The following is a 57671-nucleotide window of genomic DNA, read 5'->3' as shown; positions in this document are numbered from 1 at the left end:
GAAGTGATTAACCCGATTAAATGGATTTCTGTTCGCCGTAATGAAGTGGGGAGAAAGATGCCTAATCCTACAGCAAAGCAGATGGCTGGCGCATTAGGCGAACCTATGGGTATTTTTATTGAAGATGAACGCCAACAACGGGCCGGACTCTTTCTGAGGGATGTCAGGTATCGTATTTATGGCTATTTCGACTTTATCCCCCCGGATCAAAGGAAAGCAAATCATTCAGTCTCGCCTGAATTTTGGGCAGATGAGCAAGAACTGGCGGAAAAAATACGCTTGGATGAAACCGAGGCAAAATATGCAGCCATGTTTGAACGGCGGGCAAAAAAAGGCCAGTGCTTTCACCGGCCTTATTTAGGTTGCCGGGAATTTGCCTGTGATTTCAGGCTGGTAGATCCCCAGAAGGAGCCGGTTGAGTTGATTGAAGAAACGCGGGATCTAGGGTTTATGCTGTATGATATGGATTTTGAAAAAGATGAAAATGACCCGATACCTTTATTTTTCCGGGCCTGGATTGAAAATGGGGCAGTGAATGCAGACCGCAGGGAAGTGGAGGTGCGGGGATGATACTGCAGGCGTTGAAGGAATATTATGACCGTAAGGCATCCGATCCTGAGAGCGATATTGCGCCAGAAGGCTGGGAAAAGAAAGAAATACCTTTTATTATTGTCTTAGATCATGCGGGGAATTTGATGCAAATTGAGGATACGCGGGAAGGTGAAGGAAAGAAAAAAAGAGCAAAAGCCTTTCTGGTACCTCAAGCAGAAAAAAAGACATCGGGGATTGCCGCTAATCTTCTTTGGGAAAATGCCGGATATGTATTGGGGATTGCTACAAAAGGAAACAATGAACGTGCTATTAAACAAAAGAATGCTTTTATTGACCGTTTAACAAATGAACTTGGGGATATTAAAGTTGTCCAAGCAGTCATTGCTTTCCTTACAAACGTTACAGAAGAAAGACTCTCACAAGAGGAATGCTGGCAAGAAATCTCTGCATCAAACCCCAATCTCTCTTTTCGAATGAGTGCAGACTCATTTTTAATATGTCGCCATCCTGATGTTGTATCAAGGCTTTCTTCAACAAGCCAAAGCTCAAATGATATATCAGGAACTTGCCTGGTAACAGGGAAGAATGCGAGGATCAAAGTGCTTCATACATCCATTAAGGGGGTGTATGGTGCTCAAACTGCAGGAGCTAATATTGTTTCTTTTAATCTTGATGCCTTTAAGTCATACGGGAAAGAGCAAGGGTTTAATGCACCGGTAGGCGCTGAGGCTGAATTTTCTTATACAACTGCTATCAATACACTGCTGGGAAGAGATTCTAAACAACGTCTTTTGATCGGAGATGCCTCCACTGTCTTTTGGTCAAAAAAGCAATCATCCTTTGAATCCGAGTTCTCTTCCTTTTTTGAAGAACCGGAAAAAGACAATCCTGATGCAGGCACGCAAAATGTTAAGGCATTATTTGAGTCAATTCATAGCGGCGCTTATCGGGAAGATGACGGCAAGACCCCATTCTACATCTTGGGGCTGGCCCCTAATGCCGCTCGCATTGCTGTTCGCTTTTGGCAGATTGGAACCATTGCCGAAATTGCCGTTCGGATTCATCAATACTTTAAGGATTTTGCCATTGTCAAACCACCTAGAGAGCCGGAGTATTATTCTATTTGGCGCATCTTAGTAAATATCGCTACCCAAGATAAGAGCGAAAATATTCCGCCGAATCTTGCCGGGGATTTCATGCGATCCATTTTGACAGGAATGCCTTATCCGGCTACATTGCTGCAAGCCGTGTTGCGGCGAATCCGCAGCGATACGGAAAACAGGGTTAAACCAGTTCGGGCGGCGTTGATTAAAGCCTATTTAAATCGTTATTATCAATTTTATCCTGATCAAAACCAAAGGGAGGTTCAGATGGAATTGGATATTTCACAACCCTCAATCGGTTATCAACTGGGAAGGTTATTTGCCACACTGGAAAAGATTCAAGAAGAGGCGAATCCAGGAATCAATGCTACTATCCGAGAGCGTTTTTACGGTGCCGCCTGTGCAACCCCGGTAACTGTCTTTACGAATCTGCTTCGCCTTAAAAATCACCATCTTGCAAAACTCGACAATAAAGGAAGAGTAGTGAATTTTGAACGGTTATTGGGTGAAATCATCGGAAATTTAAAAGACTTTCCCGCCCAGCTTGATTTGCACGAGCAAGGACGTTTCGCCATCGGCTATTATCATCAGCGGCAAGATTTTTTCACTAGCAAAGGTGTTGCGGAAAGTGACAAATGAATAAAAAAATTTAGAAAGGGTGTAAAATATGAGTACCATTCAAAAACGTTATGATTTTGTCATATTATTTGACGTTAAAGACGGAAATCCTAATGGAGATCCGGATGCGGGCAATTTACCCCGTGTAGATGCAGAAACAGGACATGGGCTGGTTACCGATGTTTGTTTAAAAAGAAAAGTAAGGAATTATGTTAGCCTAAAACAAGAAGAAAAAGCTCCTTATGGAATTTTCGTTAAAGAAAAATCTATATTAAACAATACGATTGAGCAGGCTTATGCTAGCTTAAATATTGATTTGCAACAACCTCCGACCGATTCGGCAGATGGTAAAAAGCGAAATAAGCCCGGGCAGGGTCAAGGGAAAGAGGTGGATCGGGCCAAGCAATTTATGTGTCAAAACTTTTTTGACATTAGAACATTTGGAGCTGTTCTATCAACGGGAGCTAATGCCGGACAAGTTCGCGGCCCAGTGCAGTTTACCTTTGCACGCTCGGTAGAACCTATTGTGTCCCTTGAGCATAGCATTACTCGTATGGCGGTTGCAACAGAAGCTGAGGCGGAAAAGCAAGGTGGCGATAATCGTACAATGGGCCGGAAGTTTACTGTTCCCTATGGACTTTATCGCGCCCATGGTTTTATTTCAGCACCGTTGGCAAATCAGACCGGTTTTTCACAAGAGGATCTGGAACTTCTTTGGGAAGCGCTTGAAAAAATGTTCGAGCATGATCGTTCGGCTGCCCGAGGGTTAATGGGAACAAGAAAGCTGTTTGTTTTTGAACATGCGTCTAAGATGGGGGATGCTCCGGTTCAGAAGCTGTTTGACGCTATAAAAATAAAGCGAAAAGATACTGGCAAACCAGCAAGAGATTTCAGTGATTATGTTATTTCTGTGAGCACAGACGATATTCCGCAAGGCGTGACATTCATTGAGAAACTTTGAAACTGAAAAGAAATATTCCGACGATGATCTTCTTTTACTTTCAGGTATCCAACATATCGCCTTTTGTGAGCGACAGTGGGCTCTTATACACTTGGAACAAGTGTGGGCGGAGAATGTCCGGACCGTAGAGGGCAAGCATCTCCATGAGCGAGCAGATGATCCCTATAAGGATGAAACCCGTAAAACTCTGCGGGTTATACGGGCCATGCCATTAGTTTCGTATCAGATTGGCCTGCGGGGTGTTGCCGATGTGGTGGAATTTCACCAGAGTCAGGAAGTTGTGAGCGGTGAAATGTGCCGGCTGGAAAAGCGTGAGGGCTGGTGGAGGCCTGTTCCGGTCGAGTATAAGCGAGGCCGTCCCAAACCTGATGATCGAGATGCTGTTCAGCTTTGCGCTCAAGCTATGGCTTTGGAAGAAATGATGGTAATCTCTATCCCGTCCGGCTTTCTTTTCTATGGACAAACTAAACATCGTGAATCGGTTTTCTTCGATATAGCTCTGCGGCAGCATACTGTTGAATTGGCCACACGCATGCATCAGCTTGCCAGGGAAGAAATCACTCCAAAGCCGCAGAAGGGGAAACACTGCTCTCAGTGCTCTCTGGTTGAACAATGTCAGCCGCAATGGATGTTGCGTCATCGTTCAGTAGAAAGCTATTTGGCGCGCATGTGCCATGTGGAGGTAGATCATTCTTGAGGCGACTTCTGAATACGCTGTATGTTACCTTACCGGATGCCTATTTAGCCTGCGATGGCGAGAATGTGTTAGTGAAAGTAGATAATGAAATTCGGTTTCGAGTGCCAGTGCATAACTTGGAGGGTATTGTCTGTTTTGGCTTTGCCGGAGCCAGTCCCAAGCTTATGTATTTGTGCTGCGAACGCGGGGTAGCTCTTTCATTTTTAAACGAATACGGCAAGTTTATGGGGCGTATAACAGGTAATGTTTCAGGCAACGTTTTACTCCGACGGACGCAATATCGCTGGGCCGATGATAAGGAGATATCCGTTCGGTTGTCACGGCGATTTATTGCAGCAAAGATTATCAACAGCAGGGCGGTATTGCATCGCGCCCTCCGAGACCACGGGAAGGTTGTCGACAATAAGGCGTTGGAGTATGCTATGGCGTGTTTGGCGAGGATGCCGGAGCGACTAGAAAAAGCATTGGATGGCAATACAGTACGAGGGATTGAAGGAGAAGCGGCGCATCTTTATTTTTCTAACTTCAATCAATTAATAGTCAGTCAAAAAGACGGCTTTCCCATTTTCGGCCGTAACAGACGACCGCCGACAGATCGGGTCAATGCTTTGCTGTCATTCCTGTACACACTGCTCTCTCATGAAGTTGCAGCAGCTCTGGAAAGTGTCGGTCTGGATCCACAGGTTGGTTTTTTGCATCGAGACCGGCCCGGACGACAAAGCCTCGCACTGGATGTTATGGAAGAACTACGGCCTCACTTTGCGGATCGATTGGCAGTAACGCTAATCAACCGCAATCAGATTTCTGAAGCCGGCTTTGTCGTGAAAGAAAACGGCGCTGTCATCATGAGCGATGAAACACGCAAAGAAGTACTTACTTCCTGGCAAAAACGAAAACAAGAGGAAATCACCCATCCTTATTTAGAAGAGAAAATTCCGTTGGGACTTGTTCCTTATGTCCAAGCCCTGCTCTTGGCTAGGCACCTGAGGGGCGATCTGGAAGATTATCCGCCATTTTTCTGGAAGTGAGGTCATAGGCATGTTAGTGCTGATTACCTATGATGTGAATGTGACAACCGACTTAGGCAAGAGTCGGCTTCGCCGAGTAGCTAAGCAATGTGTCAATTATGGGCAGCGTGTTCAAAATTCGGTATTTGAATGTTTGGTCGATCCTACACAGTTTGCCGAATTAAAACACCGATTAGAAAGTATTGTCGATCCAAATACTGACAGTTTGCGCTATTATTTTCTGGGAAGCAATTGGAAAAACAGAGTAGAACATTTTGGCGCTAAGGTTGGATATGATCCGGAAGGGGTTTTAATGCTTTGATGCGAACCTTAAGCGAACATTGGAATTCAGGGTAGTTCGCAAGGCGCGTAGATTCAGGGATAATTGATGTTGCGTTAGGTGTAACCGATTTATTTAAGTGAAGGAATTTTTGATTCGCAAAATCATGTGTTTTGATGCATGATTTTAATGTGTCATGAGTTTGACAGTCGTGCCCTGTACGGGCACGTGGATTGAAACCCTGTGTACTGGAATACATTGATCCCGCGTATTAGTCGTGCCCTGTACGGGCACGTGGATTGAAACCGCTTAGTGATGACCACAACATCGTGGTCTATAGTCGTGCCCTGTACGGGCACGTGGATTGAAACCATTCCCAGGGTTTTAAGGCTGTCGTCAACGCAGTCGTGCCCTGTACGGGCACGTGGATTGAAACTGTAAAATGATCTCCGCGACGCTCCGTCTTTGGCCCGTCGTGCCCTGTACGGGCACGTGGATTGAAACCTATCGGAAAGGCCATGCTGGATTTGGGGCCGGCGTCGTGCCCTGTACGGGCACGTGGATTGAAACCGTTGACGCTGTCGATGATCAACTTTTTCCCGGCCGTCGTGCCCTGTACGGGCACGTGGATTGAAACCTCCTAATATTTAATACTCATTCCATCGTGCCGGTCGTGCCCTGTACGGGCACGTGGATTGAAACCCTGGAAGGTAAGGCGATTAGAATAAAAATAATGTCGTGCCCTGTACGGGCACGTGGATTGAAACAAAAAACGTATCGGCCGCTCACCTGGCAAGATGGATGTCGTGCCCTGTACGGGCACGTGGATTGAAACCCGGTTTTCTTTAGTTTTCCGTATCTTTTTTCTGGTCGTGCCCTGTACGGGCACGTGGATTGAAACCCAATCAACCGAAAATTGGAGGAAGGTATAATGATGTCGTGCCCTGTACGGGCACGTGGATTGAAACGGTATCATCATTTCAGTACCCCTGTCACCCGCCGTCGTGCCCTGTACGGGCACGTGGATTGAAACGCCTAAGATTAATTAGTTTTATCAAGTAGATTGCGTCGTGCCCTGTACGGGCACGTGGATTGAAACTCGAAGATATTGGAGTAAAGCCAGGCATAGCGAAGTCGTGCCCTGTACGGGCACGTGGATTGAAACTTCTAATAAAATTCCTCTGCGTTCGCCGCTGAACCGTCGTGCCCTGTACGGGCACGTGGATTGAAACATAGATGAGGTGCTGTATACTGCAAACGAAGTTGTCGTGCCCTGTACGGGCACGTGGATTGAAACAAGCAAATAAGCGAAATAAAAAAATCCGCACTGGTCGTGCCCTGTACGGGCACGTGGATTGAAACTCGAAGATATTGGAGTAAAGCCAGGCATAGCGAGTCGTGCCCTGTACGGGCACGTGGATTGAAACCAGCTCATCCATGGTCACGGTAAGTCCGCTGACGTCGTGCCCTGTACGGGCACGTGGATTGAAACTGGCAGAGTACCTTGCCTTGCTTGAACAAGAACGGGTCGTGCCCTGTACGGGCACGTGGATTGAAACGCTGATGTATCTGGATTTGTTGGCCCTGGGTCGGTCGTGCCCTGTACGGGCACGTGGATTGAAACACAAATTTAGGAAGCTTAATATCGAATGCCATGGGAGGTCGTGCCCTGTACGGGCACGTGGATTGAAACGAAAAAATGGGTCTGACATCCGGCGGTGGACGGGGTCGTGCCCTGTACGGGCACGTGGATTGAAACTTTTTACCATCCGCATATTCTTTGAGAATTTCGTCGTGCCCTGTACGGGCACGTGGATTGAAACATCACAATGAACACCTCCTTAACTCGGCCAACCGGTCGTGCCCTGTACGGGCACGTGGATTGAAACTTACATTGCTGATGAATTGGCACGTTTCAAGGAGTCGTGCCCTGTACGGGCACGTGGATTGAAACCTCATTTTTTAAAGAAGACTGTGTATCCACAGGTCGTGCCCTGTACGGGCACGTGGATTGAAACCGTAAGACATACGGCCAAGGCAATAGCGTTATACGTCGTGCCCTGTACGGGCACGTGGATTGAAACTAGCCTCTTCAAACTCGAACAAGTCTTTGGGCCGGTCGTGCCCTGTACGGGCACGTGGATTGAAACTTGTCGTTGACGTAGGCTACCATGCGGTTAGTGCGTCGTGCCCTGTACGGGCACGTGGATTGAAACCATTACGACGCTTCGCCTTCCAGCGACATCAGGGTCGTGCCCTGTACGGGCACGTGGATTGAAACAGGACATTAAACAGCTTTTTGCGGTCAACTTCGGTCGTGCCCTGTACGGGCACGTGGATTGAAACACTCCATGAAGGGGGTGAATTATTCATGATTGAGTCGTGCCCTGTACGGGCACGTGGATTGAAACCGAACGTCCGCCTTTAATTTATGCGATTCTGCCCATGTCGTGCCCTGTACGGGCACGTGGATTGAAACTCAATCGGACGGGCTTTGATAGCTTGGGCTACAGTCGTGCCCTGTACGGGCACGTGGATTGAAACGATGACGATAGCCAGAGTGCTGGAATCCACCAGGGGGGTCGTGCCCTGTACGGGCACGTGGATTGAAACGCGGCGGAGCAGTGGGCTGACAGGCTTGGAGCGCCGGTCGTGCCCTGTACGGGCACGTGGATTGAAACTGGCGGTGTCGTGAATGCCGGATATAGTGCTTTCTGGTCGTGCCCTGTACGGGCACGTGGATTGAAACAAATACTCTCCCATCCTCCCACCTGATGGAGATCGTCGTGCCCTGTACGGGCACGTGGATTGAAACTGTGGCATTGGTCACATAAACTAATCAAGTTGTCGTGCCCTGTACGGGCACGTGGATTGAAACGTCATGTTAAATCCATTGATAATGCCCTGCAACGTCGTGCCCTGTACGGGCACGTGGATTGAAACATATATATAATGAAACATATGTTTTATGAATCATGTCGTGCCCTGTACGGGCACGTGGATTGAAACCTTTGTCATCTTTACCGCCTCCGCATATTTAAGGTCGTGCCCTGTACGGGCACGTGGATTGAAACAGCATGAACGAATGCATCTGTTTTAGTAGATCAGTCGTGCCCTGTACGGGCACGTGGATTGAAACATTTTACCGTGCCGGGTATGTAAATACGTTTTAGTCGTGCCCTGTACGGGCACGTGGATTGAAACATTGGAAAAACCATTGATCCCTACGATGTTTGTGTCGTGCCCTGTACGGGCACGTGGATTGAAACCGGTAAAATACCTCGACTGCAGTGTGGGCATATCGTGTCGTGCCCTGTACGGGCACGTGGATTGAAACACGTCCTCAATCACCTGGAGCCATTTTGCGGCGTGTCGTGCCCTGTACGGGCACGTGGATTGAAACATTCCAATAGGCGTAGAACTGTCTTAAAGTCATGTCGTGCCCTGTACGGGCACGTGGATTGAAACCTTCGCCAGAACTTCAATGACTTGCGCCATCAGGTCGTGCCCTGTACGGGCACGTGGATTGAAACTGATATCAATGGCCGGGGACCAGGATGGTTTTGTCGTGCCCTGTACGGGCACGTGGATTGAAACATGTGCTTTTGTCGGTCTGTCTGTCACGCTCTCGTCGTGCCCTGTACGGGCACGTGGATTGAAACCTGCATCATCACCACGCCACCCTAAACGGCTTATTGTCGTGCCCTGTACGGGCACGTGGATTGAAACACAATTTCGGATAATGGCGATTCTTACGGCCAGTCGTCGTGCCCTGTACGGGCACGTGGATTGAAACTACCTGTCGCCGCAGGTCGGCGTTTTCCAGCTTGTCGTGCCCTGTACGGGCACGTGGATTGAAACCTTGCAAAGACCTTCGTTATTTAATACAAAAATAGTCGTGCCCTGTACGGGCACGTGGATTGAAACATCCGGCAGAGAACCGATCACTGATGCTATTGCCGTCGTGCCCTGTACGGGCACGTGGATTGAAACTGCTAATGAAAAGGTAGCCGCCGAAACCGTTCGCGTCGTGCCCTGTACGGGCACGTGGATTGAAACCAAAGGAAATCCGGAATACGAGTACCGGCAAAAGGGTCGTGCCCTGTACGGGCACGTGGATTGAAACTACTTTCGTTCGTGCAGCTACCCGAAAGTTTTTTGTCGTGCCCTGTGCGGGCACGTGGATTGAAACGTATGATAATTGGAGCATGTCTCGCAGCATGCCCGTCGTGCCATGTACGGGCACGTGGATTGAAACCCCTGGAACTTTGCGCTCAAGAATGTCGTTTTGGGTCGTGCCCTGTACGGGCACGTGGATTGAAACTTCTCAGAATAAGCAACGAAACAAAGTGATTGCGTCGTGCCCTGTACGGGCACGTGGATTGAAACAAAGCCGGGGTGAGGGGTTGTGTCCCGAGTATTGTCGTGCCCTGTATGGGCACGTGGATTGAAACCATAGAAAGGCCAGTTGGAACCAGATATGCCTCAGTCGTGCCCCGTATGGGCACGTGGATTGAAACAGGGAGCCGGGTGGACCACAGCAGTGTGCCCTGTCGTGCCTGTACGGGCACGTGGATTGAACAACGAAATGATCAAGGATACCATCAAGGAAAACATCATGCCCCATATGGATTGAAACGCCTGTACTGTATAATAATCTGGCTAATCCGTAATATTTAAAACTACGAACTCTATTGAGAGCAAAGAAACAATCTGCTCCTGAAATTCCTTTGTGCAGTTAAACTAAGTTTGCACTGTGCAACTTTTTGGGCAAAGGTTGCTGATAGTCAACTGCGTAGCAATCCAATTCCAGCAGGTCAATAACTATAAAACAACGAAATCATACTATTAAATAATGCAACACCAAAAGGCATCTTTTTGTCGATGCTATTATTCAAACGGTAAAGTGGTTTATACGAAAGGATGAACAATCATGCCTAAGATCCCCAAAAACCTAAGCGATCAGGAAATGGTAAAACATTTTAAAGAAAAAATCACCTTTGAAACCGGCTTAGCACAAGATAGTCCGGAGGATAAAAAGAGCGTTCAGGCCAAGTCAAAAGAGAAGGAGTCTTTTTTTACGCCGGAATTGCAGGAAAAGGTCAGCAAGCATTTGCTGGAGATAAAGGTTCAGCTTTTCCAGGAAGGGATCGTGGATTATGATCTGAAGGTCAGCCGCGACGGGAGGCAGGTATTGATCAGCGCTGTTCCAAAACCGGTGAAACAGCAGCCTGACCGCAATGCGCAGCGTAATCGCTGACAGTGATTACGCCGCATAAAAAAATCCGCCGTTACGGACTGTAGCGGCGGATTTTTTATGAAGGTTAGGCGCTCTGACGGATTTTTTTGATTTTCCGTCCGCTCAGCGCCATAACTGCCTGGCCGATTACTCAATAAATGTAGCCACATCTGCCACGGGCTTGCGGGGCGGGCTGGAGAGCTTGTCGTCGGCGGGGACTCCCAGTGGGGTGAGGGCGGCCAGGTAGTAGCCTGGTTTCTCAAAGCCCAGGTATTTGCTGATTTCCCTGGCGGCATAAGTGGGGCCGGTCATCCAGCAGCCGCCGTAGCCCAGGTCGGCTGCCGCCAGTTGGAGGTTCTCCATGGCTGCGGCGATGTTTTGCACTCCCGGATTGGGCCGGACCAGAGCATGAAATTCTTCGGCGCTGATGACGCCTGCCTCTCTCAAGCCATCTCCAATGGAGTCATAAGGGCCGGCATAGATCAGAATCAGGACCGGAGCGTTTTTGAAGATTGTGTGATAGGCGGCCGAGGACTGGATGATCTTCTTTTTTTCCGGGTCGGTATGGAGAGCTGCCAGGGACGCATTTTTTTCTGCCACCAGTTGTGCGATATGACTGATCTTATCTTTATTGGTGATTACGACAAAGTGCCAGTTTTGTTTGTTTTTGCCGGAAGGGGCCAGGGTTGCCGCTTCCAGCAGCTTGACGATATCGTCTTTCGGCACCGGCTGGTCCTTAAACTTTCTGACGCTGTGGCGCTTGGCCAGGAAGGGGAATAAACTCATGATCGATTCTCCTTTTCGTTTGATAATGATAATACTTTATCACAGACAGGAGAAAATCCTGCTGAAACTGTAACCCTGCTCTTTATCTCGAATCTCGGCCCGTTCGGCTTCTATTTTCCAAAATTCTTCATACATTGTACTAATATACCCTGGTACAGTGAGGGAGGATGAAGGTGGAAAAACTGGAAGCGCTGATGGGTACCCTGTTCACGCAAAAACTGCCTGTGCTGCCGGATAAGGTGAAATCCGTCATCATGCAGGTTCTGCCATGGATTTTTGCCGCTTTTGGGGCATTGGGGTTTTTATCCTGGATTACCGCGGTTGGCCTGGTAAACTTTAGCCAAATGGCAGCCTTGAAAGGCAGCTATATCCTGGGATATGATGTTCCGCTGCTTGGCCTTATCATCTTTTATGCCCTGGTCCCCCTATCACAGATTTTGATTATGGCCGGCGGCTATTATATGCTCGGCCGCCGGCTGAAAGGATGGCGTCTGGCCGTGCTGGCGACGTTGATCAGTCTGACCATCAATGCCTTATATGTCTATGCGTTTGGCGTGGTCTGGGATGTGCTTGTCTTATATGCGCTGCAGCAGATTAAGGAGCTATATCCGAAAACAGGCGTTTGAGACACCCCATGAAGGCCCTCCGGGCCTTTTATTGTTGTAAGGACCGTTTTGCCTATATTTGGCCTCTCCCCTCCGGCCTTAGGTGTTGTATAATAGGATTGTACCAGTAGGACAATGGATAGGAGGAACGATTTGTGCCTATTAAGATACTGGTGGCCGATGATGAGCCGAATATTTGCGAAGTGGTGGAACTTTATCTGAAGCAGGAAGGTTTCGACGTATATACTGCCGCCGACGGTGATGCCGCCATGGAGGTAGAGACTGATATTCAGCCTGATCTGGTAATTTTAGATGTGATGCTGCCGAAAATGTCAGGCTGGGAAGTGTGTCAGGCTATCACCCGGCAAATACCGGTGATTTTTCTTACGGCGAAAGGAACTGAACCGGATAAAATGACCGGTTTTTCGCTGGGGGCTGACGATTACATAACCAAGCCCTTTAGCCCCAGGGAACTGGTGGCCAGAGTCAAGGCGGTGCTGCGGCGCAGCGGGCTGTTGTACGGCGACGGCGCAGTCTTATCCTATCCTGGGTTGACGATTAACGTCAACGGGCAGATGATTGAATGCGCCGGCAAGACTGTGCCCCTTTCACCCAAGGAATTTGAATTGCTTTTATTTCTGGCCCGGCATGGCAAGATCGCCTTTTCCCGGGAACAGCTGCTTACGAATATCTGGGGTTATGATTACTGCGGCGACGACCGGACGGTGGATGCTACAGTCAAGCGATTGCGGCAAAAGATTTCTCAGGGAGAGTATCAATATGTACATACGGTATGGGGAACCGGGTATAAATTTGAGGTGGTGGCCAAATGACCCGTTCTATATTCGGACGTATTCTGATGTCCCATATGGCGGTCATTCTGGTCAGTATCCTGGCTCTCAGCCTGTTGATGTCTTTCTTGATCCGCAGCCATGTGGTGATCAACCGGCGGGCCGATCTGATCACCAAGGCCAATTCCATCACGGCCTTTTTGGCGCCGGATATCAAGACAGGAAAATTGCCTTCCCCTGAGGTGGTGGAACGCCTCAACGAAATGGTGGGCGGCCGCGTCTGGCTGACTGATGAGGATGGCAGGGTATTGGTGGGCCAGCCGCCGCCCCGCTGGTTTGCCCAGTTTCCCCAGCCGGCGGAGGATTTGGATGATCTGTTTGCCGGGCTGAGCAATCTGTGGGTCGGCAATGACAGGGAAGAAAAAGACCGGTCCATGGTCATCGCCCTGCCGGTAGCGGGAGCACCCAATCCGGTGGCGGTTTATTTGTTTGCGCCGGTGACCGGTATTAACCGGGCGGTAGCGGCGCTGGACAAACTGCTCTATTATTCTCTGCTGTTCGGCATCGGCGCCTCGGTCATTCTGGGCTTTTTTATCACCCGTACTCTTACCAGGCCGCTGGCTGATATCAGCCGGGCTGCCAGCCGCTTTGCCAAGGGTGAACATGCCAGCCGGACCGCTGCGGTGGGCGAGGATGAGATTGGCAGGCTGGGACAGGTGTTTAATGACATGGCCGCGTCTCTGGCCCATACCGAGCAGAACCGGCGGGATTTTTTGGCCAATGTATCTCATGAACTGAAAACCCCGGTGGCAGCCATACAGGCTATGGCCGAAGCGTTAGCCGACGGTATGGTCACCACCCGGGCGGATACCCAGCGTTATCTGGCTAATATCGTCAGCCAGACCGGACATATCAACCGGCTGGTGCAGGACCTTCTGGATCTGGCCCAGCTGGAGGCCGGTGAAATAACGATCCTGCGGGAAAAGGTGGACCTGGCTGAATTTTTGGCCCGGGAAACCGAGAAAATGACCACGATTGCCCTCAGTCAGGAGAAGAAGCTAAAATTTGTCCTGCAAAAACCCCAGAAAAATGACCGGCTGGCGGCAGTCTGGGCTGACCCGGTACGGTTGACCCAGGTGTTTAACAACATCGGTATGAATGCGATCCGGTACTCGCCGGAAGGGTCGGAGATCAAAATACGGATCGAAACCAAAGGCCGGTTCAGCCAATTTACTGTCACCGATCAGGGGCCCGGCATTCAACCGGAGGATCTTCCTTATATCTGGGAACGGTTTTACCGGGCGGAAAAATCCCGCACCCGAAACGCCGGCGGCTGCGGTCTGGGACTGGCCATTGTCCGGGACCTGGTCCGGGCCATGGGCGGCGAGGCGGAAGTGGAAAGTCCGCCGGGAAAAGGGGCGGCCTTTACAATCAGACTGCCTGTGGCTAAGCAATAGACGTCATATTTTTAAGCATAAGGAACGCGCCCGGGGTTATCCGCCGGGCGCGTTCCGTTATAAGGATAAGGGGATGCGGTTTCAGCCTGCCTGATTGCAGATCGGCTGCAGCCCTAGATTTTGGAGCGTATCCAGATCCCGGTCGGCTCCCCGGCCCTGGGTGGTAAGGTAATGGCCCATCAGCATGCCGTTGATGCCGGACAAGAATCCCAGCGGCACCAGTTCGCCCAGGTTGTGTTCCCGGCCGCCGGCGTAGCGGATGATCTTGCTGGGCAGAATCAGGCGGAAGATGGCGAAGGTCTGGAGGATGGCCAGGGGTTTCAGCGGGGTCTGGTTTTCCAGCGGCGTGCCTTTGACCGGATTGAGGACGTTGATGGGAATGGAGTCGGCATCCAGTTCTTTCAGGGCAAAGGCCAGCTCCACCCGCTGACGGAAGGTTTCTCCCATGCCGATGATGCCGCCCGAACAGATCTGCAGGCCGGCGGCCTTTACTTTTTTAATAGTCTCCACCCGTTCCCGGTAGGTATGGGTGGTGCAGATACTCTCAAAGTAGCTTTCACTGGCCTCCAGGTTATGATGATAGCGGGAGATGCCGGCTTCTTTCAGCGCCGCTACATGGTGAGTATCCAAGGTGCCTAAGGAACAGCAGCGGTTGAGGGATGTTTCCCGGCCAATCCGTCTGATCGCGGCGGTGATTTTGGTAAAGTCCGGGTCGCCGTCCATGCCGCAGCCGGCGGTTACGATGCAAAAACGGCCTGCCTTCTGAGCTTCGGCCTGTTTGGCGGCTGACACAATATCATCCTCGCTCATAAGCGGATAAACTTCGATTTTGACTTCATGATGGGCCGACTGAGCGCAGAACTTACAGTTTTCCGAGCAATTGCCCGACCGGGCGTTGACGATCTGACAAGTGTCAACCGCATTGCCGGTGAAGGTTTCCCGCACCTTGTTGGCCACTCCCAGCAGAATCGGAATGTCGGATTCTTCGATTTCAGTAAGGGCAAGGGCCTCGTCAAAAGAAATCTGCCCGCCGTTCAATACTTTTTTACCTACATTAAAAATCAAATCATAGCTCAATTTTACATCCTCCCGGTTGATAAAAATATAGGATCAGTACTTTATATTGCAGTCATTCCGGCATCCTGCACCATTGTAAAATCATGGGCCGCCTGACGGCCGGAAAAAGTCAGGTAATTGCCGATGATCAGTCCGTTGGCGCCGGACAGCATTAAGGTTCCCTGCAGGTCCCGCAGGTTGATCTCCCGTCCGCCGGCCGGGCGGATGATTTTGCCGGGCAGGATGAACCGGAAGATGGCAAAAGTCTGGATGATTTCCAGGGCTGGCAGCGGGATAGCCCCTTCCAGGGCGGTGCCTTTAATGGGATTGAGAATATTCAGCGGCACAGAGTCGGCATCGATTTCCCGCAGGGCAAAGGCTAGGTCGATCCGGTCCTGCCAGTTTTCGCCCAGTCCGATGATGCCGCCTGTACACAGTTCCAGACCGGCCGCTTTGGCGGCCCGGACGGTCCGGAGCCGCTCCTGGTAAGGGTGAGTGGAGCAGACGTCAGGGTAATAGCGTTCGCTGGTCTCTAAATTATGAGCATAGCGTTTGATGCCGGCGTTAACCAGGTCCTGAACCTGACCGGCAGTGAGAGTGCCCAGATTGGCGCATACCCGCAGGCCGGTCCGGCGGATGACCGCGCGGATTCCGGACAGGATGCGCGGAAAATCGGGATCGTGTTCCATTCCTTTGCCGCTGGTTACCAGGCTGATGCGGTTGGCTCCGTCCCGCTGGGCCGCCCGGGCCCGCTCCAGAATATCTTCTTCTGAGAGCAGGTCATAGACCGGAGACTGGGTGGTGTGAAACGCGGACTGGGCACAGTAGCTGCAGTCTTCCGAACACCGGCCGGAACGGACATTGATCACGCCGCACATCTCCACCTTGTCGCCGCTGAACTGGTGCCTGATTTTGTTGGCATAGGCGGCCAGCAGAGGAATATCCGGTTTCTCTGTCTCTGTTAACTGCAGCGCTTCCGGATATGTAATGCTGCCGCCTTCCAGGATGTGTTCGCCTAGGGCGATGATGTCTTTCGCCTTCATAGCTTCGCCTCGTTCGTTAACTTATTTAATAATAATGGTTAACCAAATAGTAGGAAAAATAGTTAACCTGAAACCTAGTTTTGGTTAACTATTGGTATTGTACTATGAACCGGGCAATCTGTAAATGCTTTGGTTCAAAAAAAAGAGGGGAGTGCTTCAAGCATCTCCCCGCAAAACGTTTTGGCAAGACGTGTACTCAGGAATTCTATTTACTGAGGCACTTTATTCAAGAAAAGCTTCTTTGAGGTAGACATTGCCGTCCACATTGCGGACAATACCTTTGACATTGGGCTTTTCCAGATTGAGCAGCGTGTAGAAATAGATCGGGATAATGGGCATTTCATCCATCAAAATCTTTTCCGCATCGTGCATTGCTTTCATCCGGCTGGTTGGATCAAGGGTTGCTTTTGCCTGATTGACCAGGTCATCATATTGCTTGCTGCTCCATTTGGAATGGTTGTTGCCGGCATCGGTCATCAGCAGATCGGCAAAGTTCATCGGATCGGTGTAATCGCCGATCCAGCCGGCGCGGCCGATTAGATAATCACCCTGACGCAGGCTGGCCAGGTATACTTTCCATTCCTGATTTACTAAATTGACCTCAATGCCGAGATTCTTTTTCCACATTTCCTGAATTGCTTCGGCAATTGCTTTATGTTGGTCAAGGGTATTATAGAGGATGGTAAGCGCAGGCAGTCCCTTGCCGTCAGGGTAGCCCGCTTCGGCTAGCAGTTTTTTCGCCGTTGCGAAATCTTTGTCTTTAAAGTAATCGCCGCCAACCTTGCGGAAGTCCTCGCCGGCTTTGGCGTCCGACAGGCCAAAGGGAACCAAGGCCATAGCCGGTATCTGGCCGCTGCGGGTAATGTTGTCGACGATAGCCTGACGGTCAATGGCCAATGCCAGGGCCTGGCGCAGCTTGACGTTGTCCAGCGGCGGCTTGGTTACGTTAATGGCATAGTAGTATATGCCAAGATAAGGGTATATTTTCAGTTTGTTTTCTTTGAGCAACCGGGGAACTTCGGCCACGGGAGGTTCGGGTCTGATAGCCAGGTCAAGCTGATTGTTTTCAAACATTGCCAGTACGGTAGTGGCGTTGTCCGACAGGGTTACGTCCAGCTTATCCAGCTTTAGTTTGCCTGCATCCCAGTAATGCTCATTTTTCACCAGCTCAATTTTGCTGTTATGCACCCAGGCCGCCATTTTGAACGGCCCGTTGCTGATGATGGTGGCCGGCTCCTTGATCCAGTCCGGATTCGCCTCCACTGTTTTTTTGTGTACCGGGAAATAGGTGTGATGGCCTAATAAGGCGAGGAAAAAAGCCGTGGGCTTTTCCAGGGTGACTTCCAGAGTCCGGTCATTTAGGGCTTTTACGCCGACTTGATCGGCGGTAATGCCGTTTTGTTGTTTATTGTAGGCCGCCCCGTTCTTTAAGTAGTACAACTGGTCGGCATAGCGGCTGGCCATTTCCGGGCTGAGCAGGGTTTTCCAGGCATATTCAAAATCCTGAGCGGTCACAGGGTCGCCATTGGACCACTTGGCATTGGCTCTTAAATGGAACACGTACTTGAGACCGTCGTCCGAGATATCCCATTTCTCGGCAACGCCCGGAACCGGATTGCTGTTCTTGTCTCTGCTGCAAAGGCCTTCGAAGATCTGGTTTTGGATGAGGGCTTCCGGGATACCTGTTGATTTCCGGGGATCGAGGGTTTCCGGCTCGGCGCCGGTAGCGATCCGCATCATTTTGCCGGAAGTGTCTTTGGCGCCGCCGCAGCCGGCCGTGAGCGATAATAGCAGGACGGCGGCAAGAAACAGCGAACAACCCTTTTTCCAGGACATAGTTTTTCACCCTCCTTTAAAGTATTGAAACTATATATTCTGCTATTTCCTGTAATACCCTTCACGATTTGGAATTTTCTATATACTTAGAGTAAACGACGCCGGTTAGTCCGCTTCTGTCGCCTTACATTGCTTTACGGGAGCCGTGACATTTAAAAAAATAAGCTGCTCCGGGAATGTGTAAGCACCTCCTGAGCAGCCGGCTGTAACATTTTTTCTCTTGAGATTATCCTGGGGACCGCCGCAGTTTATATTTCAAAAACAGATCCAATCCCAGGTTTGTGATGATACGCAAGAAAAAAGACAGGACGTACAAAAACACAAACCCCGAGGTCAGTGGTTTGAAAGAAGGGAACAGGTAGGTGGTGGAACCGAGGAACAGCCAAAAGGACCAGTGGCTGGCCAATTCCCGGATGAGATTGCAGGCCTGGGTCAAAGCCGTATAGAACCTCATGCGGTTTTTCATCATGGTCAGATAATTCGTTAGAAGCCCCCTGTTTTTTGGGTTCAGGCGGATTTCATTTTTGAGGGCTTGAATTTCATTCATATCAGTGTCCGTTTTGGCCTTAAAGCCGGTGAAGGTTAGATTCCAGCCATATACTTGCACATAGGCCGCCATTTTTACCGCTTGTCTGATTAAAAAAATGAGCGAAAAAAGGAAAACTCCTATTACCAGGAAAATCGCAAAAACAAATCGCAGACCTAAAGCGGCTGCGACAAATAAGAACACAACATGCTTCAGCTGAATTCTGTCTGATTCACCGATAGGCAGCAGGAGACGATAGATCCAATATTTTTTTCGCAGGATTTCCAGGTATTCTTCCCGGATCTGGGTATTCTCCGGAGCCAGCCGGACGGCTTGGGTTAAAAAGTCGATGGCTGCCTGATAGTCTTTCCTGCCATCCGCCGCCCAGGCCAAAATCAAAAAAACGTTGGCGTCGCCAGGCTCTAATTGCAAAGCCTGTTCCTGGGCCTTGCGGGATGCAGCGTTTTCTTTCAGGTTGGCCAGGACATAACTATAGTTGGCTAAGTAGTCGGCATCGTCCGGATCGAGGTTCAGACAGGTTTCAAGATATTGGCGGGCCTGTTGATAGTCTCCGCGCCGCGCCAAGGCGGCATTGGCCATCAAATAGGGGAAATACGCTTCCCAGGGAAAAATGCGCCTGGCGTCTGCGCTGGCAGTATCAAAAAGTTCCCATTCCTGCTTATGGTAATAGGCGCCTGCCAATGCACGCCAGGCGATGATATTTTCCGGGTCGATTTTGAACGATTCCTTCGCCCAATGCACTGCTTGATATTCAGCGCCTTTTTTCAGATAAACGGCAGCCAGCATTGCATAGGCGTCAGCAGCGGCGGGAGATTCCTGCAGCCAATCCTCGGCTTCCCGGATGGCCTCGCCGTAACGACGGCAATTGAGCAGAAAGTGAATCCGCTCATAGCGCGATGAAGAATCCATAGGACAGCCCTTCCTTTTTTCGACTACAGCCGGTTTGTTTTTAATATAGTCCAGCACATACTGAAAGTCCTTATTCACATCGCTGAACATGGCGTAGTTCTTCGCCGTGGCAAACCATTCCAGTGTGGTGGGTTTGCGATTCCCCAATGCCTGAGCCAGATCGGCATCGGTCAGAGGCTGCAGCTGCCCGGTGGTAAGGGAGCGCTGCAGGGCGAGTTCTATGGCGTCTTTGACCACCTGCTCCAAATCGGCGCCGGAAAAGTGCTTTGTTTTGGCGGCAATAGTTTTGGTGTTTAAGGCGGCTTGAGGCTTTCCCTGGAGTTTTAGCTCCAGGATGGTCTTGCGTTCGGACTCTTCGGGCGGCGGTACAAAAATCAAAGTATCGAACCGGCCGGGGCGGCGTAAGGCAGGGTCCAGATACCAGGGAGTATTGGTGGAGGCGATAATATATACACCTTGATTGAACGAGTTCATCCCATCCAGTTCTACCAGCAGTTGATTGACCAGCATTCTCTCATGATGCTGCCCCATCTTTTGGCGGTTGCCTCCCAGCGCGTCCAGTTCGTCAATAAATAAAATGCAGGGTTTTTCCCCGCGGGCTTTTTCAAACACATCATGCAGATTATGTTCGCTTTCTCCTACATACATGGACAAAATAGCCTGGAGTTCCAAATGAATAAAGCTGGCATTGATTTCCCCCGCCAGAGCTTTAGCCAGAAAAGTCTTGCCGCAGCCGGGGGGACCATATAACAGCATGCTGCCGCCGGCCTGTTTGCCGTAAGCCGCAAAAAACTCCGGATTCTTCATTGGGAGAATAAAATTCATGTTGATTTTCTGCTTTACCTCATCCAAACCACCCACTGAGGCGAAGGTTTCCTTTGGCTGGGAACTTTCCACCAGGCTTTGTTTATCCCGGTTAAAGGCTATGACCTTGAGCTTGTTTTTTGGCTGGTCTTCATTCTCATCCATGTTGATTCCTCCTTCATAGCCAGTTTTGATTAGAAAAAATACCCATAAATCTGACAATATTCTACCATCGAATGAGGTTTCACCGCAAGGCGTTATAATTGATAATGAGTATTGATTAATTTTTGTCGCCGCAGTATAATATAACCAGCACATCCCCTCCGGGGGGATGGGATTAAAGGAGACGAACTGAGCCCATGCAAAAACCAAAGCAAAATGCCAAGGAAGTACTAGACCGGCTGTCCAAAATCGAAGGTCATGTGCAAGGGATCAAGAAAATGGTGGAGGAAGGCCGGGACTGTCCGGATGTGCTGCTGCAGCTTTCAGCGGTCAAAGCCGCAGTTAAAAAGGTATCCCATATCATTCTGGGCGACCATCTGGAGCATTGCATCTGTGATGCAGTACGCAGCGGCAACGAGAAAGAGGCGCTGGAGAAATTGAGCAGCGCGGTGAAGAAACTGGATTGATAGGATACGAGTAAATAAATACTAAAGCCGGAGACTGCGGCAAAAGTTCCAGATGCTAGGCGCGACGAGGATTACGCCGCGCCGCGTACTGGTTACTGGTATACGCAATGCCGCAGAAGCAACAACGCAGATGGGGCTTCTGCCGCAGTCTCCCTAGGAGGTCGTGTGTATGAGTCAGTTTAGCATTACTGTCAAAGGCATGAGCTGCGCCGCCTGCGCCAACCGGGTGGAACGGGCCGTGAAAAAGCTGCCTGGGGTAGCCGAGGCTAACGTGAATTTTGCCATGGAAAAGCTGGCAGTGGATTATGACCCGGCCAAGTTAAGGACCCTTGATATCGTAAACAGCGTAAAGGACGCCGGGTATGAGCCGGTAGCTGATAAAGCGGAATTCAAGGTGGGCGGCATGAGCTGCGCCGCCTGCGCCAGCCGGGTGGAACGGGCTGTGAGCAAGATGCCGGGAGTTATCACGGCTAATGTGAATTTTGCCATGGAAAAACTCACGGTGGAATTGGGCGCCGGTCTGAATGAGAGTGATATCATCAAAAAAGTTCAGGATACCGGCTATGAGGCCGAAGTTGTCCGGGAAACGGGACAAAATGCCGACCGGGAGAGAGCGGCCAGGGAAGAAGAGATCAGGCGGCAAAAACGCATGTTCCTGTTTTCCGCCATTTTTTCGCTGCCATTGGTCCTGGGTATGCTTGCCGAAATGGTTTTAGGACATGGCGCTGTTCCGGCCATATTCATGAATCCTTGGTTTCAGCTGATTTTGGCCACGCCGGTGCAATTTTACGCCGGCTGGCAGTTTTACGCGGACGCTTTTAACATGCTCCGGCATGGCGGGGCCAACATGGCTGTATTGGTTGCCATGGGCACCAGTGCGGCGTATTTCTTCAGCATTTACCACACCTTTTTCGTAGCCGGTCCGGTTTATTACGAGACTTCGGCCCTGCTGATCACCCTGATCCTGTTAGGACGCCTGTTAGAGGCTGTTTCCAAAGGACGGACCTCAGAAGCCATCCGCACGCTGATGGGCTTGCAGCCGAAAACCGCCAGAGTCCTGCGGGACGGCCAGGAGACGGATATTGCCATCGAAACAGTCCGGGTCGGCGATGTGATCATCGTCAGGCCGGGCGAAAGGATTCCCGTTGACGGCATAATCGTTTTCGGCGATTCGGCGGTGGATGAGTCCATGCTCACCGGTGAGAGCATCCCGGTGGACAAAAAGCCCGGCGACAAGGTCATCGGAGCCACCATCAACAAGCATGGGTCCTTCCGGTTTGAGGCTACCAAAGTGGGCAAAGATACCGCCCTGGCCCAGATCATCAAGGTGGTGGAAGAGGCTCAGGGGTCCAAAGCCCCCATTCAGCGCCTGGCGGATGTGATTTCCGGCTGGTTCGTACCGGTGGTGGTGGCCCTGGCGGCGGTTACCTTCCTGGTCTGGTATTTCCTGCTTCAGCCCGGTCAGCTGGATACTGCCATTCTGAACGCCACAGCGGTGCTGGTCATTGCCTGCCCCTGCGCTCTGGGGCTGGCCACTCCCACGGCAATTATGGTGGGAACCGGCCGGGGAGCGGAAGGCGGAATCCTGTTTAAAGGCGGCGAACACTTGGAGAAAACCCACCAGGTGACCGCCATTATCCTGGACAAGACCGGCACTATCACCAAAGGGGAGCCGGAATTGACCGATGTTGTGGTCACTGCCCCGCAATACAGCGAAAATGAGGTCCTGGCCCTGGTCGCGGCGGCGGAAAAGACTTCCGAGCATCCTCTGGCTCAGGCCATTGTGAACGGAGCAGTTGTGAGGAACCTGGAGCTTCAGGCAGCGGAACAGTTCGGAGCCATCGTCGGCGCCGGAGTGACAGCCACGGTAGGCGGGAAAAAGCTTCTGGTGGGCACCCGCCGGCTGATGCAGGACAACAACATTCCGTTTGAAGCCGCCCTGTCCCAGGTAGAGGCGCTGGAAACCGCCGGCAAGACCGTGATGTTTGCGGCTGTGGACGGGCTCCTGGCCGCTCTGGTTGCCGTGGCGGACACAGTGAAGGAGCATGCCGCCGAAGCCATTGCCGATCTGCAGGCCATGGGCCTTGAGGTCTGGATGATCACCGGCGATAACCGGCGCACCGCCGAGGCTATTGCCGGACAGGTAGCTATTACCCATATCATGGCTGAAGTATTGCCGGAAAATAAAGCCCAGCAGGTAGAAAGGCTAAAAGCCGCCGGCAAGATCGTGGCCATGGTGGGCGATGGCATCAACGACGCGCCGGCGCTGGCCACAGCCGATGTGGGCATCGCCATGGGCACCGGCACAGACGTAGCTATCGAGGCCGGCGACGTGACCCTCATGCGGGGCGACCTGCGGGGCATTGTCAGCGCCATCCGTCTCAGCCGGGCCACCATGCGCAACATTAAACAGAACCTATTCTGGGCATTCTTCTACAATGTGATCGGCATCCCGGTGGCAGCCGCCGGCTATCTCTCGCCGATGATCGCCGGCGGGGCCATGGCCTTCAGCTCGGTGTCGGTAGTTACCAACTCGTTGCGGCTGCGGCGGGCAAAAATTTAAAGGGAGGGCGCAAGCCCTCCTCAGATTGCAGACAAAGCCCACTTTCAAGCCGCAAGGCTAGGAAGTGGGCTTTGTCTGCAATCGGGGCTGTCTTATGACAGCTCTTTTTTTATGGCAGCGTGTCGACACCGAAACGGTCCTGTTTGTGTACGGCACTTATGTGCGATTGTACACGTTGGATAAATAAAAGCGTAGCCTGGTATACATTTTTATTGTTCAAAATTCATTATAATAAGTATAACGACAACTTTGTTCTGCCATGGCTGCGGTAACCCGGGCCTGATGAGCCTGCAGGATTACAGTTTGAAATGCGCGAAAACCGCTCCACAGCCCGAGTCTCCGGCGACTATTCTACATTTGCCGCTCGCATACATGTGCTAGAATGGAATCGAAATCTGAATGCAGATGTGGCAGCATGTATCAGTCAATGTTTGATGATCAGAGGCAAACCCTTATGAGGACGTATTTCCGGAATCAATTCGATACCCCTGCTGGTCATTAACATGATCCTCATGTACACATTAGCATTCTAGGGAGGCGAACCGCGATGAAAAAGATACTGGCAACCGGATTCGAGCCGTTCGGAGGCGAATCCATCAACCCCGCGCTGGAGGCGGTTAAGCAATTGGACGGGCGCATAATCGCCGGTCATCAGATCATCACCCGGGCCCTGCCGGTAGTGCAAAAGAAGAGCATTGCCGCTGTCAGCGGCAGCATCCGGGAATTGCAGCCCGCGCTTGTGCTCGCCATCGGCCAGGCGGGAGGCCGGCCTGAGATATCGGTGGAACGCGTAGCTATCAATATCGACGATTACCGTATTCCGGACAATGAAGGAAATCAGCCGGTCGATGCGCCGATCGTATCTGCCGCTCCGGCTGCCTACTGGTCCACCCTGCCCATTAAAGCGATGGTGGAGCGGATGCGGCGCAACGGCATTCCCGCCGGGATCTCTAACTCGGCGGGCACCTTTGTTTGCAATCATCTTTTCTACGGGCTGATGCATTATTTGCATCAAGGCGGCAATCAGATTCGCGGCGGCTTTATTCACATTCCGTACCTGCCGGAGCAGGCGGCCCGCAATCCCGGTCAGCCTAGCATGGGCCTTGAGACTATCGTGCGCGGTCTGATGCTGGCCCTGGAAGCCGCGCTGGAAACCGGCGAAGATATCAAGATGGGGGCAGGCAAAATACATTAGTATAAGTGCGGCCCGGTAAGCTCATGTTTTTGCCGAAAGTAGCAAAGTGGGGGATAGTTTCCCGGAACCCAACCTAAAACCAACGGCAGGCCAGATTGCCTTGTACCTCTTGAATGATCTGACGCAGGGAACGAAGGCCATAAAACGCTTGGATCGGTCGACAGTCTGGGGAGGGCGCAAGCCCTCCTGTTTTTTTGCAGCGGATCGCTTTAACAAGATTTTATTTATTTTTATAAAACTTTTAAAAATGCTTTAAAGCCGGTTTAACCTTTATTTTTATAATAACCTCATCAAATACAAGGGGGTTAATGTTTTTATGAACAGGATTAAAGTTTTGTATGATGCGGTTATGGCGATGCGAAAAAAGGAGACTTTCAATGGGACGCTGACGGTGCAAGTGAACAAAGACGACGTCCGGCTATTTTCCCTGCGGAACGAATTTGTCAAAAATCTACTGACCGGACAGACCAAGGCCAAGATCACCACCGATCTGAATTATGACGGCACTACATTCAATCACGAAAGCAATACCGAATTCACCCGGCAGCCTTCCGGTGAATGCAGGCAGCATCATTTCCACAACCTCCATCCGCACTTTCAGCACTTCCATGAGGCCGGCAGACATGGAGGCTGGCAAGGCAGGCTGGCCAGACTGGCTTTTGGTTTCAGCATCCTGTCAGCCCTGCAAATCGAGGAACAGGAAGGCAAGCCCGTGATCATGCTCAGCGCTGCCGATTTGTCAGAAGATGCCAGGGATTTGTTCCGTGAACATCTGATCCGGTTCGGCGCTTGCCGGCAACATCAGCGGCATGGCCTGTTCCGCGAGATATGCCAGGCGGATGAGCCCGATTTTGCAGCCAGGATCTTTCTCAATGCCAATCATGAAATTGAGAAAGCGGTTATCATTTTTGCCGGGACGCGGCAAGATGAGCAAAATACAGCCCATGACGTGACCGCCAAGGTCGAATTGTCGCTGGTTGGGTAGAGGTGGGTAAGAGCCCATGCATTTTAAAAACTATCTTATCTGTCCCGAACGGTGCCTGCGCTGCGGCCGATGCCTGACCGCCTGCCCGGCAGGGGCGATTGAGCTTGACGCAACAGGCTTGCCGCAGATTCAGACCGCAAAATGCCTGCGCTGCGGCGCCTGCAAAAGGATCTGCAAGCAAAAGGCGATCGTTTCCCGTGTGAAGTTGAACTGTTAAGCTGATAAGGGCCATGGCGATATAGGACGCAAAGAACATTTTGCGTCCTATAGTTCCAGGTACTATAATTATGAGGAAAGACTACCAAAGGATTTGGATAGGGTGGTATGATATGTTCAGACATGAACGGCGCCCCTGCAGCTATTTTGGCCACGGGAAAGAGAGCCGGCATCAGGTTCCGGAACGCTTCAGGCTGATGCATGATCATCTGCATCAGCATCACCGCAGCCAGTTCCTGCGGCACTATAGGTATTTTCGCTACTTCCGGCCCGTCGCCCTGGTATTTAACCTGCTGATCCTCTATCTGCTGTTTAGCTGGGGTGGATTTAAGGGTATCGGCATCTTTTTTGCAGCGTTAATCATTATGAAAGAGGTACTTCAATTTTTCTTTCTGGTGCGTTTGGAAAAACGAATTTTTAAACCCATGGAAAGCATCAGGCAGGGATTGGACGAAGTCGCCAGGGGGAATTATAGCGTAAAAGCAGCATATGACAAGCCCAATGATCTCTCTTTCCTCATCGCTTCTTTCAATGAAATGACCGAGAAGTTGTCTGAAAGTGAAAAGATGCAGGCTGAGTACGAAGAAAACCGCAAGGCGCTTATTGCCAATATATCCCACGATTTGAAGACCCCGTTAACGGCAATTCACGGTTATATAGAAACGTTGCTGGAGGTCCCGGCCGCTTCCGGGGAAAATCGTGATAAGTACCTGAAAATCATCTACAAAAATATCATTTACGTGAATCGGCTGATTGATGATCTCGTCTTATTTTCTAAATTAGATATGCAAAAGTTGGAATTTCACTATGAAGCAGTATCGATTCGTCCCTTTATGAACGATTTGATGGAGGAATACCGGTTCGATTGCGAGGAAAAAAATATCGGGTTTCACTATAGAGTCGAGCTGGACGAGGATGTTTGGCTGAATGTGGACGGAAAAAGAGTCCATCAGGCTTTTAGAAATATTATCAGCAACGCCGTGCAGCACGGCCCTGAAACCGGTTTGTCCATAGAAGTCAGGCTCTGCCGGCAGGGCGATTTTGTCTGTATTGATATCAAAGACAATGGCCCCGGCATTCCTGAAGATAAGCTGCCGTTTATCTTTGACCGGTTTTACCGCATTGAGACGGAACGGCCCAAAAGCTTTGCGGGCACGGGACTGGGACTGGCTATCGCCAGGGAGCTTCTGGAGTCTCAGGGAGGAAAGCTCACCGTTTCCAGCATCATAAACGAAGGCGCTTGTTTTAGTATCATGCTTCCGATTTTACGTGACAGTGGGGGTGAGGCCAGTGAAACGTATCCTGATTATTGAAGATGACCCTGATATCGCTGAACTGGAGCGGGATTATCTGGGGTTAAACGGCTACAAAGCGGAGATTGCCCTGGACGGATTGCAAGGGCTGAAAAAAGCGGTTTCCGGCATGTATGATGTGATTGTGGTCGATGTCATGCTGCCTCATAAAGACGGCTATGAAATCATTAAAGAAGTCAGAAAGACCCAGGAGATACCTATCCTTGTCGTGTCAGCCAAAAACGAAGATATTGATAAAATCAGAGGGTTGGATTTCGGAGCGGACGATTATCTCACCAAGCCTTTCAGCCCGGCTGAACTGACAGCCAGGATCAACGCTCATATTAAGAGATATGAACGGCTCAGAGGCCATGCCGCAGCTTCTGACGTGATACAGCATAAAGGACTGGAAATCAATACTGCATCCCATAAAGTCTTTGTAGACGGAAGAGAAACGCAGCTGACAGCCAAAGAATACGAGCTTTTAGTGTTTCTGGCCTCGAATCCCAACATTGTTTTCAGCAAAGAACGGATCTTTGACGCCATATGGGGCAGTGAATATTGCGGCGATACTGCCACCATCGCGGTGCACATTCAAAAAATACGCAAAAAACTCGAAAAAGATCCCGTAAACCCCGAGTATATAGAAACCATATGGGGATCAGGCTATCGGTTCAATCCGATGTAACGTTCATATTCCGCCGGCACTCCGGGCATTTTAATACTAGAAAGCAGTATTGATTGCAGGGAGGTGTACCCATGAGTCAGTCTACCCTTAAAATCTCCGGTATGAAATGTGCCCGCTGCGCTGCCCGTGTGGAAAATGCATTGCTCTCGCTGCCTGGCGTGGAGCAGGCGAAAGTGGATTTCTCCACCGCCACTGCCTCGGTAGAGGGCGATGTGAGCCAGGACCAGGTCGTTACGGTGATTGAGACATTGGGCTACGACGTCGCCGGTTCCTGACATTTCGGCGGATTTTCTGTCATGATCAGCCTGGCCTCCATCCGGCTGCCGGCCAATTCCAGCAGGATGTAGGAAAACCACCGCTCCTGCCGCTTGTTTGTCGGCGAGCCGGGGTTCAGCATCAGGACCCCTTTTTTGGTGAAAATCGCGGGCTGATGGCTGTGGCCGAACACGATCATATCCACCGCGTCTTCTTTAAACATATCATAGGCTCTTTGGGGTGTACTCCCGCTGGTGCCGTGTCCATGGAAAATTCCCATGCGATACGGTCCCAGCGGGAGTATTGTTTTTTCCGGCAGCAGGGCCCGGATGTCGTCCGGGTCTCCGTTGCCCCAGACGCCGGCGAACCTGCCCCGGTCTTGCAGCCGCTCCACCGTCTGGCAGTCAGTGTAGTCTCCGGCATAGATGATCAGGTCCATATTCTCCAGTTGCATGAGGAGCTGATCCAATTTTGCGGTGCTTCGTGTCAGATGAGTATCGGAAAGGATCGCTATTCGCATGCGGTATCGCCCTTTCTGCTTGAAATTGGTCCCGGCGGGAGTATCGTTTTTTATTGATCGAATTCACAAGTTCTTCATAATTCCTTCATGGGAAATCTATAATTGGCCGCTATACTTTTAGTATCGATGACTGATCCGTGCATCGGATATAAATTTTCCAGGGAGGTCGGAAAATGAGCGCTACGAGGTCGTTTCTTTGGCGCTGGGATCGATTGACAGCGGTGCTGTTAGCCGGAGTTTCTTTCATCGGCATTGCTGCGATTGGGCTGGCGGCTGAGCAGCCCATGACCCTTGAAGAGATTGTGAATACCGCCATTTTGAACAATCCGGCGGTGATAGAGACCCAGAAACGCTGGGAGGAGAAAAAGAGCCGGATTCGGCTGGCCACCGCTCAGCCCAATCCCAAGATCGGCATTATGAAGGACGATATTCCTAAGAATACCTTAAATATCGGCGAAGCCATGATGACCGAGATCAGCATCAGCCAGGAGCTCATGCTTCCGTCGAAGATCCGGGCCATGGGCAGGATGGCGGAAAATGAGGCCGCCATGAGCAAGGCCGAGTGGAGCGAGAAGCGGCTGGAGGTGTATGCCCAGACCAAACAGGCCTACTATGATTACCTCTATGCCCGCCAGGCCCTGGTGATCGGCCGGGAGGCCCAGGCGCTGATGGGGCAGCTGGCCAGCCTGGCCCAGGTCAACTACTCCACCGGCATGGTGCCGCTGCAGGATACTCTCAAGGCACAGACCGAGTATTCCCAAATGGCCATTGATCTTTCGAACATGGCCTCTATGGAAACTGTAGCCAGGGCTAAGCTGAATAACCTGATGGGACGGTCGGCTGCAGCCGCTTTTGAAGTAAAAGAAGAGTTTTATGCGTTGCCGCCCGAATTTGACCTGGCAGAGCTTTTAAAGACCGCCGCCAGCGAGAAGCCGGCCATCGCCGGCATGGAGTACGGCCTGGCTATGGCCGAGAACGGCCTGGATCTGGCCAAGAGGCAGCAGCTTCCCGATTTTGAGCTGAGCTATGGCTATAAAATGAACAAAGGGCAGATGATCGAGGTTATGGATGACGGCATGGGAATGCCCCAGGTGATGGCCTCCGATCAGCCCGATACCTGGCGGATCGAGCTCATGGCCATGATCCCGCTCTGGCAGGGCAAGAACAAAGCTGAAATCAAGGCGGCTGAAGCCAGCCGGGAGGCTTCCCGGGCGGCACTGCAGAGCATGAAAAACATGGCCGAGCTGGATGTGCAAATGACTCTCACCGAGGCTCAGGCCACCTGGCGGCAGATTGAACTGTACCAGCATACTATTGTTCCCCAGGCCGAGCAGACTTATCAGGCCGCTGTGGTGGGCTATACCAACGGCAAAGTGGATTTCATGACCGTGCTGGAGGGAGTCAACACCCTGCGCAATGCCCGGCTTGGGCTGTATAAAGCCAGGGTAGATTACGAGAAAGCCGTCGCCAACCTGGAGAAAGCAGTGGGCAAACCTTTGTCTATGACGGCGGACATCATGAAGGTGAAGAAATGAGACTGGGGAGGAAGCATATGGCAGACAGCACAGGCAAGAAAAAGATCATCGCCGCCGGTGTAGCAGTGGCCTTACTGGCAGGCGGAACCTACGGCTATTACGGCTACTTTCATAAGCCGCCGGCGTCCCCGGCAGCTGCCGGGCACGAAGGGCACGGTTCCGCCGGAGCTGCAGCGGCTAACGGTGAAACGGTGGTCCTGGACGCCAATGCCCGGCAGCTGGCCGGGGTGCAGACCGCCCAGGCGGAAACCAGGAATCTGGTCAAAGAAATCAGGACTACCGGTAAAATCACCCTCAATGAAACCGGCCGCACTTACATCACCTCCCGGGTCATGGGCCGGGTAGATGAGCTCTACATCAGCGCCGAGGGCCAGTATATCACGCCGGGCCAGGCTGTTGCCGCCATCTACAGTCCGGACTACATCGCAGCCCAGGAAGAATATATCCTGGCCATGGATACCGTCTATAAACTGCGCAACGCCAGCCCGGACCTGATTCAGGTGAATCAGCGCCTACTGGAGGCGGCCCGCCGCAAGCTGGAGCTCCTGGGCGTGTCCCCGGCTGACATCGCCCATCTGGAACATACGCGCCAGGCCGGCGCCCATATGATCCTGCGGGCCCAGTTCGGCGGCACGGTGCTGGAGAAGCAAATCCTGCCCGGCGCTTATATCATGGCCGGGGAAAAACTCTACACCCTGTCCGACCTGTCCACAGTCTGGCTTTACGCCGATCTCTACGAGAAGGACATCGCCGCGGTTCAGGTCGGCCAGGAGGCGGCTGTGACCACCACCGCCTGGCCGGGGGAGACCTTTACCGGCCAGGTCAGCTTCATCAACCCGGTGCTGGATGACGCCACCCGGACCGTGAAAGTCAGGATAGAGCTCAATAACGGCGAGGGCAAACTCAAGCCCAACATGTTCGCCAGCGCCAGCCTGCAGGCTCCTCTGGGCGACAGCCTGGTGATTCCGGTTTCCGGATTGCTGGACACCGGCCGGCGCAAAATGGTGTTTATCGCCCAGGGCGAGGACAGCTTTGTGAAGCGGGACGTGGTCACCGGACAGGAAGCGCAGGGGTTTGTCCAGATCCTGTCGGGGCTGGACCCCGGCGACACAGTGGTGACTGCCGCTGCCTTTCTTCTGGACTCCCAGACCCAATTGGGGAGCTTTAGCAGCCACGCCGGCCATGGCAGTTCAAACAAAAAACCCGCCCCCTCACCGGCCAAACAGCCCGGCGCCGCACCTTCGGCCTCCGGTCCCGCCCCGTCAGTCCCCCCGGCAAATGACCACAGCGGTCATGCCGGGCATTAAGGGGGATGGATTATGCTGAATAAAATCATTGAATTTTCCCTTCATAACCGGGCGATTATCATTGCCTGCAGCATCTTTGCCATCCTGTGGGGCGGCTTTGCCCTCAAAGACATGCCCATTGACGCTTTCCCCGACCTGAGCGAGAATCAGGTCCTGGTGGTGGCCGACTGGATGGGGCGGGGACCCCAGGAGATCCAGGACCAGGTGACCTATCCCCTGGAAACGGCTCTCAGGGGCCTGCCCAAGGTCAAGGAAGTCCGTTCCCTGTCCGCCTTTGGCATGTCGTTGCTCACTGTCATTTTTGAAGACGGCGTGGACACCTATTTTGCCCGGCAGGTGGTCAACGAAAAGATACAGCAGGCTTTGCCCGAACTGCCGGCGGGCGTGCAGCCGGCCATTGGCCCGGCTTCCACCTCCATGGGCCAGGTGTTCATGTACACCATCGAAAGCGATCAGCACAACTTAGCTGAGCTCCGGACCACCCAGGACTTTTTTATCAAGTCCCAGCTGAGCGCGGTGCCGGGGGTGGCGGAAGTCGCAAGCATCGGCGGCTATGAGCTGCAGTACCAGATCAATCTGGACCCGGATCTCCTGCGGGCTTACAACGTCAGCATCAGCCAGGTCTATGGCGCGGTCAGCGCCAACAACGCCAATGTCGGCGCCAAGGTCCTGGAACAAAACGGCCAGGAGTATGTGATCCGGGGGTTAGGTCTGGTTCAGTCCCTGGAGGATATCCAAAACATTGTAGTGACGCAGAACAGCAATATTCCCGTATATATAAAAGATGTGGCCAGGGTGGAGCTGGGGCCTGATTTCCGGCGGGGCGTACTCACCAAGTTTGGTCAGGAAGCCGCCGGCGGCATCGTAATCCAGCGCATGGGCGAAAATACCCTGGAAGTCATTGAGCGGGTCAGGGAAAAAATCGCCGAGATCCAGCCGGCCCTGCCCCAGGGCATGAAGATCGTGCCCTTTTATGATCAGACCGAGCTGGTGGAAAAATCGGTAGAGACCCTGTCCAGCGCCCTGTTCGAGCAGTTTATCCTGGTGTCTTTGACCGTGATCCTGTTTCTGGGGCACTTTCGCTCCAGCCTGATTGTGGCGGCTGTGACTCCGATCGCCATGCTGCTGGCCTTCATTCTCATGCGTCAGATTAACCTGTCGGCCAATCTGATGTCCCTGGGCGGCATTGCCATTGGCGTAGGGGAAATGGTGGACGCGGCCATCGTAGTGGTGGAGAACGTGTACAAGCGTCTGGCCGAGGCCGGTGAAAAAAGAAACATTCTGGAAATCACCCTGGAAGCGGTGAAAGAGGTAGTCGGCCCCATCTTTTTCTCGGTGGCGATTATCATTGTGACCTTCCTGCCGGTATTTACCCTGACCGGCACCGAAGGTAAAATGTACACCCCCATGGCCTGGACCAAGACCTTCGCCATGGCCGGCTCCCTGATCCTGGCCTTTACCCTGATCCCGGTGCTGTGCCTCATGCTGCTCCGGGGGAAAATCAAAGAGGAAGACACCTGGCTGGTCCGCTGGATGAACCGGCTGTATGAGCCGGTCATCAAAACGGCTATGAGATATCGCACCGGCACCATTGCCTTGGTCCTCATCGCCATGATCGCAGGCTTTGCCCTGGTTCCCTTCCTGGGTACAGAGTTCATGCCGGACCTGGATGAAGGCGCCTTCCTGGTCATGCCCACCATGCTGCCTTCGGTATCCCTCACCGAGGCGGTGGAAGCAGCCAAGAAAATGGACCGCCTGATTATGGAGATCCCCGAGGTGGACATGTCGGTGGGCAAAGTGGGCCGGGCCGAGACAGCCATTGACCCGGCCCCTATCAGCATGATCGAGACCATCGTCACCCTGAAGCCCAAGGACCAGTGGCGTCCCGGCATCACCAAGGAGGATATTGAAAATGAAATGATGGTCAAGCTGGCTGGCATACCCGGCCTGAACCTGGCCTTTACCCAGCCCATCGCCGGGCGGCTGGCCATGCTGACCACCGGCGTCCGCACTGAACTGGGCGTGAAGCTCTATGGCGACGATCTGGGCGTATTGCAGCAAAAAGCCTATGAAATCGAAAAAGCCCTGGCTGCCGTGCCGGGAGTCAGCGATCTCCTGGCCGAACGCGTCTTTGGCGCGCCCTATCTGGAGATCCAGATGGACCGGGAAAAAGTGGCACGCTACGGCCTGAATGTGGCGGAGGTGCAAAACGCCATTGAGATGGCCATTGGCGGCCAGACAGCAACCACTACCATCGAAGGCAAGAAACGCTTCGATATCCTGATCCGCTATAACCGGGACAGCCGGGAAAGCATTGAGGCCATGCAAAACATCCTCATACCGGCCCAAACCGGCGGCGGGGCTGCTGTTGGCAGCAGCGGCATGGGTTCTATGGGCGGCATGGGATCAGGTCCGGTTGCATCAGCCAATGCCGCTCCCGGAACCAGAGTTTATGTGCCTCTGGGAGAAGTGGCGCAGTTCCGGGTAGTCGACGGCCCCTCCATGATCAGCAGTGAGAACGGAAGCTACCGGGTGCTGGTGCAGCTCAACACCCGGGGCCGGGATATCGTCAGTTTCGTGAATGAAGCCAACCGGGTGATCCAGGAGCAGGTCAAGCTGCCTTCCGGCTACTATTATAAATGGGCCGGCCAGTACGAGAATCAGCAGCGGGCTAAAGACCGCCTGACCCTGGTGATTCCGGCCGTCATTGCCCTGACCTTTTTCCTCCTGTATATGACCTTTCACTCCATGGGGGATGCCCTCCTGATCCTCTTAAATGTGCCATTTTCCCTGGTAGGCGGCATCGTATCCATCTTTCTGACCGGCACCTACGTCACTGTGGCTGTGGCCGTTGGTTTCATCGCCCTGTTTGGCATTGCCGTGCAGAACGGCATTATCATGGTGGACCATATCAACACTCTGGCCAAAGAAAAGCCCCTGGAGGAGGCTGTGCTGCAGGGAGCTATGGACCGCTTGCGCCCGGTGATGATGACCGCCTTTACCACCGGCTTAGGGCTGCTGCCTCTGCTGTTCGCCACCGGCGCCGGCGCGGAAATCCAGCGCCCCATGGCCATTGTGGTGGTGGGCGGCATGGTGACATCCACCCTGCTGACCCTGGTGGTGCTCCCGAGCATCTGCTACCTGTGGAAAGATTATCTTCAGTCCCGGCAGGAGGCATCCCATTTTCATTAATATAGATCAAACAAATATGAAGGAGAGATTGACCATGAACCTGAACCTAAAGAAAGCAGTATTCTCCCTGGCCGCTATTTTCGCCCTGACAGCGGTTGCCGGCGGTATTTCCGCCGGCCGTCAGCCGGTCCTGCCGGCCACTTCTTCTGTGGCCCAGGCAGCCCACGGCCACGGTCACAGCATGCCCAACGAAGATCCCCTGCCCATCGCTCAGGACTTAGAGCGCAAACTCAAAGACACCGGCGCTATCGCCAGAGCGGGCCAGTGGGCCAATGCCAAACTGGTGGCGGCAGCCGCGCTCAAAACCAGGGACCGTCTGCTGGTCCATATTACCGACACCCGCCTGAACCAGGAACTGCAGCAAAGCGTCCAGGAAGCCCATGACGCTGTCCTTGCGTCCGACAAAACTGCCGTGGAAGCTAAAGTCGCCGCTGCTCTCCAGGTCCTGGCGGAGGCCAAGGCCCAGCTGCAAAACCATACCCATAGTTAGAATAAAATATTTCCCCAGAAAGACGCGCTAAATAGTGATATTTCCGGTTACGGCCGGTAATATCACTATTTTCTTTTTCATCAAAGCAGGGAAAGTACATATGCAATAATGAATACATATATTGAATATTCTGCCGAAATTCGCGGATTACCCAGTTATGCCGGACGGAAATTCTGTTGTTGTTATGCATAACTGCGCATATATATTAATTGAAGAAGGGTGATTTTATGGAAAGTCCTGTTGACATTGACCCCAGTTTACTATTAAAGATCATTGATTCTTCCTATGACGGTATTTTTATTACCAGCCATGAGGGCGTTATCCTCTATTGTAACGAGGCCTACAGCCGGATCTCCGGCCTGAACGCGGCATCCATCCGGGGCCAAAAAATAGAAGACCTGGTAGCGGGGACGGAAATACCGGATGCTTGCTCGCCTGACGTGATACGGACCCAGCGGCCGATTACCAAGATGATCGACTACTATCAGGGAGTATCGGCTCTGGTTACCAGCGTGCCGGTTTTTGACAGCGCCGGTTCCCTGGTCTGGGTCTTTTCCAATGTCCGGGACATTACCGAACTGGTTACACTCCAGGAGCAGCTCAAAAGCACCAGTGATTTAAATGCGGAATACCAACGGCAGCTGCGGCAGATCCAGGATCAGGAACAGAATATCCTCCTGGCCAACAGCCCGATGATGGTAAATATCCTGCGCCTGGCTGACCGTGTGGCCGGCGTATCTTCGCCGGTTTTAATCCAGGGTGAAGCCGGCGTGGGCAAAGACCTGCTGGCACGGTATATTCACGATCGTATCGATACGCCGGCCGCCAGGCCTTTTATTCACATTAATTGCAGCGCCATTCCGGAAGAACTGCTGGAGGCGGAATTGTTCGGCTATGAACCGGGGGCTTTTAGCGGCGCTTCCGAACAGGGCAAAGCGGGACTGTTTGAGCTGGCCGGCAACGGCACTCTGTTTCTGGATGAAATCGGTGAAATGCCCTTATCCCTGCAGGTAAAGCTTCTGGACGTTCTCCAGACCAATCAGGTGCACCGGGTAGGCGGCACCAAAAGCATTCGCGTCAACCCCCGGATCATTGCGGCTACCAACAAGCAGCTGGAAACCCTGATCCGGGAAAATCGCTTCCGCCAGGACCTCTATTACCGGCTCAGCGTCATTCCCATCTACATTCCGCCCTTGCGGGAAAGAAAAGAGGACCTGGTATCTCTGATCTCTTATTTTTTGAACCGGAAAAACCGCAAATTCGGCATGAAACGACGCATTGACTCGCAGGTCATTGAAATTCTGAGCGAGTATCCCTGGCCGGGCAATGTCCGTGAATTGAAGAATGTCATTGAACGAATGGTAGTCACCGCTGACGGCAATACCATTGATGAATCCTGTATTCCCGTTCAAATCCTGCAGATGGCCGGCAAAACCCACTTTATCGCCACGCCTGACTATTTCTCCACCTATGACCTGAAAACAATCCTGGCGGAAGTAGAAAGGGAGGTCATAAAAAAATCCCTGGCCGTATTCGGCTCCCTGCGCAAAGCCGCTTTTCACCTGGGCGTCGACTTATCCACCCTGGTGAGAAAGAAGAAGAAGTACAATTTGTGAGATGGCGGTAACCGCTGGACGCCCCCAAAAACCGTATTCTGGTTTGGGGGCGTCTGTCTTCATCAATAATTCACAATTCATTCATAAGAAACCTATAGTTTTATCGTATAGTTATATACAAGAGGTCATCCTCCTTAGGTTATGCGGCTGGGCTGAACTTCTTCACTCAGTCTGGCCGCAGCTTTTTATATGAACCATGAGGAGAAGCCTGGCTTTAATAAATAGCGGGAGGAATAGTATGTCTGCCTATGGATTATGGCCAATTGTGGCAGTAAACTCTATCATTTTTATAATCTTTGCCTTCAGTTTCACCAGGCCCGGGTCAATGCGGGACTGGCGGTCTTTCGGAGCCTTTTCGGCGTTTATTGTGGCACTTTTTACCGAAATGTACGGCTTTCCCCTTACGGTCTATCTGCTGTCCGGCTGGTTAGGCTCCCAATTTCCCCAGTTGACTCTGTTGACGCATGATGCCGGGCATCTTTGGTATAGCTTGCTGGGGTTGAGCGGTGACCCGCATTCGTCGCCCATCCATATGGCGAGCGAGGTGTTAATTACCGGCGGCCTGGTATTTCTGGCGATTACCTGGCGATATTTGTATCAGGCGCAGAGAAGCGGTCAACTGGCTAAAAGCGGACCATATGCTTATGTGCGGCATCCGCAGTACGTTGCCTTTATCGGTATCCTGCTGGGATTTTTGCTTCAGTGGCCAACGATTCTTACCATCCTGATGTTCCCGGTACTTGTGCTGATGTATATAAAATTGGCGCGCATCGAAGAAGGTGAAGCCAGACAGCAGTTCGGCGCAGAATACGACGAATATATGAACGCAATCCCGGCGTTTATCCCGCGGGTTGGCCGCAAGGACCAAAGTCCGCGCGATATGGGAGGGGGAATGGACAATGCCATTTGATCAACAGTCAGTATTCAACTGGTTGCCTTATCTGATGCTCTTGCTTTGCCCGTTGCTGCATTTCTTCATGATGCGCAGCCATAACGGCGGCTGTCACCGGCAGCCTGATGAAGTATCAAAGAAGACTGGGGAGTGAACCGGTCCGGATAGCAGAACTGTCTGTTATAGTGTAACTGTTCCCTTGTTTTAAGATATAATTTCTTTCGGCAGCATAGCAACATAGTATCGAAAGTCGGATAACTGGTTTGCAGCTCGTAGACCCCTTTTTTCACGACTAATTGGTCTAAAATGAGATAAACTAATGGAAAAGCAAGGGCAGAGTGTACAGGCTGAATACTGTTTTTACTTTGCAGAACTAAAACGATACAAGTCAATGGAAGGACGGTTGTTTTTATGCTGGTAACAAGAGCGAAAGAAATTCTTCAGTCAGTGGATATGATTTGGGTCGTGTATCAGGATGCGCCGATCTGGATCGAGAGTATCGACCCAGACGCAGCGACAGCGCAGGTTACGATTCTCGGTGAAGGCAACCGGGTCGACGTGCCGGTGGCGGAGCTTCATGAGGTGGGAAAAGTAAATTGATTACTTGGATGTGATGGCCTTCATAAACTCATCCCAGTGAAAATGCTTCCCGGGACAGTCTGTGGCTGAGACTTTCCTATGGGGGACTACGTTCGCCGGACGGACCCGGTATCGTTTCATCAGCTTTTTGGTCAGCGCAATCAAAGCCTTTTCCTGTTCCGGCGTGGGATCGTGCTGATTGAAGTCGCCTACCAGAACGATGCCGATGCTGCGGGGATTGACGCCGTAGGCATGGGCGCCTACCATTTTTTCCGGGCGGGCGGTTTGCATCGTGCCGTCCGGCAGGATGACATGGTGGTAGGCGATGCCGGCCCAGCCTTTGCTCAGGTGCAGTTCGTGGATGCCCATGGGGGAGATGTTTTCGATGGCCGTGTGGTGGATGACGATCATATCGGTTCTTTTGCGCGGGACCAAACGCTCGGCAAAGAACAGCTCCGGCCGGAACAGGTTGTCAGTCCGGGCCCACTTGGCGCCGGCCAGGGCCACGGGCTGTTTGCCGGACAGTTTATGAGCCCCTATGTATTCCTGGGGCGAGATCCCGGTGACCTGGAAGGAACGGATTTTGGTATTGATGCTGAAGACGGTGGGTTGTCCTTTGGAGACCGGTTCCTTTAGCCGCTGAAACCGTATCATGATATAGCGGTGGGTATCCTGGTCCTGATAAATAATGCCCAATTCATCGTCGGGGGCATGCCGGTTGACCAGGGCCAGACTTTCGGCCTCGGCCAGCTGCCGATATTGTTCGCTGATTGAATTTCTCAGTTTCCACAGGGGGATGGGGTTATCCAGGACATACATCTCGGTTTTGACCATATTCTGGTCATATTCAATCCAAAGGGAGCCTTTCAGCTTGCCCAAGGAGGCTGTATAGCCAAACTGCCTGGCCGGCAGCCCGGCAGATCGCTGGTGCCACTGGGTCTTATTCCAGTATTGCCCGCCGGTGTCCTGGACGGTATTGTAAAGGCCTAATTTGTCTTCGATTTGCTGCTGGGTATCGCCCGGGTTGGCATGGCCGACGTTGACTGTATACAGCAGGCACAGGCCGCTGATTATCAAAGCGGCTATAGTATGCCGCGCTGTCGTTTTTTTCGCTTTCCGGTTGGTTTCTGTGATTGTCATAATATAGGAATTTTTCCTCCTCATGCTGTGCTCAGTGGACTGGAAAACTATTTAAACCGTATAATAAGATTATAGTACGGCAGGCCCCTGGTGTTCAATAAAAAGTAACCGGCAATATTGTACACCCCGGGGCAGTATGCTATAATAACTCCATTGCTATACGACATTTGTGTTTAATGGAGAAACTGCTTATGATGGAACGTGTCAGCGATGGATAGGTTCAACAGCATCACCTGCCGAATTACCGGCTTGATGTTTCTGGCGGTGGCTCTGACGGTGTTCTTGCTCATTTACCTGGCCAATGAACAGATGATCGAACTGTTTCAGGAGTACCTGGTGGTGCAGCAGATGGAAACCCACATGGGAGACGCCTCGGGGCATCTTTCAGGGGGTGGGCACAGTATGACCGGAATGGGGCCGCTGGAAGAAAGTTTTTTAGCCTCGGTGCATCAGTCTTTGATCTGGGTGGGACTGGCCATTTTAGCAACCGGCCTGGCAGCAAGCTATACCCTGGCCCGCAGCATCACAGTGCCCCTTAGAAACTTGAGCCGGGCAGCCCGAAAGCTTGAGCAGGGGGATTATGACCAGAAAGTAGTCGTAGAAACCAAGGATGAAATTGGAGAACTGGCGGATATTTTCAACCGGATGGCTGAAACTCTGGCCACCAACACCAATCTGCGTCGCCAGTTATTGGCCAATATCGCCCATGAGCTGAAAACTCCCCTGACTGTCATCCAGGGTCATCTGGAAGGTATGGTGGACGGGGTCATTGCGGCGAACAAAGAGCAGCTTTTGTCTCTGCACGAAGAAGCCGTCCGGTTAAACCGTCTACTAAAGGACCTGCGGGATCTGTCCCTGGCGGAAGTCCGGCAACTGGCGCTGGAAAAGCGGCCCACTGATATCAATCAGCTGGTTGGCCGGGCGGTGGCTATGCTCAAGCCCCTGGCTGACGCCAAGGATATTCAGATTAGCTGCAGCCTGGCCGCGGCTTTGCCGGAGATCAGCATTGACCGGGACCGCATGAGCCAGGTGATTTATAATATTTTGGTCAACGCTGTCCGCTACTCGCCTCCGAAAGGCAGGGTAGAGGTGACTACGGTCCTGAGAGAAGAGGATCTCTGCCGGCGGCTGACCGTTTCTGTGGCTGACAATGGACCGGGGATCGAAACCGAAGATATTCCCTATATTTTTGATCATTTCTACCGCAGTGATAAATCCCGTGACCGCAAAAGCGGCGGATCGGGTTTGGGTTTGGCTATCGTAAAGCAACTGGTGGAAATCCACGGGGGCCAGGTGACAGTATCGAGTCAAAAAGAAAAAGGAACGATTTTTCGGGTGGTATTACCGGTAGAATGATAAAAATCTAAAAATTGCTATAGACAAATCGATTGAATTATGCTATTCTATATTAGTCGCTATGACCGAACCTATGATCATACAGACAATGGTCATATCGCGGGGTGGAGCAGCTGGCAGCTCGTCGGGCTCATAACCCGAAGGTCGCAGGTTCAAGTCCTGCCCCCGCAACCAAAAAAATATGCGGGTGTAGCTCAATGGTAGAGTCCTAGCCTTCCAAGCTAGTCACGTGGGTTCGATTCCCATCACCCGCTCCATTCATATTATTGTCTATGCGGCCGTGGCGGAACGGCAGACGCGCTAGCCTCAGGAGCTAGTGGGGGCAACCTCGTGGTGGTTCAAATCCACTCGGCCGCACCAAAATCGTTTACAAGTTAGTTTAGCAGCCCTCCGCTTAGGCGGAGGGCTGCTTTTTTTCACCCGTTCCAGAAATTTTAACGGAGCGGTCTCGAACGGCTGAAGAGGATGGTAGTTAAATCATTAGGGGCGCAAGGCCAGCCGGGATTTAAATCCCGGCCGCTCTGCCAATAAAAAACCGGTCTCGCCAAATTTTGGTGAGACCGGTTTTTTTGGATACGTCCAGCAAGGGTGTCATCTCCAGGGAGAAAGTCCCAAATCGTCAATTAAAATAAAACAAATATACAAAAATCTTGCTAATCTCGAAAAATAATGCGACAAATCCTGAAAAAAACGAAACATATAACGAAATTAGTGAAATTAAATGGCTGCGCAGTGAATCATCATAACAAAAAGAATAAATTTTATTTTCTAAATTATTAAAAAGGTTAGATAAAACAAGATGGATGGAGATAACAGGAGAATGCGAGATAAGTATTCTGTTAATTTAAAATTGGCACGAAATATGCTATATATCTAAGTTGTCGGGCTTGACGGAAAATTTCATCATTTAAAAATTTACTAGGGGGAATATATTGTATGTCCAGTTTAGCTGTTGCCGGTTTTCTTATGATTGTCATCTTCATGTTTCTGCTTATGAAAAAGAAAATATCAGCCATGGTAGGTCTTATCCTCATTCCCATTGTATTTGCCGTTATACTTGGGTTTGGGCCCCAAGTCGGTGCGATGGCTCTCGACGGTATAAAAAAGGTCGCTCCCACTGCAGTAATGATTGCGTTTGCGATGTTCTACTTTATGATTATGATTGACACCGGCTTGTTTGATCCTCTCATTAATGGTATTCTGCGTGCGGTTAAGGGTGATCCTATGAAGGTAGCCGTTGGGACTGCCTTATTAGCAGGATTCGTTTCTTTGGATGGGGATGGAGCGACAACCTATATTATTACGACTTCCGCAATGCTGGCGGTTCATAGACATTTAAAAATGGATCCTGTGATATTGCCGGCGCTTGCAATAATGCAAAATGGTGTAATGAATATAACTCCATGGGGAGGGCCGACGGCTCGCGTTATGGCTTCGCTGCATCTGGAAGCTTCCGAACTGTTTATACCGCTTATTCCCGGAATGATTGCCGGTACACTTTGGATCCTCTTTGTCGCATACCGATGGGGTATTGCTGAACGTAAAAGGCTGGGAATCGTGCATCATTTAGAGAATGCGCAGACTGCGGCGACTGCGGCGCCAGGTGACTTTAGTGCCGCTTCACTGGAGGAAATGGGGTCGGATGCTTCGCTAAAACGTCCGAAATTATTTGGGGTAAATCTGGCGCTTACCATTGTTTTGATGGCCTGCTTAGTCACAGAAGCGCTTCCCCTGAATGTATTGTTCATGGTGGGATCGGCGATTGCCTTGCTAATCAACTATCCTAATCTTAAAATTCAGTCAGAGAGAATCTCTCATTACGGAACGAATGTTTTGCCCAATATCTCTATGGTGCTTGGCGCCGGTATATTTACGGGTATATTGAGCGGCACTAAAATGATTGACGCTATGGCCAAGACATTAACCAATAATATCCCCGAATCTATGGGGACGCATTTAGCGTTAATTACCGGTTTGACTAGTTTGCCTTTTGACTACTTTTTGACCAATGATGCGTTTTATTTTGGTATTGTGCCTCTTCTGGCCAAGACAGCGGCAACTTATGGGATTAGTACAGCCGAAATAGGGCGCGCTTCACTGGTTGCTCAGGGCTGTCATTTATTAAGCCCGCTTGTAGCATCCACCTACATTTTGATTGGTTTAAATAATATTACGCTTGAGGATCTTACTAAAAAAGCGTTGCTGCCGTCTATTATGACTTCGGTTATAATGTTGGCAACGGCAATTGTATTGGGGGTTATTCCTCTTTAGAAGGATTGCTCCCGTTAAGCCTGTACTGCAGATAAGAACTAACAAACTAAGTCAGCATGAATGCATGCTGGCTTAGTTTGTTATCCGGGTCATGCTGCCATCCGGACGAAGAAGAGGCGGCAGTGAAATAGTCAGTGGAATTGTGCAACAAAAGGTTGAGAAAGTGAAACAAAAACGCGGAAACTATAATAAAAGTTGCAAAATCAATTCGATTCTTCATTGTGTTTCGCCGCTATAGGGTTGATTCAACTGAAACTATGCAGCCAGCTTGAATTTATAAATTTGGCATGCTAATTGCATTACTTACGTAGCAGCAAAACAATAGTGAGCTGGCGGACGGGGTGATGATCATAATATCGTGATTATTAAGAGGTCATATGTGCTTAGAAGTTTCAATTGCGGAGGTAGATGATGGGACTTACTGTTGCGGAAAAGCTGATAACTGCTTCATTAGTTGACGGCGAAATGAAAAAAGGAAATCGGATTGGAATTCATATTACACAGACGTTAACGCATGATGTAACCGGTGTTATGACCTATTTGGAATTTGAAGCGATTGGTTTAAAACGGATAAAAACGGATTTGTCTGTAAGTTATATTGACCATAATATTTTGCAGGCTGATTACAAAAATCCGGATGATCACAGGTTTTTGATGGACATTACCAGTAAATTCGGTATCCTGTGTACTAAGCCTGCCAGCGGAATTTGTCATCAGCTGCACTTGGAACGCTTTGCACAGCCCGGGAAGAGCCTGCTTGGCAGTGATTCACATACCGTTAATGCTGGCGGAGTCGGTATGCTCGCCATAGGTGCAGGCGGTCTGGATATTGCAATGGCAATGGCTGGTGAACCGTTTTACTTTAAAATGCCGCAAATTATAAAAGTAATGCTTACCGGAAGATTATCACCGTTTGTATCAGCTAAAAATGTCATTTTGGAAGTTTTAAGACGCCTTACGGTTAAAGGCGGGCTGAACACAATACTCGAATATGCGGGTCCGGGAATAAAAACCCTAAACGTAACGGAACGGGCGACTATTTGCAATATGGGCGCGGAAGCCGGCGCTACAACTTCGGTATTTCCATGTGACGAAGTTGCCCGATATTGGTTTAAAGCCCAAGACCGGGAGCAGCACTGGCAGCCAATTGTTGCTGATGATGACGCGGTATATGACCAAATGATAGAAATTAACCTCTCTGAATTGGAACCGTTAATCGCATTGCCCCATCAACCGGATAATGTGGTGCCTGTGCGCGAAGTGGCCGGGGTTGAGATCGATCAGGTGATGTTCGGCGGCTGTACCAACTCTTCCCTGCAGGATGTACTCTCAATTGCCCACGTTTTAAATGGAAAACATGTACATGGGAACGTAGACACAGGATTGTATTGCGGCAGCAGGCAGGTCATGCTGGAAGCTATCCGGCGCGGTGCTATCGATAAACTGATCTGTTCCGGGGTGCGCATTATGGAAATGTTTTGCGGCGCGTGCAATGGCATGGGCTTTGCGCCCCCCAGCAAGGGGAAATCCCTTAGAACGGGACCCAGAAACTTTTACGGACGCTGTGGTACGGAAAGCGCGGACGTATATTTAGCAAGTCCGGAGGTTGCCGCAGCTTCCGCGATAACCGGAAAAATAACGGATCCGCGTGGCTTGGGGCTGTCGGGCTGGGAATATAGCATGCCGGCAAAGTTTGTTATAGATGAAAGCATGTTTTTGCAGCCTCAGGGTTTTTTAGATCATTCACCGGTTCGCCGGGGGCCGAATATTAAACCGCTGCCTGATCTCGAAGCGGTACCCGGGCAACTTTCCGGTGAAACACTGATTAAGGTTGGCGATGATATCACTACGGATCATATCGTTCCGGCCGGGGCGCACTTTCTGCCTATTCGCTGCAATATACCGGAGGTGTCCAAGTATGTGTTTAAAGTCGTTGATGAATCGTTTCCGGAAAGGGCGAGAAAGGCCGGAAGCGGATTTATTGTAGCCGGTCATAATTACGGGCAGGGTTCAAGCCGGGAACAGGCGGCGCTAGCACCAAGATACCTGGGAATCCGGGCTGTGATCGCCAAAAGCTTTGCACGCATTCATCTGGCCAATTTAGTGAACTTTGGTCTCATTCCGTTTATTTTGGTCAATGAAGACGAGTTTGAACTGATTGATCAGGGCGATACCCTGTCCATTGATACAGCAATCTTAAAACAAGGAATGAAGTACCTCGTTCACAATATTACCAAAAACCAAAAAATAGCGGTTGAAACTCCGTTGTCCCAGGCCGAGTTAGATATCATCCGTGCGGGCGGACGTCTTAACTGGATCAGACTAAACCAGCGCTAGTCTGGGGACAGGGCAGTACAAACGTTTTGTAATAAAAAATCACTGATAATTAATAAAGCGGAGGGAATATGAGATGAGCAAAAGTAAAGTGGTTTTTTTTAATGGAAACGCGCAGCGGGTTGCGGATATATTCTGCGCAATGGCTCCGGAAGGGTTTGAAATAGCCTATGCATCAAGTAAGCTTAGCGAAGAGGAGAAGATTAAGCTTTTACAGGGTGTGGAATATGTCATGCTGCATCCGGGCGTTATTTCCGGGCAAATTCTGCGAGAAGCCAAATCGCTTAAATTAATTCAATCTCTGACCGCCGGATACGACAAAATTGATTTAAAGGCAGCCAAAGAGCTGAATATTCCGGTAGCAACTAACGGCGGCGCAAACTCTTGGGCTGTGGCCGAACAAAGTATTGCGCTGCTGTTGGCTCTATATAGAAGACTTATTCAATGCGATAAGTCTGTGCGTGAGGGAAAATGGCGCGAGGCAATCAGTGGGTTTAACACATTTGAGATTGCCGGCAAAACCGTGGGCATTATCGGGGCAGGAAATATTGGCCGCAAAGTGGCCCGGAGGCTTAAGGCATTTGAAGCGGATATCATATACTATGATCCTTCTGTTGCGACCGATATTGAAACAGAGTTGGGCGCTCGCAAAGTTTCTATAGAAGAATTGGCAAGCGCGGCGGATATTATTTCGCTGCATGCGCCGTTGCTTAAAGATACTTGGGGACTTTTGGGAAAACACGAATTTTCCCTTATGAAACCATCCGCAGTGATTGTAAATACTAGCCGGGCGGAACTGATTGATCAGGAAGCCTTCCTCGGAGCATTGCAGTCCCGGCGGATTGCCGGCGCCGCTCTGGATGTTTTCTACCAGGAACCTGTATTGGCCGATGACCTGTTTTTAAAATTGGATAATGTCATCGTCGCTCCACATACTGCCGGACACACCAGTGAGGGGTGGACCCGGCGGATTGATTTTGCCTGGAAGAATATTCAAAGGGTAGCTGGCGGGCAGGAGCCGTTATCGGCAGCCCGGAAAGATTAATCGCAAAATCAGACCAGCGGCACGAACAAAGCTGGCAGCCTTTCGTGTGATGTATAAGATACAAGAATGTGGGCGTATGTGCAGAGAGCAACCATATCATATGTTGAGGAGAATAGATCATGGAAAAAGCTCTTATTGATGAACTGAAGTTTATTCCGGCCACTTGTATATCGGATGCTTTACAGGGCTTCAATCACTGTGATCCGGCTATTAAACCGCTCAAGGAAGAGTATAGGATTTGCGGGCGGGCCGTTACGGTTAAAGTGCCGGCAGGCGACAATATGCTGGTAATACAAGCCATGAAGGAAGGCAACCCGGGGGATATACTGGTAGTTGATTGTGAAGGGGTTCAATATAGGTCCTTTGCCGGGGACTTTGTTATTGGTCTGGCGAAGGCTGTAGGATTTGGCGGCGTAGTTGCGAACGGAACCGTACGGGATGTTCTCAGTATAAAGGAAATGGATTTTCCCGTATTTTGTCTGGGAGCGACTCTGGCCTGCAGTAAAAAAATCGGGAGGGGAGAAATGAATATTCCCGTATCCTGCGGGGGCGTAACAATTTTCCCCGGAGATATTATTGCGGGTGACGCCAATGGTGTAGTCGTTATCCCCCAAGACAAGGCGAAGCAGGTCATGGACGCCGCTAAACAAAAAATGCAGAAAGATCAGGTGCGTGCAGAAAAAGTTTTGATGAACAGGGAAACGGCTATTCAATATATTGATACTGTTCAACCGGAAAAATAAATGTACGGAGTAGAAGCAGAGATGTCGCTGCCGGCCGGCAGGCAACAGGACAGTCCATAGACACAAATATTATCATGGAGGGCTGAGTGAAAAATGATTGAGTTACTAGGGGGAGGCATCTATCTTTTAAAAGGCCGGTTTATTCTGAAAGAAGCGGACAAAAAGGGGAAAGACGAGATCGCCAATCGTTTAAAACAGGAAGGATTAACGCCTTTGACTGGTGATATTGTTGAGGTGGAAAAAGCTAAAAAAGGCACGATTTCCTATCAGATTCTCAGTAGTCATAATCAATCCGGCGACTGGCAGAATCTAAAGCTCCGTTTTGATGCGCTTGGTTCTCATGATCTAACCTATGTTGGCATTGTTCAGACAGCCGCCCTTGGCGGTATTGGCGAATTCCCGGTGCCGTTTGTCATGACCAATTGTCATAACACTTTATGTGCAATCGGCGGCACTGTGGCAGAGGATGATCATGCCTTCGGCTTTACCGCCGCCCAAAAATATGGCGGTACCTTTATTCCGCCCAATCAGGCGGTCATTCATCAGTATATGCGGGAAATGCTGACCGGCTGTGGCAAAATGATACTTACAGTAGACAGTCATACTCGCTACGGCGCCTTAGGGACCATGGGAGTTGGCGAGGGCAGCCCGGAAATTGTTAAGCAGATGCTTAACAAGACATATGATATAGCTTATCCGGAAGTGATTGCCATCTATCTGGAAGGTGAGCCCAAACCCGGAGTTGGACCGCACGACGTGGCGCTGGCCATTATCAAAGCCGTCTATGATAATAATTTTGTTACCAACAAAATTATGGAATTTGTCGGGCCCGGCGTACATAAGCTTTCGGTTGATTTTAGAAACGGCATTGATGTCATGACTACGGAGACAACCTGTCTGTCTTCTATTTGGTGTACCGATGATACGGTGAAGGAGTACTTCGCCATTCATGGACGCCCTGATGCGTATGCCTGCCTGGAACCGGCGGAGGTAAGCTATTACGACGGTCTGGTCAAGGTTAACCTAAGCAAAATTGACCCGATGATTGCTTTGCCTTTTCATCCCAGCAATGTGTGGCCGATTGACGAACTGAACCGCAATGCTTCCGAGATACTCCGGCAAGTGGAGGTGGAAGGTCAAAAACAATTGGACAATGCGAACTTGCCCTTCCGGTTGACTGATAAACTGGCAAATGGCCGCTTAAAAGTGGAACAGGGGATTGTTGCCGGCTGCTGCGGCGGCATGTTCGAAAATATTACGGCTATGGCCGACATTCTAGCCGGCAAATCAATCGGCAGCGGTTATTTCTCGCTTAACGTTTATCCGGCAAGTCAGCCAATCTATCTTGAACTAATCAGGCACAAAGCTGTTGAACGATTAATGACAGCCGGCGCCGCATTTAAACCGGCATTCTGCGGACCTTGCTTTGGCTTTGGCGACATTCCTGCGCACGGCAGTCTGAGTATTCGCCATGTAACACGGAATTTTAAACATAGGGAAGGTTCCATTCCCACAAACGGCCAGTTGGCATCGAGCGCACTGATGGACGCAAGGTCGATTGCCGCGACGGCATTGAACGGCGGCATGCTAACGCCGGCAACCGAGTTGGAGGTGGAATATACCCGGGCTGGCTACCGGTTTGATCCGCATGTATATGATAATCGGGTATACCAGGGATTTGGCAATCCGGTGCCCGGGACAGAATTAAAAACGGGTCCGAATATTTCCAGCTGGCCGCCGATTCCGCCCCTTGCCGAGAACCTTGTGCTCAAAATAGCGGCTGTTCTGAAAGATCCGGTGACCACCACCGATGAACTGATTCCATCCGGTGAGGCGTCTACGTATCGTTCCAATCCTCAAAAATTGGCGGAATTCACGCTGGGACGTAAAGATCCCGCGTATGTGGGCCGGTCCAAAGCCGTCAAACAACTGGAGGAAAAACGCCTGGGCGGCCTGGCGAAGGCGGATGCCGGCCAGTTGTTTGAACAAATTGTTGATGCAATCGGCTTGCCGGAGCATTTTGCCGGTAACCTGCCAACCACTGCTTTGGGAAGCCTGATAGCCGCCGTTAAGCCCGGAGATGGATCAGCCAGAGAGCAGGCGGCGTCGAGTCAAAAAATGTTAGGAGGCCAGGCCAATGTTGCGCATGAATATGCTACTAAACGGTATCGCAGCAATCTGATCAACTGGGGCTTGCTTCCGTTTACTGTCGACCCGGAAACTTTCCGCCAATTGCTTGTTGATGACTTAATCCACATCCCGGGAATCAGGCAGGCTGTTGCCGAAGGGTCCGGAAAAGTCCGGGCTTTTATAATCCGGGGAAGTACTGTGTCGGCTATTGAACTCAAACTGGAGAGTTTATCCAGAGAGGAAAGAGACATCATACTCGCCGGATGTCTTATCAATTATTACAGAGGGAATTGCTGATAAGGCAAATGCTAATTTTCGCGGAGACGAATTCAATTATTAGGAGGAGATTATATATGGCGCAATTTTCAGTTCCCTGTAGCGTTTACAGAGGCGGGACCAGCCGGGGCCTGTTTTTTCACAAAAAAGATTTGCCTCAAGATGTTCCGACACGCAACAGGATTTTTCTCGAGGGAATTGACTGCTATAATGCTTCACAGGTTAACGGTTTAGGCGGGGCCACATCTTCGACAAGTAAAGTCTGTGTGGTTTCCCCGTCAACCCGGGAGGGAGCCGATGTTGACTGGACCTTCTACCAATTGGGAGTAGCCGAGGCAGTCATAGATGAAAAAGGAACTTGTGGAAATCTGATGGCAGGAGTGGGAGCTTTTACCGTAGATGAAGGCTTAGTAGAAGTCGATCCTGCCGCTGATAAGAAAGATGTTTTTGTGTATAACACAAATATCAAAAAAATCCTGCATATGGAAATCCCCGTGGTGAATGGCAGGGCAAAAGTCTCCGGGGACTATCTTATGCCGGGAGTTGTAACACCAGGAGCAATGTTCCGGGTTTCTATTGTAAATCCCGGGGGAGAAATGACCGGACAACTATTGCCCCTGGGCGAGAGATATAAAGTAACCACGGACAAAGCAACTTATGAAGTTACCTTTTCCGACTTGATCAATCCTTTCATATTTGTTGCGGCGCAGGCGGCAGGGTTAACGGGAACTGAAACGAGCGGCGCGGTTGCTGCTAATCAGGAGGTGCTTGATGAGCTTAACTTCATTCGTGATAAAATCGCGGTTATTGCAGGCATGGCAAAGGATGAGCAGGATGCCAGGCAAAACAAGCCCAATGTTCCTAAAATTGCCATGATTGCTCCCGCACAGGACTATGTAACTATCTGCGGCGAGCAAATCAAAAAAGAGGATGTGGATATTCTCATCAAAGTTATTTCTTTAGGCAAACTTCATCGCACCAGTCCTGCCAGCGGTTTATATAACTTGGCAGCCGAAACATTCATTCAGGGCACAATTCCCCATCAAATCGCCGGAATACAGCAAGGCGCCGGGGAAAGCGCAGTCCGGATCGGCCATCCCGAAGGAATTGTTGAAGTTTGTGTAACCCTTGCTGCAGACGGCAGCAGTATAAAGAAAGTAGGAATGAAAAGAACCGCCAGGAGAATTATGAAGGGTGAGTTATTCATTCCTGTTACCTAAGGAGTCTTTGCGTAAAACAAGTCTTGCAACAGGACACAAAGTACGAAGAATACAAGACCAGCGTACGAGCCTTTACCGTGACCCTGCCGGGAAGTGGATTGATGGACAATCAAAGAGAGGTGCTTTATTCATGGGATTCACCATAGCCGAAAAAATTATTTCAGCTCATTTAGCCAAAGGCAGTTTGAAGCGCGGCGAACCGATCAATGTTAAAATTGATCAGACACTTACCCACGATGTCAACGGGGTCATGGCTTATCTGGAATTTGAAGCAATGGGAATAGAACGGGTCCAGACTGAACTGTCGGTAAGTTATATTGACCATAACCTGATACAGGCGGATTTTCGCAACCCGGATGATCATCGCTACTTGCTGGATGTCGCCGCCAAGCATGGCATAGTCGTTTCCCGCCAGGGGAACGGCATATGCCACCAGGTTCATCTGGAGCGTTTCGATATTCCCGGCAAAACGCTGCTGGGAAGTGATTCGCATACACCGGCTGCCGGCGGGATTGGGATGCTGGGGCTTGGCGCCGGCGGTTTGGATGTTGCACTGGCTATGGCGGGAGAACCCTTCCCTTTGAAGATGCCGCAAATTGTTAAGGTCAATTTAACCGGACATTTACCGCCGCTTGTTTCGGCTAAAAATATCGTTTTGGAGCTGTTGAGACGCGTCAGCGTAAAGGGCGGCGTAAATAAAATTTTTGAATATGCCGGACCCGGCATCAAAACCCTGAATGTCGCAGAACGGTCTATCATCACCAATATGGGAACGGAAACCGGTGCAACGTCATCGATCTTTCCGAGTGATGAAATCACCCAACAATGGATGCGGGCGCAAGGGCGGGAAGATCAATGGATACCGTTGGAGGCAGATGCGGATGCCGTTTATGATGCGGTCATTGACATTAACTTGGCGGAAATCGAACCGCTGATTGCGCTGCCGCATCAACCGGATAAGGTAGTGCCTCTGCGTGAAGTAGAAGGGTTACCGGTTGACCAGGTAGTGATTGGAAGCTGCGCCAACTCCTCATTGCCGGACATCGCAAGGGTAGCCGATATGCTGAAAGGCAAAGCGGTGCATAAAAATGTCGATGCCGGATTATACATCGGCAGCAGGCAAGTTTATCTGGAAAGTGTGGAACGGGGCATCTTTGCTGACATTCTCAGGGCGGGGGTACGCGTTTTTGAATCGGGCTGCGGCGCCTGTAACGGCTCGGGATTTGCGCCTCCGACCAATGGCGTTTCGCTTCGGACGACCACCCGAAACTTCCTGGGACGATGCGGACACGCGACAGGCAACGTCTATTTAGTCAGCCCTGAAGTTGCCGTGGCCGCCGCCATGGCCGGAGTTATAACCGACCCGAGAGAGCTGGGCATTACCCCTGGGGAGTTTAAAATGCCTGATCAATTTCTGATCGAGGACAATATGTTTATTTACCCGCCGGCGAATGGAGCGGATATTTCGATACGACGCGGTCCCAACATCAGCGCGCTTCCGGAATTAGCCGCAGCGCCGGATATCATTTCCGGCAAAACGTTGATTAAACTGGGCGAGGATATAACGACGGACCATATCACTCCCGCCGGGGCAAATTTCCTGCCTCTTAGGAATAACACACCTGAAATCTCGAAATATACTTTCCATTTTGTTGATACTTCGTTTGCTGAAAGAGCGAAAGCCGAAGGCGGCGGAATTATTGTAGCCGGAGTCAACTACGGTCAAGGCTCCAGCCGGGAGCAGGCCGCGCTTGCCCCTCGATATTTGGGAGTAAGCGCGATAATAGCCAAAAGCTTTGCCCGGATACATCTTGCCAATCTGGTTAACTTTGGAATATTGCCTTTGGTCTTCGAAAATGAAAGTGATTATAGCAGCATTGAACAAGGGGATCAATTAAAGTTGGAATTTAAACCCCTCTTTGAGTCACAAGCTACCGCAGTTGTTAATGAAACTAAACAACTCGAGTTTGCGGTAAAAACCCCTTTAACTCATGAAGAGTTGGAAATTGTCAAGAGCGGCGGCCGTTTGAACTGGATTAAGTCTGGGGGTTAGTCTTTACAACCCCGGGGAACTCTGGTGACCCATTATGGCGGCGCGTACACTCCGGTGCTGTTAGGATATCAGGCTTATCAAACCGTATCAATAAAGTTTGACACCGCACCTCTTATTATAAAGGTGCGGTTTTAAATATAGGCATCTGTTAATTGGCTTGCTAAATTGTGTACAGCAGGCTAAAATGAAAGTGCAAAACGAAACTAGGTGAAGTAAATGAAAAAAATAGCCGTGCTTGCGCCAAATGAAACCAAGCTTATCGAGTTGAAAGCTCTATTCGCAGATTCTCAAAACGAAATTGCATTTGCCGTTGGTTCTTTGTCCGAAGGTTTATTGAAAGCTAAGCAATTGATCGAATGCGGTGTGGAGATTATTATTGCCCGCGGTGAGACTGCTTTTAATATCAGAGATGCATATCCCGGTATCGCGGTGATCGACGTTCCTATATCGGGTTTTGACTTAGCTTTGGCCTTGGAAAAAGCGCGCCAATATGGGGAGAACGTTGCCGTTGTTTCCTTTCCGTCAATGATTAAGCAGGTGGAGTGCTTAGAGACCGCCATTGGTGTTAAAATTAAGAAATATTACTTAACCTCCCGCGGACAAGTCAATGCCGAGATTGATCAAGCAGTTAAAGACGGCGCAGATGTATTGCTGGGCGGCTTTACCACAATATCGGCTGCCAGGCAACGTAATTTGCCATGCGTAGAAATTTTCACCGGGATGCAGGCTTATATGGAAGCGGTTAGCAGCGCGAAAAGTCTTCTGGTGACAATGGAACAAGAAAAAAGGAAAACCGGAATGATCAGAGCCGTACTTGATTCTTCCTATGAGGGAATCGTGTCGGTTGACGAAAAAGGCAGGATAGTGGCTGTTAATCCTGTCGCAAAGAAGATATTAAAGGCCTCTGTGGGCATTGGCGCAGATATAGATGATGTTTGGTCGGAATTAAAGCTTAAGGATATTATAAAGTCCGGAGTGGCAGAACATAATCATCTCTTTACAATAAACGGTGTACAAGTTTTGTGTAATAAAGTTCCCATAAAATACCGTTCAGGAGCGATAGGCGCTGTTGCAACTTTTCAGGATGTCACGAAAATACAAATGATGGAATCCCGTATACGCAAGGAAATATATTCGAAAGGCCATATCGCCCGATACACTTTTGACGATATTTATGGGACCGATCCGGTAATTAAGACAAGTATTGATATGGCTAAATGCTTTGCCGCATCCAATTCGAATGTGTTAATCACTGGAGAGACCGGTACAGGCAAAGAGGTATTTGCACAAAGCATTCATAACTATAGTAAACAGTCGCAGGGCCCGTTTGTTGCCGTTAATTGCGCTGCACTGCCGGCTCAACTGCTAGAAAGCGAATTGTTTGGCTATGTCCGGGGAGCTTTTACCGGCGCCAGCAAAGAGGGGAAAGCCGGCCTGTTTGAAGTAGCGCATACAGGCACGATTTTTTTGGATGAAATAGGTGAAATGGACTTTGTCAATCAAGGGCGTCTGTTAAGGGTTTTGCAGGAACGGGCCGTATTGCGTCTGGGCAGTGACAAAATTATTCCAATCTCAGTCCGGGTTATTGCTGCAACCAATAAAAATTTGAATGCTTTAGTTTCTCAGGGAAAATTTAGAGAAGATTTATTTTATCGTTTAAACGTATTGCATCTTCGCATCCCCCCGCTTAAAAAGCGGAAACGGGCTATTTCGCTTTATGCAAAAAAATTTTTGGAGGAAATGTGCCGGGATACGGGAGCGAAATTGAAATTTAGTAGTGGGGCCTTGAAATTGCTTGAAAATCAACCCTGGACCGGTAACGTAAGGCAGTTAAAAAATGTCGTGGAAAGAGTCGCCGCCGTTTCCAAGAATGAAACCGTATCTTCTGCTCTGTTAACTCAGCTTCTAATGTTTGAAAATGATATTGATGACGAAACTTTAACGAGCAGCGAAGAGGCAAAAACGATTCTGCAAGCTTTACAATCTTGTAACGGTGTTATGGCAGATGCGGCAGAGATGCTTAAAATGAACAGGACCACGCTCTGGCGCAAAATGAATAAATTGGGAATCAATAAGTATAAGTAAATCCTGTATTAGGTCGCCCTGGAAGGTTTAAACCGTTCAGGGCGACCTAATTATATATGCAAGTAAAATGATGAATGATGATGGCGTTTTCGCAAAAGCTGCAACGAATTTATACTTTGCCTCTGCAACAATGAAACCCGAGATGGTGCAACATATGATGTGAAACGGCGCAACGTTGCCGGGGAAAATTGCATCCGGAGGATTCTTATTGTTGCTGCTATTGAGGTAGGGTGAAAAAAGTCTGCGATTCTATTCATTTCCAAAAGAAAGTGTATTCGGGCGCATGTTTAAAACCGTATAATTGGTAGCTTTTCGGAGTTATCAAACAGATGGCATATTTCTTGCATTATATATTTTCAAGTTGAAAGGGAAGGTATATAATTGCGTAATTTTTAGAAGAGAAACAAACGGAAAGGACAGGTTGAGGTTATGGTTAAGTTATACGATACCGGTGTATACCTATTAAGCGGAAAAGAAATTGTATGCGATGATCCGCATGCGGCTGAACAGATCAAACATAAGACAGGCAAGCAAGCTGCAATAGAACAGGCCAAACGAGGAACCATTGCTTATTCGATATTGAAAGCTCACAATACCTCATCCGATGAGGCAAAACTGCAATTAAAATTTGATGCCTTGACTTCGCATGATATAACCTATGTAGGTATTATCCAAACCGCCCGGGCGAGCGGTATGACCGAGTTTCCCGTGCCATACGTTTTAACAAACTGTCATAACAGCCTGTGCGCGGTAGGCGGTACTATCAATGAAGACGACCACATGTTTGCCCTTTCGGCTGCCAAAAAATACGGCGGGGTTTATGTGCCGGCCAACCTCGCTGTTATTCACTCTTATAACCGGGAAATGATGAGTAAATGCGGGCGGATGATACTTGGATCGGACAGCCATACCCGCTATGGCGCGCTGGGGACTATGGCGGTAGGCGAAGGCGGCGGCGAACTGGCCAAACAGCTGCTGAGAAAGACCTATGATCTTGCCGCTCCCGCTGTTATTGGCGTTTATCTGGCTGGAAAACCTCAGCCTGGTGTAGGGCCTCAGGATGTTGCCCTGAGTATTATCGGCAAAGTTTATGACAATAGTTATGTTAAAAATAAAGTTATGGAATTCATTGGCGACGGCGTTTATAATCTGGATGTTGAATTCCGCAACAGCATTGACGTCATGACGACGGAGACTACCTGCTGGAGTTCGATCTGGTGTACGGATGAAAAAGTCCGCCACTATTATGAAGTGCATGGCAGGCCGGAAGATTATAGAGAATTGAAGCCGGCGGAAATTGCCTATTATGATGGCCTGGTTTATGTAGACCTGGCCAAAATCAAACCGACCATCGCCATGCCGTTCCATCCCAGCAACATTTATACCATCGAAGAGTTAAAAGCAAATCCATTGGATATTATGCACAAAGTCCAGACGGAAGCCCGCCAGCAAATTGACAATCCGGATATTACCCTGGATCTTGTCAGCAAAGTGAGGAACGGCGAGATTTATGTTGACCAAGGACTGGTGGCCGGATGTTCCGGCGGAACTTATGACAATATTGTGGCGGCCGCCAACATCCTCGACGGTCAAAGCACCGGCAACGGTGTGTTTACTATGAGCGTCTATCCGGGGAGTCAGCCGGCTTATATCGAACTGGTCAAAAACGGTGCCGTTGCTGCCTTGATGGATGCCGGCGTGATTGTGCGTGAAGCTTTCTGCGGACCGTGTTTTGGCGCTGGAGATACTCCGGCCAACCAGGAATTCTCGATTCGCCATACCACCCGCAACTTTCCCAATCGGGAAGGATCGAAGCCGAATGAAGGCCAAATTTCCTGCGTGGCGCTGATGGACGCCCGTTCCATCGCCGCTACTGCCAGAAACGGCGGCAAACTTACGGCTGCTACCGAACTGGATACTCACTATCATACTCCGGCTTATGCCTTTAACCGGAGTATTTATGACAAACGGGTATATAACGGCGTTGGCAAAGCCGATTTGTCCGTCGAGCTGAAGTTCGGGCCGAATATAAAAGACTGGCCGGTCATTCCCAGTCTGACCGATCATCTCTTGATCAAAGTAATCAGCTATATTACCGACCCGGTGACGACTACCGACGAACTTATCCCTTCCGGCGAGACATCTGCGTTCCGGTCCAATCCGCTGCGGCTGGCGGAGTTCACCCTGAGCCGGAAAGACCCGGCCTATGTGGGAAAGGCCAAGGCTGTGCAGCAATATGAATTAAAGCGGGAAACCGGCGAAGATCCCAGCCTGCTGTCTGAGGAACTGAAAAAAGTCTATGCTAAAATTAAAGCTATTCCGGGCTATGCCAGGCTTGATGCTAAGAAAGCCGGCATCGGCAGCACGATTTTTGCCAGCAAACCGGGCGACGGTTCGGCCAGAGAGCAGGCCGCTTCCTGCCAGCGCGTGCTTGGCGCCTGGGCCAACCTGGCCGGAGAATATGCCACTAAACGGTATCGTTCGAATCTGATCAACTGGGGTATGATTCCATTTTTGGTAAACGGTGAACCGAAATTCCGGAAAGACGAATATATCTTTATTCCTGATGTAAAAGCTGCCATTCTGGATGGAAGAAAAGAAATCAAGGCATTTATTGTCGGTGAAAACGTGCAGGAAATATCGCTTTCTGTCGGTGATCTTACTAGTGATGAGAAAGATATTATTACCGCCGGCTGTCTGATTAATTATTACCGAGAATAAAGTGATTATGTTGATTAGCTAAGAATTCTTCCTTAATATTTACGGAGGGGTA

43 protein-coding genes, 4 tRNA genes, 1 pseudogene and 1 CRISPR repeat array (1 of these 49 only partly in view) are annotated in these 57671 nt (G+C 50.6%); of the genes and pseudogenes, 40 read left to right on the top strand and 8 right to left on the bottom strand.

The genetic code is table 11. The features are described 5' to 3' along the window. The 7 genes from cas5c to ALO_RS05895 form a co-directional block, all read left to right on the top strand. Nucleotides 1-570, top strand: partial view of a type I-C CRISPR-associated protein Cas5c gene (gene cas5c / locus ALO_RS05925; protein WP_004093892.1) — the 3' portion only. The gene continues 165 nt to the left of window position 1, outside the view; the window shows 570 of its 735 coding nt (coding positions 166-735); the start codon falls outside the window, past its left edge; it ends in the stop codon at nucleotides 568-570. Next, entirely contained in the window at nucleotides 567-2294 is a 1728-nt protein-coding gene (gene cas8c / locus ALO_RS05920; RefSeq protein WP_004093890.1) for a type I-C CRISPR-associated protein Cas8c/Csd1, read from the top strand. Before cas5c ends, cas8c begins: the two co-directional genes overlap by 4 nt. A gap of 28 nt (nucleotides 2295-2322) precedes the next feature. Beyond that, entirely contained in the window at nucleotides 2323-3234 is a 912-nt protein-coding gene (gene cas7c / locus ALO_RS05915; protein WP_004093888.1) for a type I-C CRISPR-associated protein Cas7/Csd2, read from the top strand. Then, a complete protein-coding gene (gene cas4, locus ALO_RS05910) occupies nucleotides 3221-3931 on the top strand; it encodes a CRISPR-associated protein Cas4 (protein WP_004093887.1) in 711 nt (236 codons plus the stop codon). Before cas7c ends, cas4 begins: the two co-directional genes overlap by 14 nt. Then, nucleotides 3928-4959 (top strand): type I-C CRISPR-associated endonuclease Cas1c, encoded by a 1032-nt coding sequence (gene cas1c / locus ALO_RS05905; RefSeq protein WP_004093885.1) that lies wholly within the window; start codon nucleotides 3928-3930, stop codon nucleotides 4957-4959. The genes cas4 and cas1c overlap by 4 nt, the downstream gene beginning before the upstream one ends. 10 nt (nucleotides 4960-4969) lie before the next feature. Beyond that, entirely contained in the window at nucleotides 4970-5260 is a 291-nt protein-coding gene (gene cas2, locus ALO_RS05900; protein WP_004093883.1) for a CRISPR-associated endonuclease Cas2, read from the top strand. Between the two features lie 166 nt (nucleotides 5261-5426). After that, nucleotides 5427-9738: a CRISPR direct-repeat array (repeat unit 32 nt; unit sequence GTCGTGCCCTGTACGGGCACGTGGATTGAAAC). A gap of 413 nt (nucleotides 9739-10151) precedes the next feature. Further along, nucleotides 10152-10478, top strand: coding sequence for a hypothetical protein (locus tag ALO_RS05895; protein WP_004093875.1), 327 nt, complete (start codon nucleotides 10152-10154; stop codon nucleotides 10476-10478). Between the two features lie 126 nt (nucleotides 10479-10604). On the opposite strand, the gene ALO_RS05890 is transcribed toward ALO_RS05895, so the two are convergent. After that, complete coding sequence (locus ALO_RS05890; RefSeq protein WP_004093874.1) at nucleotides 10605-11243, bottom strand: nitroreductase family protein; 639 nt, start codon at nucleotides 11241-11243, stop codon at nucleotides 10605-10607. Between the two features lie 173 nt (nucleotides 11244-11416). Between ALO_RS05890 and ALO_RS05885 the strand changes: the two genes are divergently transcribed. The 3 genes from ALO_RS05885 (at nucleotide 11417) to ALO_RS05875 (ending at nucleotide 14096) form a co-directional block, all read left to right on the top strand. Next, on the top strand, nucleotides 11417-11869 hold the full coding sequence (locus ALO_RS05885) for a hypothetical protein (protein WP_004093872.1): 453 nt from the start codon (nucleotides 11417-11419) through the stop codon (nucleotides 11867-11869). Between the two features lie 134 nt (nucleotides 11870-12003). Beyond that, nucleotides 12004-12681 (top strand): response regulator transcription factor, encoded by a 678-nt coding sequence (locus ALO_RS05880; protein ID WP_004093869.1) that lies wholly within the window; start codon nucleotides 12004-12006, stop codon nucleotides 12679-12681. Beyond that, the gene (locus tag ALO_RS05875; protein WP_004093867.1) at nucleotides 12678-14096 is read left to right on the top strand and encodes a sensor histidine kinase; all 1419 of its coding nucleotides are present in this window, start codon (nucleotides 12678-12680) and stop codon (nucleotides 14094-14096) included. The genes ALO_RS05880 and ALO_RS05875 overlap by 4 nt, the downstream gene beginning before the upstream one ends. Nucleotides 14097-14177: 81 nt before the next feature. Here ALO_RS05875 and bioB (ALO_RS05870) read toward each other — a convergent pair whose 3' ends face one another. From bioB (ALO_RS05870) to ALO_RS23895, 5 genes and pseudogenes are all read right to left on the bottom strand, one after another. Beyond that, nucleotides 14178-15173 carry a biotin synthase BioB gene (gene bioB / locus ALO_RS05870; protein ID WP_004093865.1) on the bottom strand — a complete coding sequence of 332 codons (996 nt, stop codon included), beginning with the start codon at nucleotides 15171-15173 and terminating at the stop codon, nucleotides 14178-14180. A 41-nt stretch (nucleotides 15174-15214) separates the two neighbouring features. Then, the gene (bioB, locus tag ALO_RS05865) at nucleotides 15215-16195 is read right to left on the bottom strand and encodes a biotin synthase BioB (RefSeq protein WP_004093863.1); all 981 of its coding nucleotides are present in this window, start codon (nucleotides 16193-16195) and stop codon (nucleotides 15215-15217) included. Nucleotides 16196-16417: 222 nt separating this feature from the next. Beyond that, a complete protein-coding gene (locus ALO_RS05860) occupies nucleotides 16418-18031 on the bottom strand; it encodes a peptide ABC transporter substrate-binding protein (protein WP_004093861.1) in 1614 nt (537 codons plus the stop codon). A 226-nt stretch (nucleotides 18032-18257) separates the two neighbouring features. After that, nucleotides 18258-19157: a tetratricopeptide repeat protein gene (locus ALO_RS23900; protein WP_461781518.1), complete on the bottom strand. Its 900-nt coding sequence runs from the start codon at nucleotides 19155-19157 to the stop codon at nucleotides 18258-18260. Between the two features lie 369 nt (nucleotides 19158-19526). Then, nucleotides 19527-20456: pseudogene (locus ALO_RS23895) on the bottom strand (ATP-binding protein); the annotation flags it as partial. A gap of 194 nt (nucleotides 20457-20650) precedes the next feature. Between ALO_RS23895 and ALO_RS05850 the strand changes: the two are divergent. From ALO_RS05850 to ALO_RS05815, 8 genes are all read left to right on the top strand, one after another. Then, nucleotides 20651-20920, top strand: coding sequence for a metal-sensitive transcriptional regulator (locus tag ALO_RS05850; protein WP_004093858.1), 270 nt, complete (start codon nucleotides 20651-20653; stop codon nucleotides 20918-20920). A 169-nt stretch (nucleotides 20921-21089) separates the two neighbouring features. Further along, on the top strand, nucleotides 21090-23483 hold the full coding sequence (locus ALO_RS05845; protein ID WP_004093856.1) for a heavy metal translocating P-type ATPase: 2394 nt from the start codon (nucleotides 21090-21092) through the stop codon (nucleotides 23481-23483). Nucleotides 23484-24030: 547 nt separating this feature from the next. Beyond that, nucleotides 24031-24678, top strand: a complete 648-nt coding sequence (gene pcp / locus ALO_RS05840; protein ID WP_004093855.1) for a pyroglutamyl-peptidase I — start codon at nucleotides 24031-24033, stop codon at nucleotides 24676-24678. Nucleotides 24679-24994: 316 nt separating this feature from the next. Further along, nucleotides 24995-25663, top strand: coding sequence for a hypothetical protein (locus tag ALO_RS05835; RefSeq protein ID WP_040292832.1), 669 nt, complete (start codon nucleotides 24995-24997; stop codon nucleotides 25661-25663). A 16-nt stretch (nucleotides 25664-25679) separates the two neighbouring features. Beyond that, entirely contained in the window at nucleotides 25680-25880 is a 201-nt protein-coding gene (locus tag ALO_RS05830; protein WP_004093853.1) for a 4Fe-4S binding protein, read from the top strand. 112 nt (nucleotides 25881-25992) lie between these two features. Next, the gene (locus tag ALO_RS05825) at nucleotides 25993-27192 is read left to right on the top strand and encodes a sensor histidine kinase (protein ID WP_004093852.1); all 1200 of its coding nucleotides are present in this window, start codon (nucleotides 25993-25995) and stop codon (nucleotides 27190-27192) included. Further along, nucleotides 27170-27859: a response regulator transcription factor gene (locus ALO_RS05820; protein WP_004093851.1), complete on the top strand. Its 690-nt coding sequence runs from the start codon at nucleotides 27170-27172 to the stop codon at nucleotides 27857-27859. Before ALO_RS05825 ends, ALO_RS05820 begins: the two co-directional genes overlap by 23 nt. Nucleotides 27860-27930: 71 nt before the next feature. Next, on the top strand, nucleotides 27931-28134 hold the full coding sequence (locus ALO_RS05815) for a heavy-metal-associated domain-containing protein (RefSeq protein WP_004093850.1): 204 nt from the start codon (nucleotides 27931-27933) through the stop codon (nucleotides 28132-28134). On the opposite strand, the gene ALO_RS05810 is transcribed toward ALO_RS05815, so the two are convergent. Beyond that, nucleotides 28113-28634 (bottom strand): metallophosphoesterase family protein, encoded by a 522-nt coding sequence (locus tag ALO_RS05810; RefSeq protein WP_050806979.1) that lies wholly within the window; start codon nucleotides 28632-28634, stop codon nucleotides 28113-28115. The genes ALO_RS05815 and ALO_RS05810 overlap by 22 nt on opposite strands. Before the next feature lie 173 nt (nucleotides 28635-28807). On the opposite strand from ALO_RS05810, the gene ALO_RS05805 reads away from it, so the two are divergent. The 8 genes from ALO_RS05805 (at nucleotide 28808) to ALO_RS05775 (ending at nucleotide 38266) form a co-directional block, all read left to right on the top strand. After that, nucleotides 28808-30169, top strand: coding sequence for a TolC family protein (locus ALO_RS05805; RefSeq protein WP_004093846.1), 1362 nt, complete (start codon nucleotides 28808-28810; stop codon nucleotides 30167-30169). Between the two features lie 17 nt (nucleotides 30170-30186). Next, a complete protein-coding gene (locus tag ALO_RS05800) occupies nucleotides 30187-31476 on the top strand; it encodes an efflux RND transporter periplasmic adaptor subunit (protein ID WP_004093845.1) in 1290 nt (429 codons plus the stop codon). A 12-nt stretch (nucleotides 31477-31488) separates the two neighbouring features. Then, the gene (locus ALO_RS05795) at nucleotides 31489-34668 is read left to right on the top strand and encodes an efflux RND transporter permease subunit (protein ID WP_004093844.1); all 3180 of its coding nucleotides are present in this window, start codon (nucleotides 31489-31491) and stop codon (nucleotides 34666-34668) included. Nucleotides 34669-34702: 34 nt separating this feature from the next. Next, entirely contained in the window at nucleotides 34703-35158 is a 456-nt protein-coding gene (locus ALO_RS05790) for a hypothetical protein (RefSeq protein ID WP_004093843.1), read from the top strand. A gap of 227 nt (nucleotides 35159-35385) precedes the next feature. Then, nucleotides 35386-36774 carry a sigma-54 interaction domain-containing protein gene (locus ALO_RS05785; protein WP_004093842.1) on the top strand — a complete coding sequence of 463 codons (1389 nt, stop codon included), beginning with the start codon at nucleotides 35386-35388 and terminating at the stop codon, nucleotides 36772-36774. A gap of 238 nt (nucleotides 36775-37012) precedes the next feature. Further along, nucleotides 37013-37684: a methyltransferase family protein gene (locus ALO_RS05780; protein WP_004093841.1), complete on the top strand. Its 672-nt coding sequence runs from the start codon at nucleotides 37013-37015 to the stop codon at nucleotides 37682-37684. Further along, nucleotides 37674-37820, top strand: coding sequence for a DUF2933 domain-containing protein (locus ALO_RS21725; protein WP_004093840.1), 147 nt, complete (start codon nucleotides 37674-37676; stop codon nucleotides 37818-37820). Before ALO_RS05780 ends, ALO_RS21725 begins: the two co-directional genes overlap by 11 nt. A gap of 257 nt (nucleotides 37821-38077) precedes the next feature. Further along, the gene (locus ALO_RS05775) at nucleotides 38078-38266 is read left to right on the top strand and encodes an H-type small acid-soluble spore protein (RefSeq protein ID WP_004093838.1); all 189 of its coding nucleotides are present in this window, start codon (nucleotides 38078-38080) and stop codon (nucleotides 38264-38266) included. On the opposite strand, the gene ALO_RS21720 is transcribed toward ALO_RS05775, so the two are convergent. Continuing rightward, complete coding sequence (locus tag ALO_RS21720) at nucleotides 38267-39385, bottom strand: peptidoglycan recognition protein family protein (protein WP_004093837.1); 1119 nt, start codon at nucleotides 39383-39385, stop codon at nucleotides 38267-38269. A gap of 210 nt (nucleotides 39386-39595) precedes the next feature. Here ALO_RS21720 and ALO_RS05765 point away from each other — a divergent pair, with 210 nt between their 5' ends. The 14 genes from ALO_RS05765 (at nucleotide 39596) to ALO_RS05705 (ending at nucleotide 57619) form a co-directional block, all read left to right on the top strand. After that, nucleotides 39596-40741, top strand: coding sequence for a sensor histidine kinase (locus tag ALO_RS05765; RefSeq protein WP_004093836.1), 1146 nt, complete (start codon nucleotides 39596-39598; stop codon nucleotides 40739-40741). A 98-nt stretch (nucleotides 40742-40839) separates the two neighbouring features. After that, nucleotides 40840-40915: transfer RNA gene (locus tag ALO_RS05760), tRNA-Met, on the top strand. Between the two features lie 9 nt (nucleotides 40916-40924). Continuing rightward, a tRNA-Gly gene (locus ALO_RS05755) sits at nucleotides 40925-40998 on the top strand. A gap of 17 nt (nucleotides 40999-41015) precedes the next feature. Then, nucleotides 41016-41101 (top strand) — tRNA-Leu (locus ALO_RS05750). 79 nt (nucleotides 41102-41180) lie between these two features. After that, nucleotides 41181-41268, top strand: a tRNA-OTHER gene (locus ALO_RS22370). Between the two features lie 409 nt (nucleotides 41269-41677). Beyond that, entirely contained in the window at nucleotides 41678-43012 is a 1335-nt protein-coding gene (locus ALO_RS05745) for a CitMHS family transporter (protein WP_004093835.1), read from the top strand. Between the two features lie 411 nt (nucleotides 43013-43423). After that, entirely contained in the window at nucleotides 43424-45349 is a 1926-nt protein-coding gene (locus ALO_RS05740; protein WP_004093834.1) for an aconitate hydratase, read from the top strand. Between the two features lie 73 nt (nucleotides 45350-45422). Next, nucleotides 45423-46391, top strand: coding sequence for an NAD(P)-dependent oxidoreductase (locus tag ALO_RS05735; RefSeq protein WP_004093833.1), 969 nt, complete (start codon nucleotides 45423-45425; stop codon nucleotides 46389-46391). Between the two features lie 119 nt (nucleotides 46392-46510). Next, the gene (locus ALO_RS05730) at nucleotides 46511-47134 is read left to right on the top strand and encodes an RraA family protein (protein WP_004093828.1); all 624 of its coding nucleotides are present in this window, start codon (nucleotides 46511-46513) and stop codon (nucleotides 47132-47134) included. Nucleotides 47135-47227: 93 nt separating this feature from the next. Further along, nucleotides 47228-49561 (top strand): hydratase, encoded by a 2334-nt coding sequence (locus ALO_RS05725; protein ID WP_004093827.1) that lies wholly within the window; start codon nucleotides 47228-47230, stop codon nucleotides 49559-49561. A 56-nt stretch (nucleotides 49562-49617) separates the two neighbouring features. Next, nucleotides 49618-50760, top strand: coding sequence for a PrpF domain-containing protein (locus ALO_RS05720; RefSeq protein ID WP_004093825.1), 1143 nt, complete (start codon nucleotides 49618-49620; stop codon nucleotides 50758-50760). 130 nt (nucleotides 50761-50890) lie between these two features. Next, on the top strand, nucleotides 50891-52813 hold the full coding sequence (locus ALO_RS05715) for an aconitate hydratase (RefSeq protein ID WP_004093824.1): 1923 nt from the start codon (nucleotides 50891-50893) through the stop codon (nucleotides 52811-52813). A gap of 216 nt (nucleotides 52814-53029) precedes the next feature. Beyond that, nucleotides 53030-54898 (top strand): sigma 54-interacting transcriptional regulator, encoded by a 1869-nt coding sequence (locus tag ALO_RS05710; RefSeq protein ID WP_004093823.1) that lies wholly within the window; start codon nucleotides 53030-53032, stop codon nucleotides 54896-54898. Between the two features lie 429 nt (nucleotides 54899-55327). Next, complete coding sequence (locus ALO_RS05705) at nucleotides 55328-57619, top strand: hydratase (protein ID WP_004093822.1); 2292 nt, start codon at nucleotides 55328-55330, stop codon at nucleotides 57617-57619. Nucleotides 57620-57671: the final 52 nt, after the last annotated feature.

The sequence above is a fragment of the Acetonema longum DSM 6540 genome (genome assembly GCF_000219125.1).
Lineage (GTDB): Bacteria > Bacillota > Negativicutes > Sporomusales > Acetonemataceae > Acetonema > Acetonema longum.
The sequence above is the reverse complement of the archived record's forward strand: the minus strand, read 5'-3'. Positions and strand labels throughout refer to the sequence as shown.

Excerpts from the sequence above, each read along its gene's own strand:
- ALO_RS05710 (WP_004093823.1), top strand. The coding sequence starts at position 53,030 with ATGAAAAAAATAGCCGTGCTTGCGCCAAATGAAACCAAGCTTATCGAG.
- ALO_RS05810 (WP_050806979.1), bottom strand. The coding sequence starts at position 28,634 with ATGCGAATAGCGATCCTTTCCGATACTCATCTGACACGAAGCACCGCA.
- ALO_RS21725 (WP_004093840.1), top strand. The coding sequence starts at position 37,674 with ATGCCATTTGATCAACAGTCAGTATTCAACTGGTTGCCTTATCTGATG.
- cas8c (WP_004093890.1), top strand. The coding sequence starts at position 567 with ATGATACTGCAGGCGTTGAAGGAATATTATGACCGTAAGGCATCCGAT.
- ALO_RS21720 (WP_004093837.1), bottom strand. The coding sequence starts at position 39,385 with ATGACAATCACAGAAACCAACCGGAAAGCGAAAAAAACGACAGCGCGG.
- ALO_RS05825 (WP_004093852.1), top strand. The coding sequence starts at position 25,993 with ATGTTCAGACATGAACGGCGCCCCTGCAGCTATTTTGGCCACGGGAAA.
- ALO_RS05780 (WP_004093841.1), top strand. The coding sequence starts at position 37,013 with ATGTCTGCCTATGGATTATGGCCAATTGTGGCAGTAAACTCTATCATT.
- ALO_RS05850 (WP_004093858.1), top strand. The coding sequence starts at position 20,651 with ATGCAAAAACCAAAGCAAAATGCCAAGGAAGTACTAGACCGGCTGTCC.
- ALO_RS05730 (WP_004093828.1), top strand. The coding sequence starts at position 46,511 with ATGGAAAAAGCTCTTATTGATGAACTGAAGTTTATTCCGGCCACTTGT.
- ALO_RS05800 (WP_004093845.1), top strand. The coding sequence starts at position 30,187 with ATGGCAGACAGCACAGGCAAGAAAAAGATCATCGCCGCCGGTGTAGCA.
- ALO_RS05745 (WP_004093835.1), top strand. The coding sequence starts at position 41,678 with ATGTCCAGTTTAGCTGTTGCCGGTTTTCTTATGATTGTCATCTTCATG.
- ALO_RS05860 (WP_004093861.1), bottom strand. The coding sequence starts at position 18,031 with ATGTCCTGGAAAAAGGGTTGTTCGCTGTTTCTTGCCGCCGTCCTGCTA.
- ALO_RS05890 (WP_004093874.1), bottom strand. The coding sequence starts at position 11,243 with ATGAGTTTATTCCCCTTCCTGGCCAAGCGCCACAGCGTCAGAAAGTTT.
- ALO_RS05895 (WP_004093875.1), top strand. The coding sequence starts at position 10,152 with ATGCCTAAGATCCCCAAAAACCTAAGCGATCAGGAAATGGTAAAACAT.
- ALO_RS05725 (WP_004093827.1), top strand. The coding sequence starts at position 47,228 with ATGATTGAGTTACTAGGGGGAGGCATCTATCTTTTAAAAGGCCGGTTT.
- ALO_RS05790 (WP_004093843.1), top strand. The coding sequence starts at position 34,703 with ATGAACCTGAACCTAAAGAAAGCAGTATTCTCCCTGGCCGCTATTTTC.
- pcp (WP_004093855.1), top strand. The coding sequence starts at position 24,031 with ATGAAAAAGATACTGGCAACCGGATTCGAGCCGTTCGGAGGCGAATCC.
- ALO_RS05775 (WP_004093838.1), top strand. The coding sequence starts at position 38,078 with ATGCTGGTAACAAGAGCGAAAGAAATTCTTCAGTCAGTGGATATGATT.
- bioB (WP_004093863.1), bottom strand. The coding sequence starts at position 16,195 with ATGAAGGCGAAAGACATCATCGCCCTAGGCGAACACATCCTGGAAGGC.
- ALO_RS23900 (WP_461781518.1), bottom strand. The coding sequence starts at position 19,157 with ATGGCCAATGCCGCCTTGGCGCGGCGCGGAGACTATCAACAGGCCCGC.
- ALO_RS05795 (WP_004093844.1), top strand. The coding sequence starts at position 31,489 with ATGCTGAATAAAATCATTGAATTTTCCCTTCATAACCGGGCGATTATC.
- ALO_RS05830 (WP_004093853.1), top strand. The coding sequence starts at position 25,680 with ATGCATTTTAAAAACTATCTTATCTGTCCCGAACGGTGCCTGCGCTGC.
- cas2 (WP_004093883.1), top strand. The coding sequence starts at position 4,970 with ATGTTAGTGCTGATTACCTATGATGTGAATGTGACAACCGACTTAGGC.
- ALO_RS05875 (WP_004093867.1), top strand. The coding sequence starts at position 12,678 with ATGACCCGTTCTATATTCGGACGTATTCTGATGTCCCATATGGCGGTC.
- ALO_RS05805 (WP_004093846.1), top strand. The coding sequence starts at position 28,808 with ATGAGCGCTACGAGGTCGTTTCTTTGGCGCTGGGATCGATTGACAGCG.
- ALO_RS05815 (WP_004093850.1), top strand. The coding sequence starts at position 27,931 with ATGAGTCAGTCTACCCTTAAAATCTCCGGTATGAAATGTGCCCGCTGC.
- ALO_RS05705 (WP_004093822.1), top strand. The coding sequence starts at position 55,328 with ATGGTTAAGTTATACGATACCGGTGTATACCTATTAAGCGGAAAAGAA.
- ALO_RS05720 (WP_004093825.1), top strand. The coding sequence starts at position 49,618 with ATGGCGCAATTTTCAGTTCCCTGTAGCGTTTACAGAGGCGGGACCAGC.
- ALO_RS05835 (WP_040292832.1), top strand. The coding sequence starts at position 24,995 with ATGAACAGGATTAAAGTTTTGTATGATGCGGTTATGGCGATGCGAAAA.
- ALO_RS05735 (WP_004093833.1), top strand. The coding sequence starts at position 45,423 with ATGAGCAAAAGTAAAGTGGTTTTTTTTAATGGAAACGCGCAGCGGGTT.
- ALO_RS05845 (WP_004093856.1), top strand. The coding sequence starts at position 21,090 with ATGAGTCAGTTTAGCATTACTGTCAAAGGCATGAGCTGCGCCGCCTGC.
- ALO_RS05765 (WP_004093836.1), top strand. The coding sequence starts at position 39,596 with ATGGATAGGTTCAACAGCATCACCTGCCGAATTACCGGCTTGATGTTT.
- cas7c (WP_004093888.1), top strand. The coding sequence starts at position 2,323 with ATGAGTACCATTCAAAAACGTTATGATTTTGTCATATTATTTGACGTT.
- ALO_RS05785 (WP_004093842.1), top strand. The coding sequence starts at position 35,386 with ATGGAAAGTCCTGTTGACATTGACCCCAGTTTACTATTAAAGATCATT.
- ALO_RS05740 (WP_004093834.1), top strand. The coding sequence starts at position 43,424 with ATGGGACTTACTGTTGCGGAAAAGCTGATAACTGCTTCATTAGTTGAC.
- ALO_RS05715 (WP_004093824.1), top strand. The coding sequence starts at position 50,891 with ATGGGATTCACCATAGCCGAAAAAATTATTTCAGCTCATTTAGCCAAA.